Consider the following 54,343-nt stretch of genomic DNA (forward strand, 5'->3'; position numbering starts at 1 on the left):
AAGGGCGAGGTCATCAAGACCGTGCCGGAGTCGAAGATCGTGGAGACCCTCATCGAGGAGGCCATGAAGCTCGCCGAGCAGATGGAGGCCGACGGGGTCCCGTCAGGGGAGCCGCAGATCAGTGTGAGTTGAGCGAACCATCCCCGGAGGGGAGCGAGGTGGGAAAGTGTCGCTGCTCGAAAACATCCGTGGTCCGCGCGATCTGAAGGTCCTCCCGCAGGAGCGGCTGGACGAACTCGCCGTGGAGATCCGTGACTTCCTGGTGCAGGCGGTCGCCAGAACCGGTGGCCACCTGGGGCCCAATCTCGGCGTGGTCGAGCTGACGATCGCGCTGCACCGGGTCTTCGACTCGCCGGCCGACCGCATCCTGTGGGACACGGGTCATCAGTCGTATGTGCACAAAATCCTGACGGGACGTCAGGATTTCTCCAAGCTGCGCGGCAAGGGGGGACTGTCCGGTTATCCGTCGCGCGCCGAGTCCGAGCACGACGTCATCGAGAACAGCCACGCCTCCACCGTGCTGGGCTGGGCGGACGGGCTCGCCAAGGCCAACCAGGTGCTCGGCCGGCAGGACCACGTGGTGGCCGTCATCGGTGACGGCGCGCTGACCGGCGGCATGGCCTGGGAGGCGCTGAACAACATCGCCGCCGCCAAGGACCGTCCGCTCATCGTCGTCGTCAACGACAACGAGCGCTCCTACGCGCCGACCATCGGCGGCCTCGCCAACCACCTGGCCACGCTGCGCACCACCGACGGCTACGAGCGCTTCCTCGCCTGGGGCAAGCAGGTGCTCAACCAGACCCCGGTCGTCGGCAAGCCGCTGTACGAGTCCCTGCACGGCGCGAAGAAGGGCTTCAAGGACGCCTTCGCGCCCCAGGGCATGTTCGAGGACCTGGGGCTGAAGTACGTCGGCCCCATCGACGGACACGACGTCGCGGCGGTGGAGTCCGCGCTGCGCCGGGCACGCCGCTTCAGCGGGCCGGTCCTCGTGCACTGCCTCACCGAGAAGGGCCGCGGGTACGCCTTCGCCGAGCGCGACGAGGCCGACCGCTTCCATGCGGTGGGCGCCATGGACCCGTTGACCTGCGAGCCGCTGGCCCCGTCGAGCGGGCCGAAGTGGACCTCGGTCTTCGGTGACGAGATGCTGAAGATCGGTGCCGAGCGGCAGGACGTCGTGGCGATCACCGCGGCGATGCTGCAGCCGGTGGGCCTGGACAAGTTCGCCAAGGCCTTCCCGCGCCGCGTGTACGACGTGGGGATCGCCGAGCAGCACGCCGCCGTGTCGGCGGCGGGTCTGGCCACCGGTGGGCTGCACCCGGTCGTCGCGGTCTACGCGACGTTCCTCAACCGGGCCTTCGACCAGGTGCTGATGGACGTGGCGCTGCACAAGTGCGGGGTCACCTTCGTCCTGGACCGGGCCGGGGTGACGGGCGACGACGGGGCCTCGCACAACGGCATGTGGGACATGTCGATCCTCCAGGTCGTGCCCGGCCTGCGGATCGCCGCCCCGCGCGACGCCGACCAGTTGCGCGCCCAGTTGCGCGAGGCGGTCGACGTGGACGACGCGCCGACCGTCGTCCGCTTCCCGAAGGAGACGGTCGGCGAGGCACTTCCGGCCATCGACCGGGTCGGCGGCATGGACGTGCTGCACCGCGGCGAGCGGCCCGACGTCCTCATGGTCTCCGTCGGCGCGCTGGGGCACGTCTGCCTTGCCGCCGCCGCTCTGCTGCGCGAGCGCGGCGTCGGCGTCACCGTCGTCGACCCCCGCTGGGTCAAGCCGTTGGACGCGGCCCTGCCGGGGCTGGCGGCCGAGCACCGCATGGTGGCCGTCGTCGAGGACAACGGCCGTGCGGGCGGCGTCGGTTCGGCCGTGGCCCAGGCCCTGCGGGACGCCGACACGGATGTCCCGGTACGTGACTTCGGCATCCCGCAGCAGTTCCTCGCCCACGCCAAGCGCGGCGAGCTGCTGGCCGACATCGGGCTCACCCCGGCCGAGATCGCGGGCCGGATCGGCGCGACCCTCGCCCGTATCGGGGCGCACACGGAGCAACGGACCGAGGAGTACACGAGCGATGACACCGCCCGATCCTGAGCCGAAGGGCTTCGACCTGGCGACGCTGCTGGCCGAGCGGGGTGCGGAGCGCTACGACCTGCACGCCCGGTACCTCAACCACCAACTGCCGCGGATGCTGCACACCATCGGCTTCGACAAGGTCTACGAGCGGGCGGAGGGCGCGTACTTCTGGGACGACGAGGGCCAGGACTACCTGGACATGCTCGCCGGGTTCGGGGTGATGGGCGTCGGCCGCCACCACCCCGTGGTCCGCAAGGCGCTGCACGACGTCCTGGACGCCGGTCTCGCCGACCTCACGCGCTTCGACTGCCAGCCGCTGCCCGGACTGCTCGCCGAGAAGCTGCTGTCGTACACCCCGCACCTGGACCGGGTGTTCTTCGGCAACAGCGGCACCGAAGCGGTGGAGACCGCCCTGAAGTTCGCCCGCTTCGCCACCGGCCGGCCGCGGGTGCTCTACTGCGATCACGCCTTCCACGGGCTGACGACGGGTTCGCTGTCCGTCAACGGCGAGGGCGGCTTCCGCGACGGTTTCGCGCCACTGCTGCCGGACACGGCGGTCCCGCTGGGCGACCTCGCGGCCCTGGAGCGGGAACTGGCCCGCGGTGACGTCGCGGGGCTGATCGTCGAGCCCATCCAGGGCAAGGGCGTCCACGCGGCGCCCCCGGGCTACCTGCGGGCCGCCCAGGACCTGCTGCACCGCCACAAGGCCCTGCTGATCGCGGACGAGGTGCAGACCGGCCTCGGCCGCACCGGCGACTTCTTCGCCTACCAGCACGACGAGGGCGTGGAGCCGGACCTGGTGTGCGTGAGCAAGGCGCTCTCCGGCGGCTACGTGCCGGTCGGCGCCACGCTCGGCAAGGACTGGATCTTCAAGAAGGTCTACTCCTCCATGGACCGGGTGCTGGTGCACTCCGCGAGCTTCGGCGCCAACGCGCAGGCGATGGCGGCGGGCCTGGCGACGCTGTCCGTGATGGAGGACGAGCGGATCGTGGCCAACGCGCGGGCCAGCGGCGACCTGCTGCGCACGCGGCTGGCCGCCCTGGTGGACCGCTACGAGCTGCTGCACGAGGTCCGCGGTCGCGGACTGATGATCGGCATCGAGTTCGGGCGCCCGAAGTCGCTCGGCCTGCGCAGCCGCTGGACGATGCTCCAGGCGGCCCGCAAGGGGTTGTTCGCGCAGATGGTCGTGGTGCCGCTGCTGCAGCGGCACCGCATCCTCACCCAGGTCTCGGGGGACCACCTGGAGGTGATCAAGCTGATCCCGCCGCTGGTCATCGGGGAGCCGGAAGTGGACCGCTTCGTGACCGCCTTCACCGCCGTGATGGACGACGCACACGGCGGCGGTGGCCTGATGTGGGAGTTCGGCAGGACACTGGTGAAGCAGGCGGTCGCCAACCGCTGACCGCCCGCCCGGCTTCTTTTGCCCCGGAGGCAAGTTTTTTGCCTCCGGGGCGAAGTGTGTCTATACCTGGAGCATGACCTCGACACCGGGGCAGGACGAGCCCCTGCCGGATGTCGCCCCCCAGCTGCGGGATCTGCGCCGCCGCGGCGGCCTGACACTGGAGGCGGCCGCCGCCCGTGCGGGGCTGTCGCCCGCCCACCTGTCACGGCTGGAGACCGGGCAGCGGCAGCCGTCGCTCCCCATGCTCCTCGCCCTCGCCCGGACCTACGGCACCACGGTGTCCGAGCTGCTCGGCGAGACCGCCCCGGAGCGCGACCCCGTCGTGCGCGCCGGGACCGTGGAGCCCGCGGACGCCGGCGGCTGGACGTACTGGCAGGCCGGCAACCCGGGACGGGCCATGCAGGCCCTGCGCCTGCACGTCCCGCCGGGACCCCAGGACGGGCTGGTGCGGGTGCACCCCGGCGAGGAGTGGCTGTACGTGCTGAAGGGAGAGCTGCGGCTCACCCTCGGCGAGGCCGTGGAGAGGCTCGCACCCGGTGACAGCGCCCACTTCGACTCGACGACCCCGCACCGCATCGCGGCCGCCTCACCCGGCGGCGTCGACCTGCTGTTCGTCCACACGCTGCTGCGCAGCCCCGTCGCGGAGCTGTGCCTGGGCAATGGCCGGGCACCGCGACCCCATGGCGCCTGACGACCCTATGAGAGGACTCCCTGTGTCCGCCAAGATCTCCGGCTCCGACAAGGCCCCGATGGGCTTCAAGGTGCGTGCCTTCATCTACCTGGTGGGAGTGCACTTCATCGCCGCGTTCTTCTTCCTGATCTTCCACCTGGCCGGGGCCAAGTAGGCCCCGGCCGGCCGGCTCACGCGGGGCCGGCGTCCTCCAGCAGCAGCGCGCGCAGCCGCTCGCGGCGCTCCGGAGTGAGGCCGAGGCCGTCCTCCAGGTACCGGTCGACCGATCCCCAGTGCTCCTCGATGGTGTCGAAGGCGGCCTCCAGGTACTCCTGGCGGGCGTCGAAGAGCGGGCTCAGCAGTTCCATGACCTCGGGGGTGCCTGCGGGCTCGGCGTGCTCGCCGCGCTGGACGCGGTAGCGGCGGTGCGCCTCGTTGCTCTTGAGGTAGTCCGCCACGATGGCGTCCCGCTCGACGCCCAGGGCCAGCAGGATCACGGCGATCGAGGTGCCCGCGCGGTCCTTGCCCGCCGCGCAGTGCAGCAGCGCCGGCACGGACTCGTCCCCGGCCAGCAGCTCCAGCATGCGGCCGTGCTCGGCGGTGCGGTCCAGCACGATCCGGTGGTACGCCTCCACCATGCGCTCGGCGGCCCGGCCGTCGCCGAGAGTGCCGCGCAGCGCTTCGAGATCGCCCTCGCGGACGGTGGTCCAGAACTCGGCGCCGTGGGCGGGGTCGCTCAGCGGCATGTTCACGTTGCGCACGCCCGGCAGGTCGACGTCCGGGCCCTCCAGCTTGATGTCGGAGGAATTGCGGAAGTCGAAGATCGTGTGCAGTCCGAGGGAGGCGAGGAAGGCGGCGTCCTGCTCGGTGGTGTGCGCCAGGTGCCCGCTGCGGAAGAGGCGTCCGTGCCGCACCCGGCGGCCGTCGGTCGTCGGGAGCCCGCCGACGTCACGGAAGTTGCGCACCCCGGTCAGCTCGGGCTCCGACGAGGCGGTCTGCGGCGTCTGCTGGGTCACCGGCGCTCCTTTGCTCACAGGCCGGGCGGTGCTCGTCACCGGCGACCGGACCACTGCTGACCCTACGACACAGGCGATCCCCTGCCGTACCGCGCGGTATGTGATGTCCGGGGCATCGCCACGGGCCGCGTGGGCGGGGCCTGCGCGGGCTGACGGACGGCGTGCGAGCCGTCCGGCACGACGCCCTGGGGCCCCGCCGTATTCCGCCTGCGGCGGAATTGACCGGGTGGGATGAATCACCCCGCGTCAGGCCCTGGTTACGGTGGCGTAGGCCATTTGAAGAGGTGAATCATGTGCCGACGTGGCAGACGATTCGACAAGAAACAACAGTGGCGCGATCGGGTCGTACACAGCCGTCGGGGACAGCTTCACGGAAGGTGTGGGCGACCCCGGACCGGACGGAAACTTCATCGGCTGGGCCGACCGGCTCGCCGTCCTCCTCTCCGATCGCCGCCCCGAGCACGACTTCCGGTACGCGAACCTGGCGGTGCGCGGCCGGCTCCTCGACCAGATCGTCGACGAGCAGGTGCCCCGGGCCATCGAACTCCATCCGGACCTGGTGACCTTCTGCGCAGGCGGCAACGACATCCTCCGCCCGGGCACCGACCCCGATGACGTCGCCGAGCGCTACGAGGCAGCGGTCTCCCGCCTCACGGCCTCCGTCGGCACCGTCGTGCTCTGCACCGGCTTCGACACCCGCGGCATCCCCGTCCTGCGCCATCTGCGGGGCAAGATCGCCACGTACACGGCGCATGTGCGGGCCATCGCCGACCGCCACGACTGCCCCGTGCTGGACCTGTGGTCGCTGCGCTCGGTGCAGGACCGCCGGGCCTGGGACGCCGACCGGCTGCACCTGTCGCCGGAGGGCCACACCCGTGTCGCGCTGCGCGCCGGGCAGGTGCTGGGACTCGACGTGCCGGCCGACCCGGACCAGCCCTGGCCGCCGGAGCCCTTCCGCGCACCCGCGGACATCCGCCGGGACAACATCCAGTGGGCGCGCGAGTACCTCGTGCCGTGGATCGGGCGGCGGCTGCGCGGCGAGTCCTCGGGCGACCACGTGGAGCCCAAGCGCCCCGACCTGCTGCCGCTGTAGCCTCCGCCGCCGCGGCCTGGCGGACCCGCCAGGCGGGTGGGCTCACACGGCGTTCGCCCCGGCGACGAGTTCGGCCCATACGACACGGCCCCGGCCGTCGTCCGAGGGCCGGACTCCCCACACCTGCGACAGCGCGCCCACCAGCAGCAGTCCGCGGCCGCCCTCCTCGTCCACGCCCGCCGCACGCGGCCGGGGCGCGGTCGGCGCGCGCCCCTGGTCGGTGACTTCGAGACGCAACCGCTCGCCGTCGAACCACAGCGCACAGGTGATGTGCTCGCTGCCGGTGTGCCGGACGGCGTTGGTGAAGAGCTCGGAGACGATCATCTCGGCGTCGTCGCGCAGACCTTCGTCCGCCTCCCACTCCCGCAGCCGCGCCCGCACGCGATGGCGTGCCGCGGCGACCGAGGACCCGTGGGCGGGCAAACGGAACAGGTCGTGACAGCGACGGGCGTCGAGGTCGCCACGGCGCTCTAACCGCAGAGCGTCTGGTGAGGAGGCCACGTCGCTACTATGCGGTTTCGTTCGAACTGTTGGCAAGGTGCGATCTGTAATTTGCAGAACGGCCCTCGCGCACTGTTCGTTTCCGATGACGGCATGACACACTGCTCGCGTCTGAGGGGAGTTGGGGAAGTGGTCGTGATGGACGCACGGGCGGCCGGTGCTCCCACCGTCCTGCGGGTGGTGCTCGGGAAGCGGTTGCAGGACCTCCGCGAGAAGGCCGGGCTCACCTTCGAGGACGCCGGCCGGGCGCTGGACGTCACCCATGCCACCATCCGGCGCATGGAGAAGGCCGAGGTCGGCCTGAAGATCCCCTACGTCGAGAAACTGCTGCACACCTACGGGGTCACCGACCCGGCGGAGATCGAGGCCTTCGTCTCCCTCGCCCGCGAGGCCAACCGCCCCGGCTGGTGGCACCGCTACCGCGACGTGCTGCCCGACTGGTTCAGCGCCTTCGTCAGCATCGAGGGCGAGGCCAGCGTCATCCGCGCCTACGAGCCGCACTACATACCCGGGCTGCTGCAGACCGAGGACTACGCGCGCGAGGTGCTGCGGGCGGGCCGCCCGCGCGCCTCGGCGGAGGAGGTCGAGCGAGTGGTCGCGGTGCGCCTGCAGCGGCAGACGCTGCTCGCCCGCGTCGACGCGCCGCTGGTGTGGATCGTCATCGACGAGACGGTGCTGCGAAGACCCATCGGCGGCCCGGAACTGATGCGGGCCCAGATCACGCGGCTCATCGAGAGCTGCTCACTGCCCAACGTGCGGCTGCAGATCATGCGGTTCTCCGACGGCCCCCACCCCGCCATGTACGGGCCGTTCCACATCTTCCGGTTCCAGACCGACGAACTGCCTGACGTCGTCTACTCCGAGAACCTGGTCGGCTCCGTCTACTTCGACGACCGCGACGACGTCTCGGCCTTCCTGGAGGCCCTCGACCGGATGTGCGCGCAGGCGGTGCCCGCCCAGAGGACCGAGGAGGTCCTGCGTGCCATCCTCGAGGAGACCTGACGTGCGGCGGAACCACGACCGCCGGCCCGGGAGCCGGCGTCCGGAAACCACCTGCCCCACGGGCACCGGCCGGGGGATGATGTCATGCACACGGAGCGCCGGGGTGAGCCGGGCGGTCCCGCACCCGCACCATCCGGCTCGGCCGCACGAGTCGCGACGCACCCCACTGCACCCCACCGCACCGATCTGGACCCACCAGGACCAGAGGATTCCGAACGGAGTACGGCGTTGACCGACAAGGGCTTCTCCGCGGACGAGATCGACACCAGCAGGCCGCACCCTGCCCGGATGTACGACTACTACCTCGGCGGCAAGGACAACTACGAGGCCGACCGCGAAGCCGCCGAGATGGTCATCCGCATGACCCCGGACGCGCGCCCCAGCGCCCGCGCCAACCGGGACTTCATGCGGCGCGCCGTGCGCCACGCCGCCGGGCAGGGCATCCGGCAGTTCATCGACATCGGCACCGGCATCCCCACCTCACCCAACACCCACGAGGTCGCCCGCGAGGTCGTCCCCGACGCGCGCGTCGCGTACGTCGACAACGACCCGATCGTGGCCGCCCACGCCGGCGCCCGGCTCACCAACACCGGGAACGCGGGCTTCTTCCTCGGCGACGTGCGCGACCCCGACTCGATCCTCGAGCACACGACGCTGCGCGAACTCATCGACTTCGACGAGCCGGTGGCGCTGATGCTCGTCGCCCTCCTGCACTTCGTGCGGGACGAGGAGGACCCCGCGGGCATCGTGCGCACCCTGGGCAAGAACCTCCCGAGCGGCAGCCGGCTGATCCTGTCCCACGGGACCACCGACTTCCACCAGGACGTGGACGCCGACGCCCGCGAGGCGTACAAGAACGCCACCTCCACGCTCACGTTGCGCGGCAAGGCGCAGATCGAGCCCTTCTTCGAGGGGTTCCCGCTGGTCGAGCCGGGCCTCGTGCAGGTACCGAGCTGGCGGCCGGACGCCCCGCTCCCCGAGGCCGGGGAGCACACCCGGATCGCCTTCTGGGGCGGCGTCGGCCACAAGCCCTGACCGCCCGCGCCCCGCGGGCCCGCGTTCAGGCGCCGGACAGGCGCAGAGCCGGCGCCGGGCCCGCGTACGGGGGCGTGGCGGGTATCCGCTCCAGGACTCCGCCGGCGAACACGTCGTACAGCGGCAGCGTCTCCAGGTGGACGTAGCCGATGTGGCAGTCGCACACCGCCAGCGGGCAGGCGCGCGGCCGCAGTGCGGCCCGGTAGGAGCCGTCGTAGAGGTTGCCGAGCTCGGCCTTGACGAAATGGCAGCGGCGGACGGTGCCCTCGCCGTCCACGGAGATCACCGACTCGCCCGTGCGGCAGGGCAGGCCCGCGCTGCGGTGCGGGTGGCGGCTGTAGGGGAAGAGCGGGTCGAGGGCGGCCCACTCGTCCGCCTCGGCGTCGGTGTAGGTGTGGCCCTCGGCGGCGTTGACCCAGAGGTAGACATGGCCCGGGAGGTCCGCGCGCAGTCGGCGGGCGGCCTCCAGGTGCTCCGGCAGGCCGACCACGCCCACACTGAAACGGGCGCCCCGGTCCGCCAGTTCGCGGGTTTTGCCGAGGAAGCGGTCATAGGGCGTCTGCCCGGGGTGGAAGGTGCACCACAGGGCGAGCGTGGACAGGTCGGCGGTGTCCAGCCAGTCGGTGCGGCAGCTCAGGTTGGTCTGGATCGCCACCCGGGCGATGTGCGGCAGCCGGCTCAGCTCCGCCAGGGTGCGCCGGTACCAGGAGCGCACCAGGCCTTCGCCCCATGGCGTGAACAGCAACGACAGCCGGTCGTCTCGCTGCGCGGCCGCCCAGCCCGCGAAGCGTTCCAGCGCGGCCCGGTCGGCGGCCAGCTCGGCGCGGCTGTCCCGGCGCTTGGCGAAGGGGCAGTACGGGCAGTCGTAGTCGCACGAGGCGAGCGGGCCCCGGTACAGAACCGTCAGATCCATGGCGGGCGGCCTCACTTCAGCTCGTAGGCGGCCATGCGGGCACGCACGGCCGCGGAGAACAGCGCCGGGCCGACCGCGTCGGAGTGCGCCAGGCCTTCCGGGGACAGGCGCAGCAGCCCGGGTCCGGCGGCGGGGGCCAGCCAGCCGCGGCCGGCGAAGCCCTCCAGTTCGGCGGCGAAGTCCTCGCCCGGCACGGTGCCGAAGCGGGCGCGGTAGTCCGCCACGCGCAGGCCCTCGGCCTGCAGCAGCGACTGCAGGAGGTGGCGGCGCCGGCTCTCCTCGGCGTCCATCGCCCAGCCGAAGTCGGCGTCCTCGAAGGACTTCTCGGGGCGGGCGGTGTAGTCGTCGACGATCCTGCGTATCTCCTGCATGCCGACGGCGTAGTCGAAGGAGTAGTGCAGCGCCGAGGTGTACGAACGGGCGCCGCAGCCCAGGCCCACCATGCCGTCGGTCTGGCAGGCGTAGTCGCCGCCGCCGTCCGCGGGCGCGCCGGAGCGGCGGAACATGCGCATCGACACCTGCTCGTAGCCGTGCGCGAGGAGGTGGTCGCGGCCGTGGCGGTACAGGCGCAGGCGCGTCTCGTCCCACGCGGGGTCGCCGGGCGCCGTGTCCGCCTGCCGCCCGAGACCGGTCAGTGGGCGCACGTAGAGCGGGTAGAGGTACAGCTCCTCGGGCCGCCAGGCGAGCGCCGCGTCGAGCGATCGCTGCCAGGAGGCCTCGGTCTGGCCGTCGATGCCGTAGATCAGGTCGATGTTGAGGACCGGGATGCCGGCGTCCCGGACGCGGCCCAGGGCCGCCTCGACGTCGGCGCGGCGCTGCGGGCGTACGGCGGCGCGCGCCTCGGCGTCGTCGAAGCTCTGCACGCCCAGGCTCAGCCGCGTCGTGCCGCGGGCGGCCAGCACGGAGAGGCGGTCGGCGGTCGCCGTGGCGGGCGAGGCCTCGACGGACAGCGGCACCGCCGTCAGGTCGGCGCCGAGGCCGTGCTCCGCCAGGTCGCACAGCCGCTCCAGTTCGGCGGCCTCCAGGAACGTCGGAGTGCCGCCGCCGAAGGCCGCGTTGGCGAACCGCGCCTGCCCGCCGAGCGCCTCGCGGACGGCCCGTGCCTGGCGCTCCATGGCGTCCAGGTAGGCCGTGGTCAGTCCGTCGGGGGCGCCGATCCGGGTGAAGAGGTTGCAGAAGCCGCAGCGCACTTCGCAGAAGGGGACGTGGAAGTAGAGCGAGAGCGCGTCCTTGGGCTCGTCCGCCCACAGGTCGCGCAGCCGGGCGGCCCCGCGGGGCAGCGGGCGATAGGCCGTCTTGTGCGGGTACGCGTAGACGTAGTGCTGGTACGGGCTCTCCGGCGTCCGCGCCGCGGGTGCCTGGGAGATGGTCACGTCGGTGCGGGTCATCGGGCCTCGTCGAGGAAGAAGTGGGCATAGGGCACGGTCCAGACGACCTCGTGGCCGATGCGGTGGCCGGTGTGCCCGTCCTCCCCGTACGCGGTGCCGTGGTCGGAGCAGACGACCGCGAAACAGCGGCGGCGGCTCGCGGCGGCGGTGAACAGCCGGCCGATGTGCCGGTCCACGTACTCCAGTGCCGCCGCGTGCGAGGCGCGGGTGTCGCCTGACGCCCGGGTGGCGCCTGGCAGATGGAACCAGTTGGGCTGGTGCAGCGCGGAGACGTTCACGAAGAGGAAGAGCCGCTGCTCGCGCGGGAGTCCGGCCACCACCTTCTCGGCGCAGGCCACCTGCGCTTCGAAGGAGGTGTGGGAGGGCACCCCGAACTCGGGCTCCCAGTGGCTCTCCTGGAACATTCCGGGCAGCACGGAGCCGAGCGGAGCCTGCTTGTTGAAGAAGCCGACGCCGCCGACGCACACCGTGCGGTATCCGGCCGCGGCCAGCCCCGACACCAGGTCGGGCGTGTCGTACACGAAGGTGCCGTCCGCGGTGCTCTCGCTGCCGGCGAACCGGGCGGCGAAGAGCCGGGGGTGCGGGCCGGGCACGGTGGGCGTGGGCAGGAAGCCCGCGAACATCGCCTGGTGGGAGGCGTAGGTGAAGCTGCCGGGCGCGTGCCGGCGCTCCCACTCGCCATCAGGCAGATGGCGGGCCAGGTTCGGGATGCGTCCGGCCGCCGCCGACTCCTGCGCCACGTCGTAGCGGAGGGTGTCGAGGGTGACCATGAGGATGTCGTGGCTGCCCACGACCTCGCTCATGTCAGGTGCTGGTGGTGTTCTTGATGTTGGCTGTGTCGGCGGCGTTGGTGGTGTTGTCACTTTCCTGCTCCTTGCGTCGCGCGCGCCGGCGCGGCCGGTACGGCGGCGACCTGCGCGGCGTAGGTGTCCAGGCCCTCGGCCCCGCTGCCGGGCAGGCCGGTCAGCCGCGGCAGCAGGTCCCCGAAGGCGTTGACCTCGCCGACGGCGAAGCGGCGCCAGCCCGTGGCGGGCAGGACGTCGACGCCGACGCAGAGCGTGCCGGGGAAACAGGCCGCCGCGCGCTCCGCGAGGCGCAGCGCGTCGTCCAGGGTGCCGCCGGCGGCCCTGATGGCCGCGCGGGCCGCGCAGAGGTCGCCTCGGGCGCCGCCGAGGTGGAGGTTGGTCATCGGGTACCGGCTCGTGCGGACCACGGCGTGCGTGGCGTGGCCCGCGACGACCACCACGCGCAGATCGGCCGCGCGGCCGCCGAGGGAGGCCTTGGGCAGCCACCGCTCGACGTGGAGGCCGTCCGGGGCCAGGGCGTCGACCAGGGCGGCGACCTGGGGCTCGGTCGTGTAGTGCCGCACCCGCAGGGAGTTGAACAACCGCCCGTCGTCCGTGGTCTCCACCGAGGTGGTGGCCCGGACCCGGCCGGGGCCCGCGACGGCGAGCGCCACGACTCCGGAGGCCGACGACCCGTGCGCGGCCTTGACGAAGGCCCGGGCGACACCGGCGTCCCGCAGTCCGTCCCGCAGGTCCTCCCAGCCGGCGACCGGGCGGGGCAGGGCGGGCGGCACCGGGACCCCGGCGGCGCCGAGCCGGGCGTGGCAGCGCCGCTTGTCGAACATCACGGCGACGTCCTCCGGGTCCGCGGACGGCACCGCGCCGGCCCGGCGCGCCGCGTCCGCGACCTCTCGTACTGCCGTGGTGAAGCGGCGGTACCACAGCGCCGAGCCCTCGACCCGGGCCGGATCGCCGTCGCCCCGCAGCAGACGGTCCACGTCGGCGTCCTCGCCGGGGGAGTCGATCCGCACGAACTCGCCGGACTCGAAGGCGTAACCACCGCGCAGCACCTCATACCAGGGCAGCACACGCGGCGCCGGATGCCCGGCGGCGCGCACCGCGTCGGCGAAGAGCGTCGTGCGGCGGTTCCCGGGATTGCCGACGACGGCGAAGCGGACCGCGTCCCCGGCCGGTCCGCCCGGCGGGGGGTCACTCGGAGACGGCGACATAGCGCCACTCCTCGTCCTGCCAGCGGTCCGGAGTCTGGGGCTCGGAGAGGTCGACCTCGGTCCCGGTGGCGCCGATGGCGCCGCGCACGCGCTCGGCGACGGCCTCGCTCAGGAAGTGGTGGTGCAGGTCGAGCCGCTTGAGGTGGGTGAGGGGCTGGCCGTTCAGCAGCGCCTCGGCGCCGGAGTCGGTGAGCGTGCCCATGGACAGGCTCAGCGACTCCAGTTGCGCCACCACCGGGGCGGAGGCGACGGCGGCGGCGATCTCGTCCTGCAACTCGCTGTCCTGCAGGCCGAGATGGCGCAGCGCGGGATACCGCCCGCCCGCGAGCAGCGGCGCCAGGTCGGCGACGGTCGCGTCGCCGCCGTACTGGGACACCCCGAGCCACATTTCCAGCCGCTCCAGGGCGGGCAGTTCGCAGGCGCCGACGGCCCGCACGACCTGCCCCGGCAGGCCGCCGGACTCGAAGCGCAGGACACGGAGCGCCTCGTGCCGCACCGGGCGCAGCGTCAGGGTCTCCTCGCCCAGGCCCTGGGAGTCGCCGCCGCGCACGCCGAACTCCTCCAGCAGCGGGAAGCGTTCCAGGACGGGCGTGACGTCGGTCATCTGCAGCCAGGAGATCTCGCACTCCTCGCCGGTCACGTCGGCGAGGAAGAGGGCGCGCAGGGCGGGGAAGCGTGCCGCGTCCGCCAGGAGCAGTTCCAGTGCCGGGCGCAACTCGGTGTACTCGTCGTCCCACCACGGGCCGATGACGAGGGCACGCACCCGCTCGGTGTCGACGGCCCCGGTGAAGTCTTGCCACAGCTCGGCGAAGGGCGTCTGGTCGGCCGCGTAGCAGTCCAGCCGCCAGGCCACGTCGCCGGCCGCGGGCAGACCGGCGGCGTCGGTCCCGGGCAGGGTGTGCACGGGCAGCCCGTGCAGGGTTTCCAGGTGTTCGGCGAAGGTCATCGGTGCCTCACTCCGCGACGGCGGTGTAGCGGAAGACGGTGCCGTCCTCGTCCTCGTCCTCGTCACCGGGCTCGGACAGGTCGACCTCGACGCCGGAGGGCTCCAGTGCCGCGCGCACCCGCTTGGCGACCGGGTCGCTCACGAAGTTGTGGTGCAGGTCCAGCCAGCTCAGGTGGGTGAGCGGCTGGCCGGCCAGCAGGGCGCCGACGCCCTCGTCGGTGAGCACGCCCAGCGACAGGTCCAGCGACTTCAGCTGTGCCACGACCGGGGCGGAGGCGACGGCGGCGGCGATCTCGTCCTGTATCTCGCTGTTGCGCAGCCCGAGGTGGCGCAGCGCCGGCAGGCGGCCGCCGGCGAGGAGCGGGGCGAGGTCGGCGACCGTGGTGTCGCCGCCGTACTCGTCGACGCCGAGCCAGAGCTCCAGGTACTCCAGTGCGGGCAGTTCGCTGGCCGCCACGCCGCGGACGACCTCGCCGGGCAGGCCGCCGGCCTCGAAGCAGAGCGTGCGCAGGTGCTTGTGCCGGACCGCCGGGAAGCGCAGCCCGGAGCCGCCGCGGACGCCGAACTCCTCCAGCAGCGGGTAGGCGTCGAGGACCGGGGTGACGTCGGACTGCTCGATCCAGGAGATCTCGGCCTCCTCCATCTCCAGGTCGCCGATGAACAGCGCCTGAAGCCCGGTCAGCCGGTCCCGGGCGTCGACGATCCGCTGCACGACGACGCCGGAGTCGTTGTCGTAGGGCTCGCCCCACGGCCCGATCACGACGGCCCGCACCGACGCGGTGTCCACCGTGTCCAGGAAGCGGTCCCACAACGCCTCGAACGGCTCCGAGGCGTTGTCGCCGTAGGGATCGACGGCCAGCCGCCAGGCCACGGCCCCGGCCTCCGGCAGCTCCCGCCGCGCGTCGGGCCCGGGGAATTCGAAGGCCGGCAGGCCGTGCAGTTCCTGCAGGTGTTCGACGTGGGACATGTCGCTGGTCTCCTGACGTGGACGGGCCGGGTGCTCTGCTCGCGAAGAGTTCTACCAAGCCCCGCCGACAGCGGTGCGCGCGGGCTGTGGACGGTGCCGCTCCGGCGGGGCGTTGTCGGACCCCCGGCGTAGCGTCCTGGACATCGGGTCGGCGAGGCGCGCCGACGGCGAAGGGAGACACGCATGTACCGGCAGGGGGACGTCCTGATCGTGCCCGTCGCGGAGGCCGCCGTGCCACCGGGCACGGACCGGCTGCCGCGGCAGCCGCGGGACGGGCGGGGCAGGCTCGTGCTGGCGCTCGGCGAGGTGACCGGCCATGCCCACGCGGTCGTCGGGCCGGGCACGCTGGTCCGCGAGCCGGGGCCGTTCGGCGTGGCCTACCTCCATCTCCCCGACGGGGGGCGGGTGGTGCACGAGGAACACGCCGCGATACCGCTGCCTAAGGGCTGGTACCGGGTGGTGCGGCAGCGTGAGTACGTGCCCGGCGCGGTGCGCGTCGTGGCGGACTGAGAAGGACCGGGGGAGCGGGAGCGATGACGGTGACGGTGATGGTGACGACGGATACGGCGACCCCGATGGAGACGACCGCGGTGTGGCGCGAGGTCGCCGCGGCGACGGGGCCGGCCGACCGCGTGGCGGCCGAGGACGGGGTGCGGCTGGCCTACCGGCTGGCGGGGCTGCCCGTGCCGGAGCGCATCGTGTGGGCGGGTTCGCCCCGCGAGGGCGCTGTCCTGGCCGCGCGCCTCATACGGGAGGGCGCGGCGGGCCCGAGTGTCCGCGAGCGGGTGCGCACCCTGCCGTGGGCGGCGGCCCGGGAGCGGGTCTCCGAACGGATGGGGCCGGCCGGGTGGGCGGCGCACTGGGCCCTGACGGGCGCCCAGTTGTGGGACGGCACGGTGCTCCTCGCCGAGCGGATACGGACCGGCGTGGCCGAGACGGCCGCCGACGTGCCCGGCGGCGAGCAGGCGGTCCGCCCGGCCCTGCTCGACGCGGTGCTCGGCCAGCACGACGCGGCCTGGCTGGCGGCGTTCGACGGCCAGGAGGGTACGGAGGACCTGGCGGGCATGGCCGCGGTGGCCCGTTCCGCCGGGTGGTGGTGGCCCTACGAGCGGGTCGCGATCGTCGCCGAACGCCCCCTGGAACTGCACCGGGACGAGGCCGGCCGCCTCGACCGGGGCGACGGACCCGCGCTCGCCTTCCCGGACGGCTTCGCCCTGCACGCGTGGCGCGGCATGCCGGTGCCCGCCGCGTTCCTCGACGGGCTGTCGGAGCTGACCCCCGGGCGGATACGCGAGGAGGAGAACGCGGAGCTGCGCCGGGTGATGCTGGAGTACTACGGCTACGACCGCTACTTGGAGGAGTCCGGGGCGCAGCCGGTGCAGCGCGACGCGGCCGGCGTGCTGTGGCGGATCGAGTTGGAGGGCGACGAGCCGCTCGTAATGGTGGAGGTCGTCAACTCCACGCCGGAGCCGGACGGCACCCATCGCACGTACTGGCTGCGGGTGCCGCCGCGGACCCGGACCGCGCGGGCGGGCGTCGCCTGGACCTTCGGCCTGGACGAAGCGGACTACGTGCCGGAACGGGAGACCTGAGCGTCCAGCGTCTCCGCGTCGACGAGGGCGAGATTGCCCTCCGCCACGCAGGTGTGCGCGCCGGCGACCGCGCCGAGCCGGGCGGACTCGGCGAAGTCCAGACCGCGCGCCCGTCCGTACAGGAAGCCGCAGACGAAGGCGTCGCCGGCGCCATTGGAGTCCTTCACGGGACCGGGCGGGGTCACCGCGGGGATGTGCCGCGGGGTCCGTCCGCCGTCGCGCACGAGAAGGTAGGCGCCCCCGGCGCCGGCGGTGGCGACGACCGCCGTCGCGCGGCCGTCGCGCAGAATGCCGCGCATGACGTCCGCGATGCGCTCGCCCGCGCCCGCGGCGCTGAGGAACACCAGGTCGGATCGGCGGGCGAACTCCCGCTGGTGCTTGGCGAGTCCGTCCCAGTCGTGCAGGTCGGTGGAGACGGGCAGGCCCAGCGCCTCGATGTCGTCGTACAGGAAGCGGGTGAAATGGGAGATCGACAGATGCACGTGCCGGGCGCGTCGCAGGTGAGGGAGGTAGAAGTCGCGGGGCATCCGCAGATCCGCCGGGTCGCGCCCGTCGTAGAAGGACATGCGGCGGCCGGTGGTGTCCACCAGGTTCACGGCCCGGCGGGTGCCCGCCGGTGAGATCAGCGGCTCGAAGTCCACGTCGCCCTTGGTGAGGCGCTCGCGGACCAGGCCGCCGAGCCAGTCGTCGCCGACGAAGTCGAGGAATTTCACCGACATGCCGAGCGCGCGGCAGCCGAGTGCCACATTGCCGCCGGTCTGCCCCGGCCACTCCAGGATCGGCGGCACGCCGAGGGAGTCCGCCTGCGGCACGGGCAGGCTGTCGACCCGCACCATCGTGTCGACTCCCGAACCGCCCACGACGAGCATGTCGTACGGCGACTCATCCGCGGTCATGTGCACCTCCAGTCGGCCACCCCGGCGCCATGGTACGGCCGCGGCGGCCGTTCGGTCGTGCGTTCGGGTGAAGCGGAGTCCCCGTTCCTGGGGCGAACCGGCGGCCGGGCCGGTCAGTGCGCCGCGGCGTCGGTGAGCAGGTCGGTCCAGGCGGCGCGCACCTTGTCCAGGCCGAAGGAGTCCTGCAGCCAGCCGCGCGCGTGCGCGGCCTCTGACTCCCAGCCGTCCTCGGCCAGGGTGTGGATCGCGTCCGCCATCGCCTCGGGGGAGTCGTGGATCCACCGGCGGTCGTAGATCTCGTCCGCCCCCGGCCAGGGCAGCAGCGCGGGGACGGCGCCGGACGCCATGCCCTCGGCGGGGGCCAGATGGAAGCTCTCGTCGTCACTCGTGGACAGCACGAAGCCGATGCGCCGCAGCCAACTGGCCACGTCGGGGCCGAAGCTGTCGAAGACGACCGCGTCCTCCAGCAGCGGGCCCGACTGCACCCGGCGCAGGACCGCGTCGTAGTGCGTGCGCTCCTCGGGCTTGTTCCAGATCCACCAGTAGTCCCACGGCATCTTGGACTTCACCGACAGCTGCCAGCGCGGGTCCCGGGCGCGCAGCGCCTCCAGCACGTCCAGCCCGAGGTCGAGCCGCTTGCGGGCGGGCGCGATGCCGATCATGCCCAGGCGGAAGCGGGCGTCGGCGGCCTTGGGGCGGTCCAGTTGGCGGTCGTCGACCCAGTTGGGGATCGTCACGATCTTGGCGTCCGGCCAGCCGGTGCGCTCGCGGGTCAGCGCGGTGTAGTGCGGGCTGACGCAGACGACCCGGTCGACGGCGTCGATGTCGACCTGGGCGGTGTAGCCCGCGTACAGCTCGAAGCGGTGCAGCCGTACCAGCAGCCGGGAGCCGCGCCGCTTGTGGCGGCTGTACCAGACGGCCGCCGGGCCGCACCACTCCACGACCACCACGTCGGCCCAGGCGGCGAGTTCACGGCTGGCCGCGACATCGTGCTTGGCCAGCGCGGACCAGGCGTCGATGCGCACCTCGACGCCCGGCAGCGCCTGGAAGTGGTCGAGCAGCCGGGTGAAGAACTTCAGGTCGTGGCTGGCGACGACCACGCGCAGCGGCCGCGTGCGCTTGCCGAGTCCGTCCGGCGCCGTGGGGAACGCGCGGCCGAGGTGACCGCGCAGCCGCTCGGCGGCCCGTTCCAGCGAGAAGTGTGCCGCGGCCTCCCGGCAGCGCCGTGCCGCCGTCCGGTAGGCCGCCTTGGAGCCGGCGGCGGTGGCCACGGCCTCGGCCGCGTCGTCCAGGGTCCCGCGGCCGGGGACGAAGAGCGGGTAGTCGGCGCCGAGCAGGGCCTCGTGCGCGGGCGTGCGGTTGAGCACGACCGGCAGCCCCAGGGTGCCGAACTCCAGGACCTTCGTGGACAACTCCAGGCTCGCGTCCAGGTCCGGATGGCGCCAGCCCAGTCCCACGTCGCAGCCCGCCGCGATGCGCATCGCCTCCTGGCGGGGCGTGCCGCCGTGGTGGACCACGCCCGTGGTGGTGGCGAGCGCGCGCTCCATGCGGTCGTGGAACTCCGGGTGCAGCGGGTCGTCGTGGATCTTGTCGCCCACCGTGTGGAGTTCGGCCCGCACACCTCGCCCGGCGAGCGCGCGCGGCAGTTCCGTCATCTCCAGGGTGTTCCACCGCGGGGCGAACTTGCCCGTGTAGACCATGCGCACGGGGTCACCCGCCGCCTCGTGCTCCGGCACGTCGAAGTCGGGCACCGGCACGCTCGGCGGGTAGAGCACGCACTTGCCGCACGCCTCCGGCACCCACGCCTCGATGAAGCAGCGCAGTTCCTCGGTCTGGCACAGCAACTGCCGCGAGGCCTCCGCGATCCGGGCCAGGTCATCGGCGGCCTCGCCGGTCATCTCCGCGGCCGACTGCGGGATGTCGGTGAGATACGCCCAGATCCTGTTGTCGAAGTCGCCGTCCGCGACGATCTGCGTGACCGCCCTCCGGCCGCGCAGCACCAGCAGGTCGCAGGGCTCCTCCTCGTCCAGGGCGCGCAGCTTTCGCGAAGCCTGCACGGGGGAGAGCACCCGGTCGGTCGACACGACCGTGACACCCGGCAGTTCGGCCAGCGGGTCGACCAGTCGGCCGGTGCGCACCGGCGCCTTCAGCACCAGCCGGGTCTCGCACCCGGCGAGCGACAGCGCCTGCACCATCGACTGCGCCCAGACCGCGGAGCCGTCGATGAGATTGAGGTCCACGTCCCCGTAGACCATGGCGCGGATCGTGCGCGTCGCCGTCATCGTGCGTCCTCCCGGCGGATCGTGAACAGCCGTCCCGCGCCCTCCGGGGCGCGCCACAGCGACTTGCGGACGAGAGCGGGCCTGAACCCGTTGACGTGCGGCACAAAGCCCGCGCCTTCGGCGCTGTAGCCCACCGCGTCGGCGCCTGAGCACTCCTGAGCGCACATCAGGTCCAGGAGGTGGGCGGCCTCGCGCTCTTCGGCGAGGTCGGTCCAGTCGGCGACCCAGGGCGTGCTCGGCCCGTCGCCGGAGGCCCGTACGGTGACGCCGCCGGCGGTGAGCTCCGCCAGCGCGCCGCCGGGGCTGGGGACCAGCACTTCGGCGGGCCGGTGGAGCTGCGTCAGCACCTGCCCGATGAGCCGGGAGACCTCCGCGCCGTCGCGCGGGTCGGCGAGCACGGCGACACGCCGGGCGTCCAGCGGGTCGGCCGCGCCGGCGATCCGGGCGAGCTGCGACAGCCGCACCCGGGTGGCCCGCGAGGTGAAGATCTCCCGCAGGTCGGCCCGCGCCGTCGTCGCCGGGTCCAGCCGGGCCGGCTGCACCCCGGTGTCGCCGTCGAGGACGGCGTCCCAGGGGAAGCGGGACAGACCGGGGGCGGCCGACGCGGGGCCGTCCCGCCACAGGACCGTCGGGCGGCCCGCGGCGCGCGCGGTCGCCAGCAGATCGGCCAGCCGCCGGTCGAGGTCGGGGGCGAGCCCGGTGCCGGTGTGGGTCCACGGGCCGGGGCCGGTGCAGGCGCTGAGCTGTACGAGGAGGACGTCCGGGTCGGTGCGCTCGGCGACGAGTGTGGCGTCGTGCGGCAGCGCGCGGTTGACGACCGCGTCGTGGGCGAAGTCGGCGGCCGTGGCCGCGTTCAGCACACCGGCCACGACCAGGCGGTCCCGGGGTCCCGCGGAGAAGGCGCGGTGCGCGAGGTGCAGCCGGTCCCCGTCGGCCGAGGCCGCCTCGGGGAGCGCGGGAAAGCCCGAAGCGGCCGAGCCGGCCGGACGGGCCGCCACCGGCCGGCCGCCCTTGCTGCGCCCGCGCCACATCCCGTACAGCTCGCGCGGCAGCCGAGCCGAGCCGCGCAGCGGGGAGCGGGCCGCCGAGACGAGCACCTGGCCGACCCGCAGGGAGGTGGAGCCCTGGAGCATGGCGACCCGGGCCTCCAGCACGCCGACCCGCTCCCGGGCCTGGCGCAGCGCGGCGGCGATCTGGTCGCGTTCACGGATCGCGGCGGCCGCCCGCTCCGCGCCGGTCTCGTCGCGCAGTGTCTCCAGGGTCCGGGTGTCCTGTTCGTGGCGCCGTTCCAGGTCCAGCAGCCGGTCCCGCTGGGCACGGGAGACGAAGTCGGTGAGGACGTACTCGTCGGCGATCCGCAGCGCGGTGCGACCGCCGTCACCGCCGTCACCGCCGCCGTCGGGCACCGGGCGGCCCGCGCCGTCGTGGAGCGGCAGCAGGTGCTCGGTGCAGGTGAAGACGGCGCCGCCGTGCAGATGGACGTAGCCCAGCCCGGCCGCGCGCAGCACCTGGCAGCGGTGGGTGACCAGCCCGTCCAGCAGCCGGTGGTAGGGGAGTTCGGTCGTGGCGTGGCCGAAGACGACCAGGCCCCGCCCGCCGGGGCGCATCCGCCCCAGCGCGGCCGTGAACGCCGCCTCGTCCCCGTGCCGCGCCGGATCGGGGCCGTACGACAGCAGGGCGAGCCGCCCCTCGCCGACCGGTCCTGGGTCCTCCGGATCGGAGCGGGTGAGCCGGATGCCCTCGGGCAGGTGCAGATACGGTTCGAGGGGGATGCCGCCGCCGGTCGTGTCGACGACCTCGGTCACGCCGTCCAGGTGCGGGTGGAGCAGATCGAGCAGGCGCATCAGGAGGTCCTCGTGAAGACGTGGAAACCGACCCTGTTCTCCCGGAAACCGTACGGCGTGAAACCGAGGTGGCGCAGGCCGAGCGGTTCCACGACGGCGCGGTATTCGGCCGCGGGCCGGTGCAGGATGTAGTCGCCCCGGGGCGTCCGGCGCGGCGCGTCCTCGTCGGAGACGATCAGACGGCCGGTCAGCCGCACCAGGGAAGCGAGATTGACCAGGGAGGCCTCCCAGAGCGCGTCGTCCAGGACATGGAAGAGCACGTCGACGCCGAGCACCACGTCGTACAGCCACGGGCTGCGCCACGCGTCGAGCTCCGCGACCGCGTAGCGCGGTCCGCCGCCGAGTTCACGGGCTTGCCCGACGGCCTCGGGGCTGGCGTCGAAGGCGTCGACGCGGTGGCCGCAGCGGGCCAGGGCCCGGGCGAACCAGCCCTTGCCGCAGCCGGCGTCGAGCACGAACAGGGGGTCGGTGCCGCTGCCCGCGTCGCCGGTGTGGCGCAGCAGTTCGGCGAGACGGACGGCGTAGAAGGCCTCGTTGCCGGAGCGTTCCAGGCCGATGTGCCCGCTGGAGGCCAGCTCGTCATGGCGCCGGTGGCGGTTCTCCCAGTAGTCCCGGGTCTGCTGCCCCGACGGATCAGACATGGTGCTCCAGCCATTCGGTCATGATCCTGGCGATGCGCTCGCCCGAACGGCCGTCCCACAGGGGCGGGCCCTCGGCGGCGGCCGACCCGCCGTCCAGGGCCTTGAGGAGGGCGGGCACCAGGCTGTCGGGCTCCACCAGCCGGTTGGTGCCGTGGGTGACCGTCACCGGGCGCTCGGTGTTGGGGCGCAGTGTCAGGCACGGCACGCCGAGCACGGTGGACTCCTCCTGGACGCCGCCCGAATCGGTGATCACGGCGGCGGCGCCGCGCAGCAGTCCCATGAACTCCAGGTACCCGAGCGGTTCCACGATCCGCACGCCGGGTGCTCCGGCCAGGCCCGCCGCCTCCAGCGCGGCGCGCCCGCGCGGGTGCAGCGGGATCACCAGTTCCAGCTGCTCGGCGGCGGCGCGCAGTGCCCGGACGGCCGCGGTGGCGGCGGCCGGGTCGTCGACGTTGGCCGGGCGGTGCAGGGTCACCACGCCGTAGCGCGCGGGCAGTCCGTGCGTGGCGCGGGCCGCCGCGGGGTCGAAGCGCGGCAGGTGGGCCATGAGGGTGTCGATCATCGGGTTGCCCACGAAGTGCACCCGGGCCGGGTCCACGCCCTCGTTGGCGAGGTGGCCGACCGCCTCGGGACTGGTGACGAAGAGCAGGTCGGCGAGTTGGTCGGTCAGCCGGCGGTTGACTTCCTCGGGCATGGTCATGTCGAAGCTGCGCAGCCCCGACTCGACGTGGGCGACCGGCAGTCCCAGCTTGGCGGCGACCAGCGCCGCCGCGAGCGTGGAGTTGACGTCGCCGTAGACGGTGACGAGTGCGGGGGAGCGGGCGGACAGTTCGTCCTCCAGGGCGACCAGCAGCGCGGCGGTCTGCCGCGCGTGGGTGCCGGAGCCGACGCCGAGGTCCACGTCGGGCTCGGGCAGACCGAGTTCCCTGAAGAAGATGTCCGACATCCTCTCGTCGTAGTGCTGCCCGGTGTGCACCACGGACTGCGGCTGCCCCGCCGCCCGCAGTGCGGCGACCACCGGGGCGGCCTTGACGAAGTTGGGCCTGGCGCCGACAACATGGACTACCGAGCCGAGCACGGTGCCTCCCGCTGGCTGGAGGTGTTTAGGGTGGGAATGTGCGTCGTCGTACTCTTCGTGCCTTGATTCTCGCCGCCTCCGTGGCGGTCCGTCATCTGCGGGCCGATCCCGTGCGGGCGGCCGGTCTTGCCCTGCGGCTCGCGCCGGGGCCGGCCCGGCGGCCCGCCGGGTGGGCCCTCGCCCGGCTGCCCGCCCGCGACCCGCACCGGGTCCGCGGTGCCGCGGGCCGTGCCTACGGGCCGAGCGAGGTGCCCGCGCCGCGCGGCGCGCCGGGAAGACCCGTACCGGGGCGTGTACTGCACCTGGTCACCAACTCGCTGCCGTACCGGAATGCCGGTTACACCGTACGCACACATGCCATCGCACGGGCCCAGCGACAGGCCGGGCTCGATCCCCAGGTGGTCACCCGGCTGGGCTTCCCGGTGGCGCAGGGCGTGTGGGACGGCCGGCCCACGCAGGTGGTGGACGGGGTGCCCTACCACCGGCTGCTCCCCGTGCGGATGCCCGCGACGCCCGGCGCGGTCCTGGCCCGCAACGCGGAGCTGGCCGCCCGGCTGGTCGAACGGCTGCGCCCCGCGGTGCTGCACGCTGCCACCGATCACCCGAACGGCCGAGTTGCCCTCGCCCTGCGCGAGTCGTTCGGCCTGCCCGTGGTGTACGAGGTGCGCGGCTTCCTGGAGGAGACCTGGCTGACCCAAGGGCCCGGCCGCAGCCCGGACTCCGCTTCCTTCCGCGAGCGGCGGGCGCTGGAGACGCACTGCATGCGCTCGGCGGACCTGGTGTTCACCCTCGGCGAGGCCATGAAGGGCGAGATCGTCGCGCGCGGCGTGCCGGAGGAGCGCGTGCGTGTCGTGCCGAACGCCGTGGACGACGTCTTCCTGGAGCCGCTGCCCGACGCGGGCCCATTGCGCGCCCGGCTGGGCATCGCCCCGGACGAACTCGTCGTGGGCACGGTCTCGACACTCACCCCGCACGAGGGCATCGGCACCCTGTTGCGGGCAGGTGCGGAGTTGCGCCGCCGGGGGGTGCCGTTGCGGCTGCTGATCGTCGGTGACGGCCCGCTGCGCCCGGCCCTGGAGCGGCAGGCGGCCGAACTCGGCCTCGGGGACGGCGCGCTGTTCACCGGTCGGGTGCCGTACTCCGAGGTCCGGTCGTACCACGCCGTGCTGGACGTGTTCGCGGTGCCGCGGACTCCCGATCGCGTGTGCCAATTGGTGACTCCTCTCAAGCCGGTGGAGGCGATGGCGAGTGGTCTGCCCGTTGCTGCCAGTGATCTCAAGGCCCTAGGAGAGCTGATCGAGGATGAGGTGAGTGGCCGACTGATTCCGTCAGAAGATCCTCACGCATGGGCAGAAGCGCTCGAAGTATTGCTCTATAGTGCAAAACGACGAAGGATGATGGGCGAAGCCGCCCGCACGCGAGTGGCCCGCGACCGTACGTGGGTACATATCGCCGTGCGGACGCGCGACGCCTACCGGAGTCTGGGGGCCGTATAGCACTCGGGATGGTGCGGCATGACGGTGGATCTCGCAGTCGTAGGCCTCGGATACGTGGGGCTGCCCCTTGCCCGCGAAGCCGCGGCGGTGGGACTGAGTGTGGTGGGGCATGACCTCGACCCGCGTGTGGTGGCCGGTCTGAACGCCGGTCACTCCCATGTGGACGACGTCTCGGACGAGGACCTGCGGCGCATGCTGGCCGCCGGCTTCACCGCCAGCACCGGGCAGGAGTGCCTGGCGGACGCCCAGACGGTCATCATCTGCGTCCCGACCCCGCTGTCGGCCGACGGCGGGCCCGACCTCACCGCCGTCACCGGCGCGGGCGAGGCCATCGCGGCACGCCTGCGGCCCGGGGTGCTGGTGGTCCTGGAGTCGACGACGTACCCGGGGACCACAGACGAGGTTTTGCGGCCGATCCTCGAGAGCTCGGGACTGCGCGCGGGACGGGACTTCGCGCTCGCCTTCTCACCCGAACGGATCGATCCGGGCAACAAGAACTTCGGCCTGCGCGACACGCCCAAGATCGTGGGCGGTCACACCCCGGAGTGCGCGGCGCGCGCGGTGGCGTTCTACAGCAAGGTGGTCGACACCGTCGTCCAGGCCAAGGGCACCCGCGAGGCCGAGATGGCCAAGCTGCTGGAGAACACCTACCGGCACGTCAACATCGCGCTCGTCAACGAGCTGGCCATACTCTGCCGCGAACTCGACGTCGACATCTGGAACGCCATCGACTGCGCGGCGACCAAGCCCTTCGGCTTCCAGGCCTTCCGGCCCGGCGCCGGGGTCGGCGGCCACTGCATCCCCATCGACCCCAACTACCTGTCGTACAAGATCCGCACCCTCGGCTACGAGTTCCGGTTCGTGGAGCTCGCCCGGGAGATCAACCACCGGATGCCCGAGTACGTGGTGCGCCGCGCGCAGGATCTGCTCAACGACGCGGGCAAGCCCGTGCACGGCTCGCGGGTGCTGCTGCTCGGCGTCACCTACAAGCCCGACATCGCCGACCAGCGGGAGACCCCGGCGGTCCCCGTCGCGCGGCTGCTGCGCAAGCTCGGCGCCGACGTCACCTACCACGACCCGTTCGTGGACGCCTGGCAGGTCGACGGCGTGCCGGTGCCGCGCTCCGGGGAGCTGAACTCCGCCCTGCGCGAGCACGACCTGACCATCCTTCTCCAGGACCACAGCGGGTACGACCTGCAGGACGTCGCGCACCACGCGCGCCTGCTGTTCGACACGCGTGGACGCCTGAACCGGCCAGATGTCGAGGTGCTGTGATGCACGTGCTCGTCGTGACCGTCGTGCACCACCCCGAGGACGCCCGGATACTGCACCGGCAGATCGCGGCGCTCCTCGACCGCGGACACACCGTCACCTACGCCGCGCCGTTCACCGCGCGGGGCGCGACACCGCGCCCCGACGTGGAGGCGGTCGACCTGCCGCGCGCCACCGGGCGCGACCGGCGTGCGGCGGTCCGCGCGGCGCGGCGGATGCTCGACGCGCGCGGCCCCGCGGCGGACGTCGTCCTGCTGCACGACCCGGAGCTGCTGCTCGCCCTGCCCGGCGCGCTGCGCCACTGGCGGCGCATCGGCGCCCGGCGCCCGGCCGTGGTGTGGGACGTGCACGAGGACACGGCGGCGGCCGTCGCGATGAAGGGCTGGGTGCCGCGCGCACTGCGCCCGCCGATGCGGCTCGCGGTGCGCGCCGCGGAGCGGATCGCCGAACGCCATCTGCACCTGCTGCTCGCGGAGGACGCCTACCAGGGGAGGTTCCGGCGCATCCACCCCGTCGTGCCCAACCTGGTGACCGTGCCGCCGGGCACCCCGGTGCCCCCGGGGGACGACCGGGTGGTCTACCTCGGGCAGCTGTCCCGGGCCCGGGGCACGGAGGAACTCATCGCCATGGCGCGGCTGCTGGCCCCGGAGGTCCGGGTGGAGGTGATCGGCGCCGCCGACGGCGACGTACGCGCGTTACTCTCCGCCGCCGACCGCGACGGCGTGCTGCGCTGGCACGGCTTCCTGCCCAACGACGAGGCGCTCGGCCGGCTGCGCGGTGCGCTCGCCGGGATGTCCCTGCTGCGCGACGAGGCCAACTACCGCCATTCCCGGCCGACGAAGGTCGTGGAGTACATGGCCTACGGCATCCCCGTCGTCAGCACCCCCAACCCGCTCGCCGCCGAACTGGTGGAGGCGCACGACTGCGGGCTGCTCGTGCCGTACGAGGACCCCTCCGCCGCCGCGGCCGCGGTGCGCAAGCTGCGCGCGGAGCCGGAACTGCGCGATCTGATGGGTGCGCGAGGACACGCGGCGGCGCTGTCGGGGCTCAACTGGCCGGATCGGGCCGGTGAGTTCGTCGCGGGACTGGAGGACTGGGCGGCGGCGGCCGCTGCCGCCGCCACCCGGCCCGGTGCCGCGGCGGTCAGCTCACGCTGAGCGCCGTGTCGTCGATGACGAAGGACGTCTGGATCTGAGAGCCCTCGGTGCCGGTGAACTTGAGCGTCACCGTCTGGCCCGCGAAGCCGGCCAGGCTGAAGCTCTTCAGGGCGTAGCCGGTGCCGGCGTTGAGGTTGGAGTAGGTGGCCAGGGTGGTGGAGCCGGCGGCCACGGTGAGCTTGTCGTAGGCCGTGGTCGTGGTGGTCTCGTCGGTGTCCACGTGCAGGTAAAAGCTGAATGTGGCGGTGGTGCAGGCCGCGGGGATCGTCACGGTCTGCGCGAGCGTGTCGGTGTGCGCGGAGCCGTAGCCGTCGAGCCAGGCCTTGTACGAGCCGGTGCGGGCGGCCTGGTCGGCGGAGTTGGTGATGACGCCGCTGGAGGCCGTCCAGGTGGTGCTGCCGGACTCGAAGCCGGGGTTGCCGAGCAACTGGGCCGCGGTACAGGTGCCGCCACCGCCACCGCCACCGCCACCGCCGCCCCCGCTGCCGGTCGCGCCGGAGAGCCACTCGGTGGCGTTCAGGGCGAGCGCGGCGTTGGTGGCGCCGGAGTCGTTCCAGCCGTCGTAGAGGGTGTTGCCGGACGAGCCGGTGCCGTCGTCGATGGGGGAGCTGTCGCCCCAGAACGCGACGCGACCGCTGCCGAAGGTGCTGGTGGCGAAGAAGGCACCGGTGTTGCCGGAGTAACCGGTGCGGTAGAGCAGCCCCTTGACGGAGGAGTTGTCGGCGGGCTTCAGCGTCGCGGTGGTGCCGCTGGCGATCAGGCTCTTGGAGACGGTGCCGAAGGAGCCGTGCAGCACGGCGTTGGCGCTGTCGCTGACGGCCTTCGGGTAGTCCGAGCCGATGCTCAGCGTGTCGACGGAGAAGCCGAACGGGTCGGTGCTGTCGACGGAGTTGTTGGTCATGAGGTCGTTGATGACCTCGACCGCGTCCTCGCCGTCGTTGTTGCGGTCGGCGCCGGTGTGGTCGGAGACGAGGAAGAGACCGCCGCCGGCCTGCACGAACTTCATCACGGCGGTCTTCTCGGCCGTCGTCAGCAGCACATTCGGCTCGGGCAGCACGAAGGTGTCGAAGTTCTTCAGGTCGGTGGCGGCGGACGTGCCGTAGGTGATGGACCCGCCCGACGGCAGCGTCTTCAGCGAGTAGTTCCCGGTCCGTTGCAGGGCGACGCCCCACGAGGACAGCGCGCCGGTCCAGTCGGTCTCGGCGGAGGGGGTGGCGTCCTGGCCGAGCGGGTCGGGCTGGCTGGTGCTGATGACCCAGTCGGCGTTGCCCGCCGTCTCGGCGTGGGCGTTGTCGAAGAGCACGCGGTGGGGGGTGGCCGCGTGGGCGGTGGTCGTGGCGGCCGCCTGTGCGGCGGTGCCCGCGAGCAGCGTGGCGAGGAGCGCGGTGTACGCGCTGAGTCTGCGGCGGGTCGGGGCGGATCCGGGCATCCTGCAGAACCTCCTGTGTGGGGGGTGTTCAGAGAGGCGGTGCGGGTGCTGATTCTGCGCGCGTAGATCAAGGGGGGACGTGCGTCGCGCATGACGAACGGTTGAACGGTACATGGCAAATCTTGCGCCGGGCAACGGTCGATGGGGCGGCCCCCGCAGAAGGATTGACGGAGTGTCAGCCGAAGTGCGGTCCGTTGCGTCGTACGCCCTCCAGCTCCAGGACGAAATCGGCGCCCAAGGCGGAGGAAGGCGTGTGCGTGCCGCGCGGCAGGTCCGGCAGCCGTGGCACGATCCGCAGCACCGAATCCACCGTCAGGGCGTAGCCGTTGGGCGTGGACAGCGCCGCCTGGGCCTCGCCGCCGCGCGGATCGCGGGCGCGCGCCCACACCTGTGAGCGGGTACGGGCCAGCGTCCGTTCGCCCGGGCCGCGCAGGAAGCGGTCGACCCCGGCGCGGGCGGCCCGCCGCACCGGCGCCACCGCCAGCAGCCGCTCCACCAGCGGGGCGGCGGGCAGCCACGTATAGGCCGAGACGTTCGGGATGCCCGTCGAGTGGTACGCGGTGCTCACGTCGCCCCACGCGACGCTCGCCACCGAGCGGTCGCCGGTACGGAAGGACGCCGTGACCCGGTGCCACCCCAGGGGCACTTCGCGGATCACGCCGTCGATCCGGGCCCGGCCGCCCGCCCCGTGGTCCAGCGCCTCCAGCGCGGACCGGGCGGTGCCGGGACTCGCCCCGCCCCCGGCGACGAAGGCCAGGTCCAGGTGGGTCGCGCCGGGCAGCGCGGCCGCCACGGTCGCCGCCAGGCAGTCGGTGGGCACCACGTCGAAGCCCGCGCCGGGCAGCAGCGTCACGCCGGCCGCGCGGGCGCGGTCGTCCAGCGCGTGCAGCCGCTCCAGGACGTCGATCTCGCCGGTGATGTCGAGGTAATGCGTCCCGGTGTCCAGGCACGCCTCGACCATCGGCAGCGCCGTCGCCGAGAAGGGGCCCGCGCAGTGCGCGACCGACGCCACTTCGGCAAGCGCCTCGCGCAGGCCCGCCGCGTCGTCGAGGGTCAGTACCCGGTACGGCAGCCCGAGTTCCCCCGCGAGCGGCTCCAGCGCGGCGGCGGTGCGGCCGGCCAGCACGGGGCGTTCCCCACGGGCCACGGCCTCCCGTGCGATCAGGCGTCCGGTGTACCCGGTGGCCCCGTACAGCATCCACGTCACGCGAGTGGCTCCCCTCAGAGCGGCGGTCCTGGAGCCGATGTTACCCGTCGGTCACCGCGGGCCGCGGGCACAGAGCCGGCGGTCCGACCAGCCGCTGGTACGACAATGACACGCCCTCGAAAGAGAGGGGCGTACTCACCCGATCCGGTGGCGCGGCGGGGCCAGGACGTACCACCGGCGTACTCGCTGCGTTGCATGGGGACATGGACAGCACATCCATCGCCCAAGGGTGCCTTCTCCTCGGCCACACCGACCATCACCGCACCTATGCCGAACTCACCGGTGCGTACTGGTTGGACCCGCCGATCTACTCCGAACTCGTCGCCGACTGGCGGGCCGGCGGACGGACGGTCCCGCGCCGCACGGAGCAGGACGAGCCGAAGCCGCAGCCGGAATGGGAGTCGGAGCCGGAGTCGTTCAGCGGTGGCAGTCGGCCGCGACCGCGGCCTGGAACAGGGCCAGTTCCACCACGGTAGGGGCGTGCAGCGTCCCGCTGCCGTCCGGCGGCACGAGCCATCGCAGCGTCCCCGCCCCCGCCGCCCGGTACGGCGGCGGGACCGCGATCCACGCGCCCGCGCCGGCGTACCGGATGCCCGAGCCCACCCATCTGCTCGCCGGATCCGGCGGGAGGAAGAAGCCCACCCGATGGGACGCCGCGTCCGCGAGCGTCGGGCCGGGATCCGCTCCCGGCATGCGCAAGAGCGCGTCGAGCGCGAGCAGTCCGAGATCCTCGGGCACGCTGAGCACGTCCCAGAAGCGTCCCGCGGGAAGCAGCGCGGTGCCGCTCTCCCCGTGCTCCCATTCCCGTTTGCACGCCCGCGGGTCCGCCGCGGCGGCGGCCAGCCACTCCGTTGCCTGCTTTGATGCCGTATTCCTCATGCGCCTTACCTTGGTAGATATTTCTACCTGGCGGAAGGGGTGGCGGGGCATGGCGTTTCAGGGTCGAAAACAACTGTTTCCCGTACGGGTGTGCGCCCCTGTGAGCTGCGACGCGTCGGCAATTCCCCCTTCTTATGGGTGAGTTCCCGCCAGCAATTCCGAATTCCCTCCGGAGTGAAGGGGCGGACCTTGTCCGGCACCTCGCAACGCCGCGGTGACTGGCGCCCGTTGGGCACGCGCTCCCGCCGTGTGCCCAACGGGTGCCGGGGGCGACGGCATGAGGGCCCGCGCGACCGGACCCCCGCCGCCGCAGGCCTGTCAGGCCCGCGTGTGGACCGTGGGTGCTCCTGTCGGTCGGGCTGTCGCAGTCGTCGCGCTGCGGGCCTGGCGGGCGGGTTGGGCCGCAGCCCGGAGGCGTGACAGATCAGCGGGCGGGACGGGTTGCCGTGGGCCGTGGCGCGCGGTTGCCAGCCGCGGTGCGGCCGTGCCCGCGGCCGCGGCACACGGGTCTGGCCCGTACGGCCCCGCTTCGCGCGCCGTCGTGCCGGTTCACGGCTTGCCGGGTTCCCGGCGTCGGCCGCGGGGGACGGGGGGCTCCCGTCGGCGCTTCTGCCGGTCGGCCTGTCGGGGCGTCGCGCCGGAAGCGCGCGTCCGACAGGCCGGCCGACGCGGCGGGGTCAGAGGGCCGAGGGCGGGGCTCCCTCGTAGGCGGCTGTCAGCAGGGTGCGGACGTCTTCCGCGAGGACGGGGCGGGGGTTGGCGTACGGCGCGGCTGTGGCGATCTCCACGGCGCGTTCGATGTCCGTGCGGCCGAGGCCGAGCGCGGCCAGGGAGCGGGGGGCGCCGAGCCGGCCGCCGAGGGTGTACAGGGCGGCGGCGGGGTCGTCGGTGGACAGGGCGCGCCGGAGGGCGGCCGAAGCGCCCGGAGCGGCCGCGGAGTTGAAGGCCAGGACGTACGGCAGCAGCACGGTGTGGGTCTCGGAGTGCGGGAGATTGAAGGTGCCGCCGAGCACATGGGCCAGCTTGTGGTGCAGGCCCATGGTGGTGGCGCCGAGGCACGCCCCGCACAGCCATGCCCCGTACAGGGCGTCGGCGCGTGCTTCGGGGTCGGCCGGGCCGGCGACGACGCGGGGGAGCGCGTCGGCCAGAGCCCGTACGCCCTCCTCGGCCATGAGGGAGACGATGGGCGTGGCGTCGGGCGCGTACAGCGCCTCGACGGCGTGGGCCATCGCGTTGACGCCGCTGGTGGCGGACAGCGCGGGCGGCATCGACACCGTCAGTTCCGGGTCGTAGACGACGCTGCGCGGCAGGACGCGGGCGTCGCGCCCGGTGCGCTTGACGCCGTCCTCGGTCAGTCCCCACACGGAGGTCATCTCCGAGCCGGAGTACGTCGTCGGCACGGCGATCAGCGGCAGGCCGGTACGCAGCGCGACCGCCTTGCCGAGGCCGACCGCCGAGCCGCCGCCGACCGCGACCAGGCCGTCCGCGTCCAGTTCCCGTGCGACCTCGACGGCCTCGTCGGCGACCTTCACCGGTACGTGCATCACCGCGCCCGGGTGGACGCCCGCGCACGTTGCGCCGAGCGAGTCGGCGACGGCCCGCGCGGTGTCCAGGCCGTGCCGCCCGGACACCACCATCACGCGGCGCAGCCCGAGCCGGTCCGCCTCGCCGGCGACGGCGGTGGTGGCGGACCCGGCGCGGAAGACCACCCGCATGGGCAGGGAATCGTGGACGAAGTCCCGGCCGCCGGGGTTCATGACGCCCTCAGCACGATGTCGAAGTCGGCCAGCCGGAACGGGGCCCGCACCCCGTACTCCGCCGCGAGCCCGGCGTCGTCGACCTCGGTGAACGTCTGCACCAGGCTCTTCTTGACCGCGAACACCGCGTCCGAGTCCAGATAGGGGCTGTCCTCGACGAAGATGTGCGTGGTCACGGGCTGGAAGCCGGCGTGCCCGGCGATGAAGTGGATGTGCGCCGGGCGGTAAGGATGCCGCCGCGTGGCGCCCAGCAGTTCGCCGACCGGGCCGTCCGTGGGGATCGGGTAGTGCGCGGGCACGACCGTGCGGAAGCGGAAGCGCCCCTCCTCGTCCGTGGTGAACAGCCCGCGCCCGTTGCCCTGGGGCTGGGCGCCCGGCTGCTGGACGTCGTAGAAGCCCTGGTCGTCGGCCTGCCACACATCCACCGCCGCTCCCGCCAGCGGGGTGCCGTCCACGGACAGCACGCGTCCGGTGACCACGCACGGCTGCCCGGTGCCCACCATGTCGATCGAGTCGCCGAAGGCGCGCTCGGGGGAGTCGACCATGTGGAAGGGGCCGAGGACCGTGGAGTCGGTCACCGGCTCGCCGGCCGCCCGCGCGGCCTTGCGCTGGTTGATCGTCTCCACGAGCATCGACACGCCGAGGACGTCGGAGAGCAGGATGAACTCCTGCCGTGTGTCGTCGCACTTCTGCCCCGTGCGGGTCAGGAAGTCGACGCCCCGCTCCCACTCCTCCATCGTGGGCTCGACCTCGCGGATGAAGTCGTGCAGATGGCGTGTCAGGCTGCCCAGGATCTCGCGCAGCCGCGGATCGGGCGTGCCGGCGAAGCTCTCCACGACCGCCGGGGTGGCGCTCTCTTCGGTGAAGTCCATCGTTGCTCCTTGTCAGTCCCGTCCCAGGATGCGCCGCAGCGCTCCGCCGAGCACGGTGCGTGCCTCGGCCTCGCCGGCCGCCCCGCCCGCCTGCCGGAAGGCGACGTACAGGTCGGGGCGGACCAGCAGCACGCCGGTGTCGCCGGTCTCGCGCAGTCGCGCCCAATCGCCGTACGGGTCCTCGTAGTCCTGCCCGGGGCCGATCACGGCGGTCGCGATGTCCAGCCCCAGGTCCGCCCCGACGGCGCGGGCGGCCGCCACCCACGCGTCGCCGCCGATACCCGTGAGCAGCGTGAAGCGTCCGCCGCCGCCCAGGTCCAGGGTGGACAGGGTGCGGGTGCCCGCCGTCAGCCAGGCGTGCGGCAGCTTGGCGCCGGGGCGGCTGCTCGGCTGGTGGTGGAGCTCGGGGTCCCGGTCGAAACCGGGGTCCGCGGTGCCGTCGGGGACGACCGCAGCCGAGGAGTACCGCTGGTTGAGCTCGACGCCGTGGGCGTTGAACTCGTACCGCTTGAAGTCGATCGCCTCGCGCAGCCGCTGCCGGCGCTTCTCGCCGGCGGGCGTGGCGTCCTTGCGGGAGGCGATGTTGGCGACCAGCTGCTCCGGGCTCTGCGGGGCCAGCAGGTCCAGCGCCTCGAAGACCGGGGCGGTCTCGCCGATGGACTTGTTGGCGCGGGTGACGATCTGCTTGCCGACCGGGGCGCGCTCGGCGGTGTAGCTGTCGAGCAGCGAGGGCGACGCGCTGCCGTCGAGCACCAGCTTCAGCTTCCACGCCAGGTTGTAGGAGTCCTGGATGGAGGTGTTGGAGCCCAGTCCGTTGGACGGCGGGTGCCGGTGCGTGGCGTCGCCCGCGCAGAAGACCCGGCCGCTGGAGTACGTCTCGGCGTACATCTCGTTGACGGTCCAGGACGAGCTGGAGCGGATGGTCACCGGCAGGTCGTCGTCGCCGATCAGCTGGCGGACCACCGACAGGGCGTACTCCTCGGTGAGGTTCGGCGGGGCGGCCTCGACGTCGTAGCCCCAGACGATCAGCCACTCGTTCCACGGCTTGACGTTGCGCACCAGGCCGGCGCCGATGCCGCCGACCGTGGCGCCGGGGGTCAGCACCCAGTAGAGGGTGCCGGGCCGGTGGGCGGTCCAGCGGGACAGGTCGGCGTCGAAGAGGATGTTGATGCTGCCCGCCACCCCCATCTTGCCGCCCATCGGCAGGCCCGCGTCCTCGGCCACCTGGCTGCGGCCGCCGTCGGCGCCGATCAGGTACTTGGCGCGGATGGTGTACTCGTCGCCCCGCAGGGTGTCCTCGACGGTCACGGTCACGCCGTCGGCGTCCTGTACGAAGGACTTGTATACGGTCCCGAAGCGCAGCTTCGTCCCGCGTGCGACGGCGGCGTCGACGAGCACCGGTTCCATGAGGTGCTGCGGCATGTCGCACATGCGGGTCGGGCTGGCGAGCTCGTGCGCGGCCTGGACCAGCGGGTCGTTGCCCCAGGAGCGCAGGCGGCCCAGTTCCTCGCCCGCGAGACTGGTGCAGAAGACCGTGTTGTCCATCAGGGGCTGCGGTGTGGCCTTGGCGATCACCTCCTGCTCGACACCCAGGTCGCGCAGGACCTCCATGGTGCGCTGGTTGGTGATGTGCGCCCGGGGGGTCGCCGACAGGCGGTTGTACCGGGTCACGACGACGTTCGGTATCCCGTACGTGCTCAGTGCGAGCGCGGCGGTCGCCCCGGCCGGCCCGCTCCCCACGATCAGCACATCGGTCTCGACGCTCTCCATCGAAGCGGCTCCCTGACGGATAATTGAAATGGCAACGAATCGAATGGTTAACCAGCAGGAGGTTTCCGGCGTGTCTCAATCCGATACACCGCATGAGGCGCTGCTCCTGGAGGCCTACCTGCGCGAGCGGCCGCAGTCGCGTGCCGTCGTGGCCGCGGACGGCAGGTCGCGGATCGTGAGCGCCGAGGCCGCCCGGCGGCTCTCGGAGGAGGCCCTCGACCTGCTGGAACGCCGTGCCGGGGGCATGGTGCGGGACGGCCGTGCCGAGGGCTGTGAGCTGCCCCTGCCGGGCGGCGGCTGGTCAGCGCGGCTGCGTGCCGTGCAGGACGCGGGCGAGGTCATCGGAGCCGTGGCGATCCTCACGCCCACCGGCGACGCGGACGCGCCGCACACCGTTCTGCCGGATCCGCGGCTGCCGGGGCTCGTCGGCGCATCGCGGTCCTGGCGCTCCGCGGCTGCCCGCGCCGTGGCGCTGGGGCGTTCCCAGGGCACCCTGCTGATAGCGGGCGAGCCGGGCACCGGCAAGACCGCCGTGGCCCGTGCCGTGCGGCCGAACACCGTCGAGCTGGACGCGGCGCAGGCCACCGGGGCGGTCGCGCACGAGTGGGTGGAGCGGCTGGCCGCTCTGGAGGCCCCGGTGCCGGTGTTCGTCCGGCACCTGGAGGCGCTGGACGCGGGCGCCGCCGCGCTGCTGGTGTCGATGCTGGACCGGTTCCCCCGGATGCCCCTGACCGCCACCTCCACCCCGGGGGACCCGGTGGGCGGTCCCTGCGTGGACCGGCTGCTGGGACGGCTGGCGGCCCGCTCCGTGACGCTGCCGCCGCTGCGCGAGCGCCCCGAGGACGTGCCGGGCCTGCTGGCGGCGCTCAGCCCGCGCCCCGCCCCCGGGTACCCGCCGCTGACCTGGACCGTCGAGGCCAAGCGGGTCCTGGAGCGGCACACCTGGCCGGGAAACGTCGAGGAGCTGGGACTCGTCGTGCGCGAGCTGGCCGACCGGCGCCGGCTGACCTCCCCGGTCCGCCCCGACGAGCTGCCGGACGCCGTGCGCGGCGCGGCCGGCGGGCGCCGGCTGGGCAGTCTGGAGCGGGCCGAGCGGGACGCGATCCTGGAGGCGCTGCGCACCCACGGCGGGAACAAGGCGCGGGCGGCGCAGGCCCTGGGTATCGCGCGGGCGACCGTCTACCGAAAGCTGCGGAGCTATGGCATCCAGGGAATATAGTTTAGAATTCAACATGTTAGCTTGGCCGTAGGCACGCCACCCCCGCAGGAGGAGACCCGATCATGACCACCCAGCTGGATGTCCGCCGCGCAGGACAGCGGTTCCACACCCGTGCGGGCTGGCTCGACTCGCACCACTGCTTCTCCTTCAGCCACCACTACGACCCGAAGAACACCCACTTCGGCCTGCTGCTGGTCTCCAACGACGACGTCGTCGCGCCCGGCACCGGCTTCGACACCCACCCGCACCGCGACATGGAGATCGTCACCTGGGTGCTCGACGGCGGCCTGGTCCACCAGGACTCCGAAGGCCACAACGGCGTGATCTACCCGGGCCTCGCCCAGCGGATGAGCGCCGGCACCGGCATCCTGCACAGCGAGAAGAACGATTCGTGGAAGCTGACCGGCGGCCCCGAGCACAAGGACCCCGTCCACTTCGTGCAGATGTGGGTCTTCCCCGACGAGCAGGGCATCAAGCCCGGCTACGAGCAGCTGGACATCAACGACGAACTCGCCCGCGGCGGCTGGGTCACCGTGGCCTCCGGCATGGACCGCGACCGCGACCAGCGCGCCATCTCCATCGCCCAGAAGCACGCCGCCCTCCGGGCCTCCCGCATGACCGCGGACCAGACCCTCGCGCTGCCGACCGCGCCCTTCACCCACGTGTACGTCGCCAAGGGCGAGGTCGCGCTGGAAGGCGCAGGACTGCTGTCGAAGGGCGACGCCGTGCGCGTCACCGGGTCCGAGGGCCAGCGGCTGACCGCCGGGGCGCAGGGTGCGGAAGTCCTGGTGTGGGAGATGGACGGCGCCGTCACCTTCGGGTGATCACGTGGTAGACCTGAGGGCCATGACCCGCACTCTCGCCAACGCGCCGATCATGGTCCTCAACGGTCCCAACCTCAACCTGCTCGGACAGCGGCAGCCGGAGATCTACGGCTCGGAGACCCTCGCCGACGTCGAGGCGCTCTGCGCGGCGACGGCGGAGCGTCACGGCGGGACCGTCGACTGCCGCCAGAGCAACCACGAGGGACAACTCGTGGACTGGATCCACGAGGCGCGCGAGGCGCACTGCGGGATCGTCATCAACCCGGGCGCCTACTCGCACACCTCGGTGGCGCTCCTGGACGCGCTGAACGCCTGCGACGGACTGCCGGTCCTGGAGATCCACATCTCCAACATCCACCGGCGGGAGTCCTTCCGGCACCACAGCTACGTCTCCCTGCGCGCCGACGGGGTCATCGCCGGCTGCGGCGTCCAGGGCTACGCCTTCGCGGTGGAACGGGTCGCGGCGCTGCTCGCCGCGGCCTGAGCCGCCTGAGCCGCAGACCGTGCCGCCGTCCCCTCAGGCCTCGCCCGGCCGCCAGTCCGGCCACTCGCCGGGGTGGTCGGCCCAGTGCACCTGCCGGGGATCGGACACGTCGATGTCGGGGAACTCCTCGCGCACCCGCAGCTCGAACTCCTCGCGCTCGAGCTGCTGCCAGCCGGCGCCGCGCAGGTGCACCCGCCGGTAGCGGTGGTCCTCCGCGAGCGGGGCAACGTCCACCTTGTGGGTCGTCTCCATGACTCCAGGGTGCACCCGCGCCTGCCGAGGCGCAGGTCTGGCCACCACGACCTCGGCCGGGCGCAGCAGATGCCCGCCGACCCGGTAGCCGGGCCGCACGACCTCGGCGCACACCGGGCCCTCGGACTCCGCCCCGCCGGCGGTGCCCACGGCCTCGTGCCGGACCGGGTCGAAGGGGTCGCCCGGCGTGCCGAAGGACCGCAGGCCCAGCTCGCCGAGCCGCGTCTCCAGCACCTCCACGACCGCGCCGAAGCCCTGCGTGACCTCGCCCAGCTCCCTGGCCCGGTCCACCGCGTCCAGCACCGGCAGCAGGCCGCGCAGCACATTGGCGACGGCGATCTCCCGCACCGCAAGCCGGTCCCGGTGCACGCGCTTGCGGTAGTTGTCGTACTCCGCCTTCAGCCGCTTCAGGTCCGCCGTGCGCTCGGCCAGGCGCGCCCGCAGTTCACCGGCCCCCTCGGGCGGGGCGGCGCCGTTCATCCCGTGCCGCCTCCCTCCCGCTTGTCGTCGTCGACGATCTCGGCGTCCACCACGTCGTCGTTGCCGTCGTCCGCGTCGGACGGCGGCGGCCCGGCCCCCTGGCCGGCCCCCGCGGCGGACGACTCCGCCTGGGCCCTGGCGTACATCGCCGTGCCGATCTTCTGCGCCGTCGTGCTCAGCCGTTCCGTGGAGGTGCGGATGGCCGCCGTGTCGTCGCCCTCGGCCGCCAGCTTCTCCTTCAGGTCCGCGACCGCGGCCTCCGTCTCGGTCCGCAGATCGGCAGGGACCTTGTCGGGGTTGTCGCGCAGCAGCTTCTCGGTCGAGTAGACCAGGCCCTCCGCGGTATTGCGGGTCTCGGCGGCCTCACGGCGCCGGTGGTCCTCCTCGGCGTACTGCTCGGCCTCGCGCATCATGCGGTCGATGTCGGTCTTCGGCAGCCCGGAGCCGCCGGTGACGGTCATCTTCTGCGTCGTGCCGGTGCCCAGGTCCTTCGCCGCCACATGCATGATGCCGTTGGCGTCGATGTCGAAGGAGACCTCGACCTGCGGCACGCCGCGCGGCGCCGGGGGCAGCCCGGTCAGCTCGAACACGCCGAGCTTCTTGTTGTACGCGGCGATCTCGCGCTCGCCCTGGAACACCTGGATCTGCACCGACGGCTGGTTGTCCTCGGCCGTGGTGAAGATCTCCGAGCGCTTGGTCGGGATGCTCGTGTTGCGCTCGATCAGCTTGGTCATGATGCCGCCCTTGGTCTCGATACCCAGGGACAGCGGGGTGACGTCGAGCAGCAGGACATCCTTTACCTCGCCCTTGAGCACACCGGCCTGGAGGCTGGCGCCGATGGCCACGACCTCGTCCGGGTTCACGCCCTTGTGCGGGTCCTTGCCCGTCAGGGACTTGACCAGGTCCGTCACCGCCGGCATGCGGGTCGAGCCGCCGACGAGGATCACGTGGTCCACGTCGGAGACGTCGATCCGGGCGTCCTCGACCGCCTGGTGGAAGGGCGACTTGCAGCGCTCCAGCAGATCGGCGGTCAGCTGCTGGAACTGAGCGCGGGTGAGTTTCTCGTCCAGGTGCAGCGGGCCCTCGGCGGACGCGGTGATGTAGGGCAGATTGACGGTCGTCTCGGTCGACGACGACAGCTCGATCTTGGCCCGCTCGGCGGCCTCGCGCAGCCGCTGCAGCGCCATCTTGTCCTGCGACAGGTCCAGCCCGTAGCCGTTCTTGAAGCGCTCCACGAGATGGTCCACGATGCGCTGGTCCCAGTCGTCGCCGCCCAGTTGCGTGTCGCCGTTGGTGGCCTTGACCTCCACCACGCCCTCGCCGATGTCGAGCAGGGACACGTCGAAGGTGCCACCGCCCAGATCGAAGACCAGGATCGTCTGGTCGTTCTCCTTGTCCAGGCCGTAGGCCAGGGCCGCCGCGGTGGGCTCGTTGATGATGCGCAGGACGTTGAGCCCGGCGATCTCGCCGGCCTCCTTGGTCGCGGTGCGCTGCACGTCGTCGAAGTACGCGGGGACGGTGATCACCGCGTCCGTCACGTCCTCGCCGAGGTACGACTCCGCGTCCCGCTTCAGCTTCTGCAGCACCCGGGCCGAGATCTCCTGGGCGGTGAACCGCTTGCCGTCGATCGAACCGGAGTCGGGGAACCGCCAGCCGGAGTCCCCCATGTGCCGCTTGGCCGAGCGTGCGGTGCGATCCACGTTGGTCACGGCCTGGCGCTTGGCGATCTCGCCCACGAGAACCTCGCCGCCCTTGCCGAAGGCCACCACCGAGGGCGTCGTCCGCGCTCCCTCGGTGTTGGTGATGACGGTGGGCTCACCGCCCTCCAGCGCGCAGACCACCGAATTGGTGGTGCCGAGGTCAATACCGACCGGACGTGTCATGTCAGTCGCCTCCTTCCCTCCAGGGTGCGACGCCGGGGGGCCGACCACCAGACGGCCGGGACGGGCGGACGGGCCCGCCGCCCCAACCGGAATATTCGCGCGGCCCGCGACGGCGGGCGCTGCTAGCGTCGGCCAGATGTCCTCACTGCACGCAGGAGTGATCCTTTTCCGCGACCAACACCTCGCCGTACACGACGACTTGACCCTGCCCCGGGCTCCCGTCCCACCGCGCGGCGACCCCGCGGCGACGGCCCGCGAGGCGGCCCGCGCCGCCCTCGGCGTCGACGCCGGGATCGACCCCTCGCCCTGCCTGGAAGTCCGCGCGGCCTCGGGCACCGAGCTGTACTACCGGGCCGAGGCCCCGCTCCCGCCGGCCTCCGCCCCGCCCCGGCTGCTCACCAGGGACGAGGCCCTGCACCTGCCGCTCGCCCCGTGGACCGCGTGGGAGGCCATTTTGCGCTCCTGGGACGGGCCGCCCTGGTGGCGGGGCCGGCTCGTCCTGGAGGACCCCCTCGGCCGGCCGCCCAAGCGGACCCGCGCCGGGGCGGTGATCATCCGCGAGGGGCACATGCTGCTGATCCGCTACCGGCACCGGCGCGGCGACTACTACGAGATCCCCGGCGGCGGCGTCGAGCCGGGAGAGACCCCCGAGGCCGCGGTGGTCCGCGAGCTCGCCGAGGAGACCGGGCTCACCGGCACCGTCGGCCGCGAGATCGCCCGGGTCAACCGGGTCCACCGCGGATCGAACCCCGGCCACTACTTCCTCGTCGAGGCCGCCGGCACGATCGGCCCGCGCTCCACCCTCGACCTGGAGAAGGGTGCCGCCCCGGTCTGGGTGCCCGTGCCGGACCTGAGACATCTGCCCCTGTGGCCCAAGCGCCTGGGCTGGCGCATCGCCCACTGGCACAGCACGGGCTGGCCACAGCGTCCCGCGGAGTTCTGCGACTCACTGCTGGACCTGAAGGTGCCGTGCGACTGGTGATCCGCGCGTGGTGGGAGGATCACCCGCATGGCACGCATCATCCTGGTCCGGGGAGACATCACCGAGCAGACCGTTGACGCCGTCGTCAACGCCGCCAACTCCTCGCTCCTGGGAGGCGGCGGTGTGGACGGCGCCATCCACCGCCGCGGCGGGCCGGAGATCCTGGAGGGGTGCCGCGCGCTGCGCGCCTCCCACTACGGGCGCGGCCTGCCGACCGGGCAGGCGGTCGCCACGACCGCGGGGCGGCTGCCCGCCCGCTGGGTGGTCCACACCGTCGGCCCGGTGTGGTCCGCCACGGAGGACCGCTCGGCGCAGCTGGCTTCGTGCTACCGGGAGTCCCTGCGGGTCGCCGACGAGCTCGGCGCCCGCACGGTCGCGTTCCCGGCCGTCTCCACGGGGGTGTACGGGTGGCCGCTGGACGATGGGGCGCGGATCGCGGTGCGCACCGTGCGGGACGCGGTGGCGGGGGGCGTGGAGGAGGTGCGGTTCGTGCTTTTCGATGACCGTGCGTATGGGGCGTTCGAGGCGGCGCTTGCGGGGGGTTGATCCGGGGTGGGTTTCTCCCCCGCCCGCCCTCCCTCCCCCAACCTTCGGCCGGGGGTGCCCCCAACCCTGTGAAGTCAGTGACCCCGGCGCGCGTTGCGTTGGGTGCCGGGTTCGGGGCCTCCGGGGCTGGCCATTCTGGACAGCACATTTTGGTGCCTCGGGCACTCTGCGTTGGTCACTCCGGGTTGTGCACCCAAATATGCTCCACAGTCCAGAACGCCCACCCCTACGACCCCGCCCCCTCCGTAGTGTTCGCGCGTGATCCCCAGTGGGGGTGTTAGGGCGGCCATGGCACAGGCCGAGGGTCGGTGCGGCGGCACATCAGCCGCCCAGGCGTCACCGCCAACACCGATGGGGCTGTATCCAGGCAACCGCGGTCACCTCGGACGGCCTCCATACCCCCACTGGGGATCAGGCGCATGACGAGACGGAGGGGGCGGGGGTGCAGGGGTGGGTGTTCTGGACGGTGCGGGATATTTGTGTGCAGTACCCGGGGTGATCAAAACAAGGTGCTGGAAACGCACGTAAATATCCCAGTCCAGAATGGCCAGCCCCGGAGGCCCCGAACCCGGCCCACAACCACGCGCGCCGGGGTGCCAGACCGCGCCGGGCACACGGGCGGGCGGGCGGGGAAAAAACCTACCCGGACAGCAAGCGCAGCGTTACGTACGGAGGGCGAGCACCGCGTCCACCGTGTCCGCTTCCGTCGCGGACTTGTCCGCCCGGTAGCGGAGGACGCGGGCGAAGCGGAGGGTGACGCCGGCGGGGTAGCGGGAGGAGCGCTGGAGGCCGTCGAAGGCGATCTCGACGACGAGTTCGGGGCGGACGCGGACGACCCAGCCGTCATCGCTCACGGCGAGTTCCTGGAGCCGTTCGGTCTGCCAGGCGAGCATCGCGTCGGTGAGGCCCTTGAAGGTCTTGCCGAGCATCGCGAACGTGCCGTCCGGGCGGCGGGCGCCGAGATGGAGGTTGGAGAGCTTGCCGGTGCGGCGGCCGTGGCCCCATTCGGCGGCGAGGACCACGAGGTCCAGGGTGTGCACCGGTTTCACCTTGAGCCAGGCGGCGCCGCGCCGGCCGGCGCTGTAGGGGGCGTCCAGGGCCTTGACGACGACGCCCTCGTGGCCGCGTTCCAGGACCTGGGCGGCGAAGTCCCGTGCCGCCTCCCGCGTGGCGGGGTCGGCCGGGTCGGCGGCGACCAGGCGCCGGACGCGGCGCGGTGCGGGGGCGATCCGGGCCAGCTCGGCGTGGCGTTCGGCGGTGGTCAGGTCCAGCAGGTCGCGGCCGTCGACGGACAGGAGGTCGAAGAAGACCGGCGCCACGGGCAGGGCCACCCGGGCGGTCGCGACGTCGAGGCGTGAGCCGACGCGCGAGGAGGTCTCCTGGAAGGGGCGCGGGCGGCCGTCGTCGCCGAAGGAGATGACCTCGCCGTCGAGCACGGCCTCCTCCACCGCCAACTCCATGGCCGCGGCCACGACTTCGGGCAGCCGGTCGGTGATCTCGTCCAGGGTGCGGGTGTAGACGCGGGCGTCGGCGCCGGCGCGGTGCACCTGGACGCGGATGCCGTCGAGTTTCTCCTCCAGGGCGCAGGGGCCGAGGCGGTCCAGTGCCTCGTCCACGTCCTTGGCGGTCTGCGCGAGCATCGGCTGCACCGGACGTCCGACCTCCAGCCGGAACGTGGCCAGGGCTCCCGGTCCCTGTGCCAGCAGCGCACGCGCGACCGCGCCGAGCGAGCCGCCGAGCATCACCGCCCGCCGTACGTCCTCCGGCGGCGCTCCCGCCGCGACCGCGAGCCCTTCCACGGCGAGCGCGTCCAGCGCCCCCTGCCGCAGCTCGCCGCCGATCAGCCCGAGCAGGAACGTCTGCTCCTCCTGCGTCGCCGCGCCCATGAGTTCCGCGACCAGCCGTTTGCGCTCCGCGGCGGCGCCCTTGCCGGTCACCGCGGCGATCCGGTCCAGCGTGCCGTGGACCCCGGCCACGGTCAGCCGGGGTTCGGCGGCCGGTTCGTGGCGCTCGCGCAGGGTGCTCCAGCCCACGCCCGTACGGCGTTGCGGAAGCCGTCCGGCGATGTACGTGATCACCACGGGCGCCTCGTCGGGCTCCGCGGTCTTCAGCAGCCGGGCGAGCGCCGCGACCTTCTCCGACCGGGCGGACGTGGCCGCGATCTCCTGGGACGTACGCGCGATCTCCGCGAGCAGCATGGCTCCATCGTCGCCCAGAGGCGGCCCGGGCGCAGTCACACGGCGCGGCCGCCGCCCGCCATCTGCCGGCGCTGGACCAGCCGCGTGATGTCGCTGCCGGTGACGATGCCGACCGGGCGGCCGCCTTCCACGACCACGACGCGCACGCCTCCTCCGGCACCGGACCGCAGGTGGTCCAGGGCGTCGTTGACGAGTTCGTCAGGGGAGCCGGTCGTGACCTGGGACAGCGGGACCGCGACGTCGCGTACCCGGACCTCGGCGCGGCGCTCGGCCGGCACGGAGGTCAGGTGGCGCAGGGACACCAGGCCCGACAGCCGCCCGTCGAAGTCGAGCAGTGGCAGCACGGAATGCCGGGCGCCCAGCGCGACCTCGTCGATGAAGCGGTCCACGGCGAGCCAGTCGGAGCCCGTCGCGACCGGCGAGGACATCGCGTCCCCGAGCCGTACCCCGCGCAGGGCCGAGCCGATGACGGCGCGCTGCCGCTCGGCGCCCGCGGTGAGGGCCATGAACAGCCCGACGAGCGCCAGCCACAGGCCGCCGGGGACGCCGCGGGCGAACGCCACCCAGCCGCCGAGGACCAGGAGCACGCCCACGACCTGACCGCCCCGCCCGGCCGCGCGGTCGGCGCGGTCGCGGTCCCCGGTCCGCCACCACAGCAGGGCCTGCAGTACCCGCCCGCCGTCCAGCGGCGCCGCGGGCAGCAGGTTGAAGACGCCGAGGAGCAGGTTGGCCCAGCCCAGCCAGACCAGCAGCGCCGCGGGAACGGAGCGGTGGGCCGCCGCGCCCACGCCGATGCCGGCACCGAGTGCGATGCCCCCGATGACGAGGCTGGCCAGCGGCCCGCTGACCGCCACCAGGAAGGCCGCGCCCGCCGAAGGGGCACGGTCCATGCGCGTCATGCCGCCCATCGCCCACAAGGTGACGTCCTGCACGGACATGTTCTGGCGCAGCGCCGTCGCCGCGTGGGCGATCTCGTGGACGAGCAGGCTCGCCATCAGCGCGACCGCGCCCACGGCGGCCGCCAGGGTGTAGACGGTGGAGGAGAGCCCCGGGATCCAGGCGGGCAGGGTGTCGCGGCCGAGCCCGTAGGCGAGCAGCACGACGAGTACGGGGACGCTCCAGTGCATCCGCAGCGGTACCCCGTACACCCGTCCCATCTGAATGGAGCCGTTCATGTCTCCCGTCCAGTGTCACTCCGTTCCGGCCGCGGCGGCGCGGTGTTCCTGCGGGCTGATCCCGCGCACCCGCTTGAAGGCCGCGCTGAGCGCGAAGGGGCTGCCGTAGCCGACCCGGCGGGCGACCGCGCCGAGGGTGGCGTCCGGCTCGCGCAGCAGGTCCGCGGCGAGGGTGAGCCGCCAGCCGGTCAGATAGGCCATCGGGGGTTCGCCGACGAGTTCGCCGAAGCGGCGGGCCAGTGCGGCGCGGGACACACCGGCCTCGGCGGCGAGCCCGGCCACCGTCCAGGGGTGCGCCGGGTTGTTCTGCAGCAGACGCAGTGCCCGGCCCACCACGGGGTCGGCGAAGGCCCGGTACCAGGCGGGGGCCGACTCCCCCCGCCGGGTGAACCACGTGCGCAGCACCGAGATCAGCAGCAGGTCCAGCAGCCGGTCCAGCACCGCTTCCTGCCCGGGCTCGTCCTTGACGATCTCCTCCGACAGCAGCGCCGGCAGCGGGCTCTCCCAGTCCTCGGCGGGAAGCACCAGCAGCGGGGGCAGCGCGTCCAGCAGGCGCCGGCCGACCTCGCCGCGGAGCTGGTAGGTGCCGACGAGCATGACGTCCGCCCCCTCGGCCCGATTGCCCCAGGTCCTGACCCCCAGCGCCATCGCGTCGGCCAGGTCGTGCCCGTCCGCGGTACGGCACACCTCGCCGGGCAGGATCCACGCGTGCGGCGCGGTCGAGGGCAGGTCGGCGACGGCGTACGGGGCCGGACCGCGCGCGACGGCGACGTCGCCGGGGCCCAGCCGCACCGCCTCCCCGTCCTCGGGCACGATCCACGCCCCGCCGCGCGCGACCGTCATGACGCACAGCGGTGCCCGGTCCTCGATCCGTACCGACCACGGCGGTTCCATCACCATCCGCAGCAGGAATGCCCCCCGCGCGCGGGGTCCGTCGAGCAGGCCCGTCAGTGAGTCCATACGGTTCAGCGTAGACGCTCGCGTATGGAGAGGAGTCGATCAGCCATGGTCCGTCTCATCCGGTGACCGTTTCACTGAGGGGCATGACGCAGACACCCGCAGGCACCGCACTCGTCCTCGGCGGCACCGGAAAGACCGGCCGCCATGTCGTCCGGGCGCTGGCCGCCCACGGCCTCGCGGTACGCACCGCCTCCCGCTCCGGTGAACCGCCCTTCGACTGGGCGGACCGCGCCACCTGGGAGCCCGTGCTCGACGGCGCGACCGTCGCCTACCTGGCGTACCACCCCGACATCGGCGCCCCGGAAGCCGCCGTTACGCTCGGCGACTTCGCCGCGCTCGCCGCCGCGAGCGGTGTGCGCCGCATCGCCCTGCTCTCCGCCCGCGGCGAGGACCTCGCCCTGCCCGCCGAGGAAGCGGTACGCGGTGGCGGCGCCGACTGCACGGTGATCAGGGCGAGTTGGTTCTGCCAGAACTTCAGCGAAGGACTGTTCCTCGAGGGTGTCCTCGACGGTGAGATCGTCTTCCCGGCCGGGACGGTCGGCGAACCCTTCGTCGACGCACGGGACATCGCCGATATGGCCGCCGCCGCGCTCACCGGCGACGGGCACGCCGGCCGCACCTACGAGCCGACCGGCCCGCGCCTGCTCACCTTCGCCGGCGCCGCCGCCGAGATCGGTGCCGCCACCGGCCGTCCCGTCCGCTACACCGCGGTCCCGCCGCACGAGTACGGCCCGCAACTCGCCGCCCTCGGGCTGCCGGACGAGGTCGTCGGCTTCCTCACCCGGCTCTTCGGCGACCTGCTCGACGGGCGCAACGCCCATCTCACCGGTGACGTCGAACGCGTCCTCGGCCGTGCGCCCCGCGACTTCCGCGACTTCGCCGGCGAGGCCGCCGCCGCGGGGGTCTGGCAGCGGCGCTGACCGTTCGTGACGTGTCGTCGTTGTGGCGTCCGCCGGTCAGGATGACGCCGGCGCCAGTGGCGTGAAGCGCATCGCCAGGCACCGGTGTTGGCGACGGCGCGCCTGGGCCGGTGCGGTCGTGGCGCCGGTGGCCGGTGGGGCGGCCTTCGAACGGGGCGGGTTCCGGCCTCCGGGGCCTGGCCGGATACGGACGCGTTCCTTCCGGCCAGGGGTGCGGGGGCTCGGCCATTCCTGTGGGAATTCCATGGGGATTCTGTACGCGTCCCGTGACGCATGGTGTCGTGTACGCGACACCGGACGGGGAGCAGGACCCGGTGCCGACCATCCTTCGACGACCGGAAGGAAACCTCATGACGTTACGCGCGATCGCCCTCAGCGGCGTGGCCGCCGCATCGCTGCTCGGTCCCCATACGTGGGAGCCGGACGGTGCGACACCGCCCCCGCCGGACCGGATCGTGATCGACGTCGCCACCGTGAACGGCTCGGGATGTCCCGCCGGCACGGCCGCCGTGGCCGTCTCGCCGGACAACGAGGCGTTCACGGTCACGTACAGCGCGTACGTGGCCCAGGTGGGCGTCGGCTCCAAGCCGACCGATTTCCGCAAGAACTGCCAGCTCAATCTGAACGTGCACGTGCCGCAGGGCTTCACCTACGCGATCGCCTCGGCCGACTACCGGGGCTTCGCACACCTGGAGCGGGGTGCCACCGGCGTGGAGAAGGCCAACTACTACTTCCAGGGCTCGCCCGACACCAGCGCCATCACCCACACGTTCCGCGGCTCTCTCGACGACAACTGGCAGGCCACCGACAGCGTCGACGTCGCGGCCCTGGTCTGGGCGCCGTGCGGTGAGCTCCGCAACTTCAACATCAACACCGAACTGCGGGTCGCCGCCGGCACGTCCGACCCGTCGCGCACGACGAGCTTCATGACCATGGACTCGACGGACGGCAGCATCAAGACCACCTACCACCTCGCGTGGAAGGAGTGCCCCGCCGCCTGACGGACCGGGCCCCGGCGCACTCCCGGCCGGGGCCCGACCCGCCGGGCGCCAGGTCACGCTGCGGTGATGGCGCCCGCCACCAGGGCGGGTTCGTCGATCTGGACGTAGTGGCCGGCCCGCAGGAGGAGTCGCAGTTCGCTGTGCGGGAAGAGGACGGCGAACTGGCGGGCGACGCGTGCGTTGAGCCAGCGGTCCCGGGTGCCGAAGACGACGCGGACGCGCGGCTGGAAGTCCTGGAGTTCCGGGATGCGCCGGCGGCGGCTCAGCACCGCCCGCGGCAGTTCTTCGTTCAGGCGCCAGAAGGCCGGACGCGCGGCCGGGAAGTCCTCGTACAGCAGCGCCACGTACACCTCGCGCACCAGCGGGTCGCGGATGAACGAGCCGATCTGCCAGGCGAACAGCCGCCGGTCGAGGTCGGGGCGGCGCCGGGCGACGGCACGGGCCGCGGCGCGCAGCAGCGGGGTGGAGTAGAGCGTGATCGCCGGCGGCCGGCGCAGGGCGGGCGTCCAGTGGTAGTACGTGTTGAGCAGTACGAGCCGGGCGACGCGGCCGGGGTGGGCGAGTGCCCAGTCGATCGCGGGCGGCCCCGAGGCGTCGTGCGCCACGAGGACCAGCCGGCGGCCGCGGAGCCCGGTGGCCGGGGAGTCGGCGACGGCGGCGAGGTCGGCCTCCTGCTCGGCGACGCAGTAGGGGTGGCCGGGCGGTTTGTCGGAGCGTCCCCAGCCGAGGAAGTCGAAGCGCACGACCGGCGCGCGGCCCTGGAGGTACGGCAGCAGCCGGTCGTAGAGGCGGCAGTTGTCGGGGAAGCCGTGCATCAGGACGACGGGGTCGCCCGTGCCGGGGGAGACCTCGGCATACAGCCGGTGGGGGCCGCGGCTGACGGCCGGTGTCTCGGTGTCCGGGGCCATGGCGATCTCCCCTCGGCCGCGTTGTGTGCGCCCTTCGTTCAGCCTAGCGCTCCGCCTCGAGGGGGTTGTGGGAGCGCTCCCATAGCGCCATGATGCCCGTATGACCTCACGCGCGGCGATCCGCCCGTACCGCCCGGAGGACCGGGCCGGCCTCTACGACGTCTGCGTGCGCACCGGCCACGAGGGCGGCGACGCCCGCGGCCTGTACGCCGACCAGGACCTGCTGCCCGACATCTTCGCCGGCCCGTACGCCCACCTTGAGCCGGACCTGGCCTTCGTCGTGGACGACGGGACGCGCGTGGTGGGCTACATCGTCGGCGCCGCCGACACCGCGGCCTTCGTGCGGCGCTTCCGTGAGGAGTGGCTGCCGACGGTCGCGGACCGCCACCCGGAGCCGAAGGGCGCGCCGCGGACCGCGGACGAGGAGATGGCGGGCCTGCTGCACCGGCCCGAGCGGATGGTCGTGCCCGAACTCGCCGGGTATCCGGCGCATCTGCACATCGACCTGCTGCCGGACTACCAGCGGGCGGGCTACGGAAGGGAACTGATGGGACGTCTGCTGGCCGCGCTCGCGGTGCGCGGGGCCGGCGCCGTCCACCTGGGCATGGTCACGGCGAACACCCCGGCCCGTGCCTTCTACGACCGCCTCGGTTTCCACGTGATCCCGGTCGTGGACCCCGGGCCGCTCACGTACCTGGGGCGGAAGACGGACACACCGGTGCACTGAGGTGCCGGGGCGTCCCGTATGCGGTCTAGAAAGCGCTTGCACCCGCCGGTAGGGTCCACGACGGCCCACCAGCGGCCGGAGAGGAGCCACCCCGTGACCCGTTCCGCGCCCCCGCACCCCTTCATCCTGCCGCCCGAGGACCGGGCGCTCAGCCCGTACACCGGATGGACCCGGGCCCACTGGGAGGCCGTGGCCGACGGGCTGCTCGCGGCCGTCGCCCCGCACGCCACCCCGGGCCGCGCGCTCTACCACCTGCCCGGTGGCCGCCCCAGCAGCTCCGGCGTGCGCTCGGACGGACTGGAGGGCTACGCGCGGACCTTCCTGCTCGCCGCGATCCGCGTGGCGGGCGCCGGCGGCGACGACCCGGACGGGCTCCTGGACCGCTACGCCGACGGCCTGGCCGCCGGGACCGCCCGTCCCGGCGGGGACGGTCCCGAAGACTGGCCGGTCGTCGCCGACCGCAGCCAGCCCCTGGTCGAGGCCGCCTCGATCGCCCTCGCCCTGCGCCTGACCCGCACCTGGCTGTGGGACCGGCTCGACGACACGGTGCGCGAGCGCGCAGGCGCCTGGCTGTCCCGCGCGATCACCGCCGAACCCTGGGCCTGCAACTGGGAGCTGTTCCCCGTCACCGTCGCCGGCTTCCTCGGCGACGAGGAGGCCGTCACGCGCGGCCTGGACGGGATCGAGCGCTGGTACACCGGCGACGGCTGGTACACCGACGGCGACCGGCGGGCTTTTGACTACTACAACGGCTGGGCCCTGCACCTGTACCCCGTGCTGGAGGCGTGGCTCTCCGGCGACGCGGACCGCCTCGACCGCTACGGCGGGCGGCTGCGCGTCCATCTCGCCGACTACGCCCGGCTCTTCGGCGCCGACGGCGCGCCCGTGCACCAGGGGCGCTCCCTCACCTACCGCATGGCCACCGCCAGCCCCTTGTGGCTCGGCGCGCTCACCGGCCACACCCCGCTCGCCCCCGGCACCACCCGGCGGCTGGCCTCCGGCGCCCTGCGCCACTTCCTCGACCGCGGCGCGGCCGGACCCGACGGGCTGCTGTCGCTGGGCTGGCACGGCCCGTACGAGCCTGTCCTCCAGCAGTACTCCGGCCCGGCGTCCCCTTACTGGGCGAGCAAGGGCTTCCTCGGGCTGCTGCTCCCGGCGGACCACGAGGTGTGGACGGCCCCCGAGGAGTCCGCGCCCGTCGAGCGCGCCGACGCCCTGACCGCGTTGCCCGCGCCCAACTGGCTCCTGCAGTCCACCGTGGCGGACGGCGTCGTACGCCTGCACAACCACGGCAGCGAGGACGCCCGCTACGACCCCCACTACACCCGCCTCGCGTACTCCACCGTCACCGCGCCGGTGTCCGCCGCGGACCCGCCCGACAACCACTTCGGGCTCGTCCGCGCCGACGGGTCGGTCACCACGCGGACCGGGATCGTCCCGCTCGGCGCGGGCGAGGGCTGGGCCGCCTCGCGCTCCACGGCCGGTGAGGGCGTGCGCGTCGTCGCCGTCGTCCTGGCGCGCGGCGCCGCCGAGGTCCGCGTCCATCTGGTCACCGGCGCCGAGCCCGGCACGGCCGTACGGCAGACCGGCTGGCCGGCGGGGGAGGGGCTGTGCTCGGAGCTGCTGCCGCTGCACGGTCTCACCGACGCCCCCGCGCTGCCGCCCGCTCCCACCGCGTGCGCCCCGCACGCCGTCGTCCCGGCCGCCGCCGGCGCCGTCACCAAGGCCGGACGGGACCACGACGACCGCGGTGACCGCGGTGATCTCTTCGTATGCGCCGCACGACTCACCGGCGCACCGGACCCGGAACCGCTGTCCGCGGTGGCGAAGGCCGAGGTGCGCACGACCTCCGCGGGCCACGAGGTGACCATTCACTGGGCGGACGGGGCGGCTCACCACGCGCGCCTCACCCCGGATGGCGCGGTCGTGGAATCCTCTTTCCCGGACGGTCGTTGAGGCGGACATGAGCGATACGGAACTGCTGCGACTGCTCGCCGACACCAACGGGGGCGTTCTGGTGACGATCAAGCGGGACGGCCGCCCCCAGCTGTCCAACGTCACCCACCACTACGACCCGGAGACCCGCGTGCTGCGGGTCTCCCTCACCGACGACCGCGCCAAGACCCGCAATCTGCGGCGCGACCCCCGGGCGAGCTACCACGTGACCACCCCCGATCGCTGGGCGTGGACGGTCGCCGAGGGCACGGCCGAACTCACCCCGGTCGCCGCGGACCGGAACGACGCGACCGTCGGGGAACTCATCGACCTCTTCCGGGCCGTGCAGGGCGAGCACCCCGACTGGGACGACTACCGGCGCGCCATGGTCGAGGACAAACGCCTGGTCCTGAAGCTGCATGTGGAGCGCGCCTACGGGCAGCCCCGCGCGGCGGGATAGCGACGCCGGGTCCGCGCCCTGTGACAGGACGTGCACAGGATGCACAACGGGGCGCGGAACTGGAATGACCGATGTAGGAGTTGTCGCTGTACATACTGGTCCTGCCGGGACCCGAACGGTCACGGCGCGATCGTGACCGCCGACTACCGGGAGGTGCCGTGACCGGCTCCAGTCCGAAGCGTTCTCCGCTCGCCCATCTCATCCCCGCTTTCGGAGACAATCCCTACGGGGAAAGGATGGAGCGCATCCAGCGGTCGCCCAACTTCGCCGACGGCGTCTTCACGAACCCGGTGAGCGCCCGGACGGCGCCCTCGGGTTCCATGCTGCGGTTCGCCCGCTCCTACTTCCGCAAGGAGGACCGGGTGCGCCGCGCCCCGGGCGGCGACATCCCGCTGTACGGGTCCACCCTCGCGGACCTCGCGGCACCGCCCGCGTCCGGATTGCGGCTCACCTGGATGGGCCACTCCACGGTCTGGACCGAGATCGACGGGCATCGTGTGCTCTTCGACCCTGTCTGGGGCGAACGCTGCTCCCCCTTCTCCTTCATCGGGCCGAAGCGACTGCACCGGCCCCCGGTGGCGCTGCGGGAACTGGGCGAGGCCGATGTGATCGTCATCTCGCACGACCACTACGACCACCTCGACATGCCCACGATCAAGGCGCTGGCCGGCACGGGCACGCGCTTCGTGGTCCCGCTCGGTGTCGGGGCGCACCTGGAGCGCTGGGGCGTTCCCGCGGACCGCATGACCGAGCTGGACTGGCATGAGTCCACGCAGGTCGGCGGGCTCACCCTGACCGCGACGCCCGCCCGGCACTTCTGCGGCAGAGCCATCCGCAACACCCAGCACACCCTGTGGGCCTCGTGGGTCGTGGCGGGTCCCGAGCACCGGGTCTACCACAGCGGCGACACCGGATACTTCCCCGGATTCGCCGAGATCGGTGCCTCCTACGGCCCCTTCGACGCCACGATGATCCAGATCGGCGCTTACTCCGAGTTCTGGCCTGACATCCACATGACGCCGGAGGAGGGCGTCCGCGCCCACGGCGACCTGCGCGGCGAGCTGATGATGCCGATCCACTGGGGCACCTTCAACCTCGCGCCGCACCCGTGGGAGGAGCCCGCGGAGGGCACCGTCGCCGCCGCCCGCGCCACCGGCGCCCGCGTCGCCGTCCCCCGCCCCGGCGAGCCCTTCGAACCTGCCACCGGCCTGCCCCTGGACCCCTGGTGGCGGGCGGTCGCCAAGGGCGGCGAGGGCCGTGCCTGGCCCGCCCTCACCGAGGGCTCCGGGACGGCCGCTCCGCAGGCGGACACCGCCACGGCGTAGGCGCCCCCCCCGCGGATCGACCGCCGTCCGGGGCCGTTCCGGCGGCCCCGGCGGTGGGCCTGCGGGGTCAGTCGTCCAGTCCCCAGAACGGCCCGCGCAGCCCCACGCCCGCGAAGTACGACGCGGCCGAGGCGGGGTCGCGCCGGGTGTACCCCGACTCCATGCGGCCGGCGTACCAGCCGCGGGCGAGCCTCCACAGGGTGGGCAGGTCCATGACGTAGCCGGGCGTCAGCCCGTTGCCGTCGAGCCAGTCGCGGACGCACTCGGCGGAGCAGAACAGGCGCTGGTTGGCGCAGGCGTGCACGACGTCGTCCCAGATGTGCCGCACCGGCGTCAGGAAGTGGGCGACCTGGTCGCCCGGCGGTGGCGCCTGCCGGCCGACCACCCAGGCGTGGGGAGTGCCGCACGCCGGACAGCGGGTGGCGACCAGGACATCCGGCTCGCCGGTGAGCAGGTGCGGGACGGCGAACGAGTCCCAGGCGCAGCCGCCCCACCACAGCGTGCCGCGGCCCATGACCGAGAAACCGAGCGGAATGGACGCGAAGGGGTGCGCCATGGCGATCCGCTCGGGCTCCCGCGGGTCGAGGACCACGTCCCGGTGTTCGTGCAGGGCGATCAGCGCGCTCCGCACGCCGGCGGACGGCAGCCCGGTCCGGGCCACGAGGTCCGCCACGGAGGGGGCGCCGCCCGTTGCGGCGAAGTGGGAGTAGACCGCCGTACGGACGCGCTCGGTCCGCGCCGCCGGAGGCTGAGGGGCGGAGTCGTTCATCGCTGCTCCTGACGTCGACGCGGTCGGCGTTCCCGGCCCGCACCCCGGCGGGCATCCGAGGGCGCGCCGCCGGACGGCGGGAAGCCGTCCGGCGGCGACGCC

49 protein-coding genes and 1 pseudogene are annotated in these 54,343 nt (G+C 73.1%); 24 read left to right on the forward strand and 26 right to left on the reverse strand.

Annotation, left to right across the window (positions count from 1 at the left end; genetic code table 11):
• From ACFWVC_RS30250 to ACFWVC_RS30270, 5 genes and pseudogenes are all read left to right on the forward strand, one after another.
• Nucleotides 1-132 (forward strand): annotated as a pseudogene (locus tag ACFWVC_RS30250) (4-hydroxy-3-methylbut-2-en-1-yl diphosphate synthase); the annotation flags it as partial.
• A gap of 34 nt (nucleotides 133-166) precedes the next feature.
• Entirely contained in the window at nucleotides 167-2,092 is a 1,926-nt protein-coding gene (dxs, locus tag ACFWVC_RS30255; RefSeq protein WP_384294285.1) for a 1-deoxy-D-xylulose-5-phosphate synthase, read from the forward strand.
• The gene (locus tag ACFWVC_RS30260; RefSeq protein ID WP_384294289.1) at nucleotides 2,073-3,476 is read left to right on the forward strand and encodes an aspartate aminotransferase family protein; all 1,404 of its coding nucleotides are present in this window, start codon (nucleotides 2,073-2,075) and stop codon (nucleotides 3,474-3,476) included. Before dxs ends, ACFWVC_RS30260 begins: the two co-directional genes overlap by 20 nt.
• A 73-nt stretch (nucleotides 3,477-3,549) precedes the next feature.
• Complete coding sequence (locus ACFWVC_RS30265) at nucleotides 3,550-4,167, forward strand: helix-turn-helix domain-containing protein (RefSeq protein WP_384294293.1); 618 nt, start codon at nucleotides 3,550-3,552, stop codon at nucleotides 4,165-4,167.
• A 22-nt stretch (nucleotides 4,168-4,189) separates the two neighbouring features.
• On the forward strand, nucleotides 4,190-4,321 hold the full coding sequence (locus ACFWVC_RS30270; RefSeq protein ID WP_384294298.1) for a DUF6126 family protein: 132 nt from the start codon (nucleotides 4,190-4,192) through the stop codon (nucleotides 4,319-4,321).
• Between the two features lie 16 nt (nucleotides 4,322-4,337).
• Here ACFWVC_RS30270 and ACFWVC_RS30275 read toward each other — a convergent pair whose 3' ends face one another.
• Nucleotides 4,338-5,162 (reverse strand): tyrosine-protein phosphatase, encoded by an 825-nt coding sequence (locus ACFWVC_RS30275; protein WP_384294301.1) that lies wholly within the window; start codon nucleotides 5,160-5,162, stop codon nucleotides 4,338-4,340.
• A gap of 301 nt (nucleotides 5,163-5,463) precedes the next feature.
• Between ACFWVC_RS30275 and ACFWVC_RS30280 the strand changes: the two genes are divergently transcribed.
• Nucleotides 5,464-6,255 (forward strand): SGNH/GDSL hydrolase family protein, encoded by a 792-nt coding sequence (locus ACFWVC_RS30280; protein ID WP_384294304.1) that lies wholly within the window; start codon nucleotides 5,464-5,466, stop codon nucleotides 6,253-6,255.
• 42 nt (nucleotides 6,256-6,297) lie between these two features.
• On the opposite strand, the gene ACFWVC_RS30285 is transcribed toward ACFWVC_RS30280, so the two are convergent.
• Nucleotides 6,298-6,678: an ATP-binding protein gene (locus tag ACFWVC_RS30285; protein WP_384294307.1), complete on the reverse strand. Its 381-nt coding sequence runs from the start codon at nucleotides 6,676-6,678 to the stop codon at nucleotides 6,298-6,300.
• A 213-nt stretch (nucleotides 6,679-6,891) separates the two neighbouring features.
• Between ACFWVC_RS30285 and ACFWVC_RS30290 the strand changes: the two genes are divergently transcribed.
• Nucleotides 6,892-7,758: a helix-turn-helix domain-containing protein gene (locus ACFWVC_RS30290; protein ID WP_384294313.1), complete on the forward strand. Its 867-nt coding sequence runs from the start codon at nucleotides 6,892-6,894 to the stop codon at nucleotides 7,756-7,758.
• Nucleotides 7,759-7,986: 228 nt separating this feature from the next.
• Complete coding sequence (locus ACFWVC_RS30295; protein ID WP_384294318.1) at nucleotides 7,987-8,793, forward strand: SAM-dependent methyltransferase; 807 nt, start codon at nucleotides 7,987-7,989, stop codon at nucleotides 8,791-8,793.
• A 25-nt stretch (nucleotides 8,794-8,818) separates the two neighbouring features.
• On the opposite strand, the gene ACFWVC_RS30300 is transcribed toward ACFWVC_RS30295, so the two are convergent.
• From ACFWVC_RS30300 to ACFWVC_RS30325, 6 genes are read right to left on the reverse strand one after another with little or no spacing between them, the layout of a single operon-like run.
• Nucleotides 8,819-9,706 carry an STM4011 family radical SAM protein gene (locus ACFWVC_RS30300; RefSeq protein ID WP_384294321.1) on the reverse strand — a complete coding sequence of 296 codons (888 nt, stop codon included), beginning with the start codon at nucleotides 9,704-9,706 and terminating at the stop codon, nucleotides 8,819-8,821.
• A gap of 11 nt (nucleotides 9,707-9,717) precedes the next feature.
• Entirely contained in the window at nucleotides 9,718-11,094 is a 1,377-nt protein-coding gene (locus ACFWVC_RS30305) for an STM4012 family radical SAM protein (RefSeq protein ID WP_384294326.1), read from the reverse strand.
• Complete coding sequence (locus tag ACFWVC_RS30310; RefSeq protein ID WP_384294330.1) at nucleotides 11,091-11,897, reverse strand: STM4013/SEN3800 family hydrolase; 807 nt, start codon at nucleotides 11,895-11,897, stop codon at nucleotides 11,091-11,093. Before ACFWVC_RS30310 ends, ACFWVC_RS30305 begins: the two co-directional genes overlap by 4 nt.
• Nucleotides 11,898-11,953: 56 nt before the next feature.
• Complete coding sequence (locus tag ACFWVC_RS30315; RefSeq protein WP_384294335.1) at nucleotides 11,954-13,108, reverse strand: STM4014 family protein; 1,155 nt, start codon at nucleotides 13,106-13,108, stop codon at nucleotides 11,954-11,956.
• Nucleotides 13,089-14,054 carry an STM4015 family protein gene (locus ACFWVC_RS30320; protein ID WP_384294341.1) on the reverse strand — a complete coding sequence of 322 codons (966 nt, stop codon included), beginning with the start codon at nucleotides 14,052-14,054 and terminating at the stop codon, nucleotides 13,089-13,091. Before ACFWVC_RS30320 ends, ACFWVC_RS30315 begins: the two co-directional genes overlap by 20 nt.
• Nucleotides 14,055-14,061: 7 nt before the next feature.
• Nucleotides 14,062-15,021: an STM4015 family protein gene (locus tag ACFWVC_RS30325; protein ID WP_384294344.1), complete on the reverse strand. Its 960-nt coding sequence runs from the start codon at nucleotides 15,019-15,021 to the stop codon at nucleotides 14,062-14,064.
• Between the two features lie 183 nt (nucleotides 15,022-15,204).
• Here ACFWVC_RS30325 and ACFWVC_RS30330 point away from each other — a divergent pair, with 183 nt between their 5' ends.
• Nucleotides 15,205-15,531 carry a hypothetical protein gene (locus tag ACFWVC_RS30330; protein WP_384294349.1) on the forward strand — a complete coding sequence of 109 codons (327 nt, stop codon included), beginning with the start codon at nucleotides 15,205-15,207 and terminating at the stop codon, nucleotides 15,529-15,531.
• A gap of 65 nt (nucleotides 15,532-15,596) precedes the next feature.
• On the forward strand, nucleotides 15,597-16,613 hold the full coding sequence (locus ACFWVC_RS30335; RefSeq protein WP_384294484.1) for a DUF6745 domain-containing protein: 1,017 nt from the start codon (nucleotides 15,597-15,599) through the stop codon (nucleotides 16,611-16,613).
• Here ACFWVC_RS30335 and ACFWVC_RS30340 read toward each other — a convergent pair.
• The 5 genes from ACFWVC_RS30340 to wecB all read right to left on the reverse strand — a co-directional run bounded on the left by ACFWVC_RS30340 (nucleotide 16,589) and on the right by wecB (nucleotide 23,354).
• Entirely contained in the window at nucleotides 16,589-17,509 is a 921-nt protein-coding gene (locus tag ACFWVC_RS30340) for a carbohydrate kinase family protein (RefSeq protein WP_384294354.1), read from the reverse strand. The genes ACFWVC_RS30335 and ACFWVC_RS30340 overlap by 25 nt on opposite strands.
• 113 nt (nucleotides 17,510-17,622) lie before the next feature.
• Nucleotides 17,623-19,791, reverse strand: coding sequence for a glycosyltransferase (locus ACFWVC_RS30345; RefSeq protein ID WP_384294358.1), 2,169 nt, complete (start codon nucleotides 19,789-19,791; stop codon nucleotides 17,623-17,625).
• The gene (locus ACFWVC_RS30350) at nucleotides 19,788-21,635 is read right to left on the reverse strand and encodes a hypothetical protein (protein WP_384294362.1); all 1,848 of its coding nucleotides are present in this window, start codon (nucleotides 21,633-21,635) and stop codon (nucleotides 19,788-19,790) included. The genes ACFWVC_RS30345 and ACFWVC_RS30350 overlap by 4 nt, the downstream gene beginning before the upstream one ends.
• Nucleotides 21,635-22,276: a class I SAM-dependent methyltransferase gene (locus tag ACFWVC_RS30355; protein ID WP_384294366.1), complete on the reverse strand. Its 642-nt coding sequence runs from the start codon at nucleotides 22,274-22,276 to the stop codon at nucleotides 21,635-21,637. Before ACFWVC_RS30355 ends, ACFWVC_RS30350 begins: the two co-directional genes overlap by 1 nt.
• Nucleotides 22,269-23,354, reverse strand: coding sequence for a non-hydrolyzing UDP-N-acetylglucosamine 2-epimerase (gene wecB, locus ACFWVC_RS30360; protein WP_384294373.1), 1,086 nt, complete (start codon nucleotides 23,352-23,354; stop codon nucleotides 22,269-22,271). The genes ACFWVC_RS30355 and wecB overlap by 8 nt, the downstream gene beginning before the upstream one ends.
• A gap of 62 nt (nucleotides 23,355-23,416) precedes the next feature.
• On the opposite strand from wecB, the gene ACFWVC_RS30365 reads away from it, so the two are divergent.
• Genes ACFWVC_RS30365 through ACFWVC_RS30375 form a run of 3 tightly spaced genes read left to right on the forward strand, consistent with a single transcriptional unit; the run spans nucleotide 23,417 to nucleotide 27,279 of the window.
• Nucleotides 23,417-24,850, forward strand: coding sequence for a glycosyltransferase family 4 protein (locus ACFWVC_RS30365; RefSeq protein WP_384294379.1), 1,434 nt, complete (start codon nucleotides 23,417-23,419; stop codon nucleotides 24,848-24,850).
• A gap of 18 nt (nucleotides 24,851-24,868) precedes the next feature.
• Entirely contained in the window at nucleotides 24,869-26,125 is a 1,257-nt protein-coding gene (locus ACFWVC_RS30370; protein ID WP_384294383.1) for a nucleotide sugar dehydrogenase, read from the forward strand.
• Nucleotides 26,125-27,279 carry a glycosyltransferase gene (locus ACFWVC_RS30375; RefSeq protein ID WP_384294386.1) on the forward strand — a complete coding sequence of 385 codons (1,155 nt, stop codon included), beginning with the start codon at nucleotides 26,125-26,127 and terminating at the stop codon, nucleotides 27,277-27,279. Before ACFWVC_RS30370 ends, ACFWVC_RS30375 begins: the two co-directional genes overlap by 1 nt.
• On the opposite strand, the gene ACFWVC_RS30380 is transcribed toward ACFWVC_RS30375, so the two are convergent.
• The 6 genes from ACFWVC_RS30380 to ACFWVC_RS30405 form a co-directional block, all read right to left on the reverse strand.
• On the reverse strand, nucleotides 27,266-28,708 hold the full coding sequence (locus tag ACFWVC_RS30380; protein ID WP_384294390.1) for a hydrolase: 1,443 nt from the start codon (nucleotides 28,706-28,708) through the stop codon (nucleotides 27,266-27,268). The genes ACFWVC_RS30375 and ACFWVC_RS30380 overlap by 14 nt on opposite strands.
• Nucleotides 28,709-28,883: 175 nt before the next feature.
• Nucleotides 28,884-29,906 (reverse strand): saccharopine dehydrogenase family protein, encoded by a 1,023-nt coding sequence (locus ACFWVC_RS30385; RefSeq protein WP_384294490.1) that lies wholly within the window; start codon nucleotides 29,904-29,906, stop codon nucleotides 28,884-28,886.
• Nucleotides 29,907-30,332: 426 nt separating this feature from the next.
• A complete protein-coding gene (locus ACFWVC_RS30390; protein ID WP_384294393.1) occupies nucleotides 30,333-30,794 on the reverse strand; it encodes a hypothetical protein in 462 nt (153 codons plus the stop codon).
• A gap of 677 nt (nucleotides 30,795-31,471) precedes the next feature.
• A complete protein-coding gene (locus ACFWVC_RS30395) occupies nucleotides 31,472-32,551 on the reverse strand; it encodes a maleylacetate reductase (protein ID WP_384294396.1) in 1,080 nt (359 codons plus the stop codon).
• Nucleotides 32,548-33,423, reverse strand: a complete 876-nt coding sequence (locus ACFWVC_RS30400; protein WP_384294400.1) for an intradiol ring-cleavage dioxygenase — start codon at nucleotides 33,421-33,423, stop codon at nucleotides 32,548-32,550. The genes ACFWVC_RS30395 and ACFWVC_RS30400 overlap by 4 nt, the downstream gene beginning before the upstream one ends.
• 12 nt (nucleotides 33,424-33,435) lie before the next feature.
• A complete protein-coding gene (locus tag ACFWVC_RS30405) occupies nucleotides 33,436-35,193 on the reverse strand; it encodes an FAD-dependent oxidoreductase (protein ID WP_384294404.1) in 1,758 nt (585 codons plus the stop codon).
• Nucleotides 35,194-35,263: 70 nt separating this feature from the next.
• On the opposite strand from ACFWVC_RS30405, the gene ACFWVC_RS30410 reads away from it, so the two are divergent.
• The 3 genes from ACFWVC_RS30410 to aroQ all read left to right on the forward strand — a co-directional run bounded on the left by ACFWVC_RS30410 (nucleotide 35,264) and on the right by aroQ (nucleotide 37,720).
• Nucleotides 35,264-36,412 carry a helix-turn-helix domain-containing protein gene (locus tag ACFWVC_RS30410; protein WP_384294408.1) on the forward strand — a complete coding sequence of 383 codons (1,149 nt, stop codon included), beginning with the start codon at nucleotides 35,264-35,266 and terminating at the stop codon, nucleotides 36,410-36,412.
• A gap of 62 nt (nucleotides 36,413-36,474) precedes the next feature.
• A complete protein-coding gene (locus ACFWVC_RS30415) occupies nucleotides 36,475-37,236 on the forward strand; it encodes a pirin family protein (RefSeq protein WP_384294414.1) in 762 nt (253 codons plus the stop codon).
• Between the two features lie 22 nt (nucleotides 37,237-37,258).
• Nucleotides 37,259-37,720: a type II 3-dehydroquinate dehydratase gene (gene aroQ, locus ACFWVC_RS30420; protein WP_384294417.1), complete on the forward strand. Its 462-nt coding sequence runs from the start codon at nucleotides 37,259-37,261 to the stop codon at nucleotides 37,718-37,720.
• Nucleotides 37,721-37,753: 33 nt separating this feature from the next.
• Here aroQ and grpE read toward each other — a convergent pair whose 3' ends face one another.
• Together grpE and dnaK are read right to left on the reverse strand one after the other, a co-directional pair.
• Nucleotides 37,754-38,452 carry a nucleotide exchange factor GrpE gene (gene grpE, locus ACFWVC_RS30425; protein WP_384294421.1) on the reverse strand — a complete coding sequence of 233 codons (699 nt, stop codon included), beginning with the start codon at nucleotides 38,450-38,452 and terminating at the stop codon, nucleotides 37,754-37,756.
• A complete protein-coding gene (gene dnaK, locus ACFWVC_RS30430; RefSeq protein WP_384294425.1) occupies nucleotides 38,449-40,335 on the reverse strand; it encodes a molecular chaperone DnaK in 1,887 nt (628 codons plus the stop codon). Before dnaK ends, grpE begins: the two co-directional genes overlap by 4 nt.
• 136 nt (nucleotides 40,336-40,471) lie before the next feature.
• Between dnaK and ACFWVC_RS30435 the strand changes: the two genes are divergently transcribed.
• Both ACFWVC_RS30435 and ACFWVC_RS30440 read left to right on the forward strand, forming a co-directional pair.
• On the forward strand, nucleotides 40,472-41,317 hold the full coding sequence (locus ACFWVC_RS30435; protein WP_384294431.1) for an NUDIX domain-containing protein: 846 nt from the start codon (nucleotides 40,472-40,474) through the stop codon (nucleotides 41,315-41,317).
• 27 nt (nucleotides 41,318-41,344) lie between these two features.
• Nucleotides 41,345-41,863: an O-acetyl-ADP-ribose deacetylase gene (locus ACFWVC_RS30440; RefSeq protein WP_384294434.1), complete on the forward strand. Its 519-nt coding sequence runs from the start codon at nucleotides 41,345-41,347 to the stop codon at nucleotides 41,861-41,863.
• Nucleotides 41,864-42,525: 662 nt separating this feature from the next.
• On the opposite strand, the gene ACFWVC_RS30445 is transcribed toward ACFWVC_RS30440, so the two are convergent.
• From ACFWVC_RS30445 to ACFWVC_RS30455, 3 genes are read right to left on the reverse strand one after another with little or no spacing between them, the layout of a single operon-like run.
• Nucleotides 42,526-44,061, reverse strand: coding sequence for an ATP-dependent DNA ligase (locus ACFWVC_RS30445; protein ID WP_384294438.1), 1,536 nt, complete (start codon nucleotides 44,059-44,061; stop codon nucleotides 42,526-42,528).
• Between the two features lie 35 nt (nucleotides 44,062-44,096).
• Nucleotides 44,097-45,236 (reverse strand): site-2 protease family protein, encoded by a 1,140-nt coding sequence (locus tag ACFWVC_RS30450; protein ID WP_384294442.1) that lies wholly within the window; start codon nucleotides 45,234-45,236, stop codon nucleotides 44,097-44,099.
• Nucleotides 45,237-45,251: 15 nt separating this feature from the next.
• On the reverse strand, nucleotides 45,252-46,196 hold the full coding sequence (locus ACFWVC_RS30455; RefSeq protein WP_384294446.1) for an AraC family transcriptional regulator: 945 nt from the start codon (nucleotides 46,194-46,196) through the stop codon (nucleotides 45,252-45,254).
• Nucleotides 46,197-46,279: 83 nt separating this feature from the next.
• Here ACFWVC_RS30455 and ACFWVC_RS30460 point away from each other — a divergent pair, with 83 nt between their 5' ends.
• Nucleotides 46,280-47,116: an NmrA family transcriptional regulator gene (locus ACFWVC_RS30460; protein ID WP_384294450.1), complete on the forward strand. Its 837-nt coding sequence runs from the start codon at nucleotides 46,280-46,282 to the stop codon at nucleotides 47,114-47,116.
• 350 nt (nucleotides 47,117-47,466) lie between these two features.
• A complete protein-coding gene (locus ACFWVC_RS30465; protein WP_384294454.1) occupies nucleotides 47,467-48,117 on the forward strand; it encodes a DUF4360 domain-containing protein in 651 nt (216 codons plus the stop codon).
• A 53-nt stretch (nucleotides 48,118-48,170) separates the two neighbouring features.
• On the opposite strand, the gene ACFWVC_RS30470 is transcribed toward ACFWVC_RS30465, so the two are convergent.
• On the reverse strand, nucleotides 48,171-49,025 hold the full coding sequence (locus ACFWVC_RS30470) for an alpha/beta fold hydrolase (protein ID WP_384294459.1): 855 nt from the start codon (nucleotides 49,023-49,025) through the stop codon (nucleotides 48,171-48,173).
• Between the two features lie 100 nt (nucleotides 49,026-49,125).
• Between ACFWVC_RS30470 and ACFWVC_RS30475 the strand changes: the two genes are divergently transcribed.
• From ACFWVC_RS30475 to ACFWVC_RS30490, 4 genes are all read left to right on the forward strand, one after another.
• The gene (locus ACFWVC_RS30475; RefSeq protein ID WP_384294462.1) at nucleotides 49,126-49,752 is read left to right on the forward strand and encodes a GNAT family N-acetyltransferase; all 627 of its coding nucleotides are present in this window, start codon (nucleotides 49,126-49,128) and stop codon (nucleotides 49,750-49,752) included.
• Between the two features lie 93 nt (nucleotides 49,753-49,845).
• Nucleotides 49,846-51,708, forward strand: a complete 1,863-nt coding sequence (locus ACFWVC_RS30480) for a DUF2264 domain-containing protein (RefSeq protein WP_384294467.1) — start codon at nucleotides 49,846-49,848, stop codon at nucleotides 51,706-51,708.
• A gap of 7 nt (nucleotides 51,709-51,715) precedes the next feature.
• Nucleotides 51,716-52,147: a PPOX class F420-dependent oxidoreductase gene (locus tag ACFWVC_RS30485; RefSeq protein WP_384294472.1), complete on the forward strand. Its 432-nt coding sequence runs from the start codon at nucleotides 51,716-51,718 to the stop codon at nucleotides 52,145-52,147.
• A 236-nt stretch (nucleotides 52,148-52,383) separates the two neighbouring features.
• On the forward strand, nucleotides 52,384-53,472 hold the full coding sequence (locus ACFWVC_RS30490) for an MBL fold metallo-hydrolase (RefSeq protein ID WP_384294476.1): 1,089 nt from the start codon (nucleotides 52,384-52,386) through the stop codon (nucleotides 53,470-53,472).
• 67 nt (nucleotides 53,473-53,539) lie between these two features.
• Here the strand turns inward: ACFWVC_RS30490 and merB are convergent, their stop codons facing one another.
• The gene (merB, locus tag ACFWVC_RS30495) at nucleotides 53,540-54,241 is read right to left on the reverse strand and encodes an organomercurial lyase (protein ID WP_384294480.1); all 702 of its coding nucleotides are present in this window, start codon (nucleotides 54,239-54,241) and stop codon (nucleotides 53,540-53,542) included.
• Nucleotides 54,242-54,343 lie beyond the last annotated feature (102 nt).

It is taken from the genome of Streptomyces sp. NPDC058691 (genome assembly GCF_042714775.1).
Classification (GTDB): Bacteria; Actinomycetota; Actinomycetes; order Streptomycetales; family Streptomycetaceae; genus Actinacidiphila.

What these genes read in the sequence shown, in the direction of transcription:
- ACFWVC_RS30465 (WP_384294454.1), top strand. Translation starts at nt 47,467, where the DNA reads ATGACGTTACGCGCGATCGCCCTCAGCGGCGTGGCCGCCGCATCGCTG.
- ACFWVC_RS30375 (WP_384294386.1), top strand. Translation starts at nt 26,125, where the DNA reads ATGCACGTGCTCGTCGTGACCGTCGTGCACCACCCCGAGGACGCCCGG.
- grpE (WP_384294421.1), bottom strand. Translation starts at nt 38,452, where the DNA reads ATGAACGGCGCCGCCCCGCCCGAGGGGGCCGGTGAACTGCGGGCGCGC.
- ACFWVC_RS30475 (WP_384294462.1), top strand. Translation starts at nt 49,126, where the DNA reads ATGACCTCACGCGCGGCGATCCGCCCGTACCGCCCGGAGGACCGGGCC.
- ACFWVC_RS30380 (WP_384294390.1), bottom strand. Translation starts at nt 28,708, where the DNA reads ATGCCCGGATCCGCCCCGACCCGCCGCAGACTCAGCGCGTACACCGCG.
- ACFWVC_RS30325 (WP_384294344.1), bottom strand. Translation starts at nt 15,021, where the DNA reads ATGTCCCACGTCGAACACCTGCAGGAACTGCACGGCCTGCCGGCCTTC.
- ACFWVC_RS30300 (WP_384294321.1), bottom strand. Translation starts at nt 9,706, where the DNA reads ATGGATCTGACGGTTCTGTACCGGGGCCCGCTCGCCTCGTGCGACTAC.
- ACFWVC_RS30355 (WP_384294366.1), bottom strand. Translation starts at nt 22,276, where the DNA reads ATGTCTGATCCGTCGGGGCAGCAGACCCGGGACTACTGGGAGAACCGC.
- ACFWVC_RS30440 (WP_384294434.1), top strand. Translation starts at nt 41,345, where the DNA reads ATGGCACGCATCATCCTGGTCCGGGGAGACATCACCGAGCAGACCGTT.
- ACFWVC_RS30320 (WP_384294341.1), bottom strand. Translation starts at nt 14,054, where the DNA reads ATGACCTTCGCCGAACACCTGGAAACCCTGCACGGGCTGCCCGTGCAC.
- ACFWVC_RS30455 (WP_384294446.1), bottom strand. Translation starts at nt 46,196, where the DNA reads ATGGACTCACTGACGGGCCTGCTCGACGGACCCCGCGCGCGGGGGGCA.
- ACFWVC_RS30330 (WP_384294349.1), top strand. Translation starts at nt 15,205, where the DNA reads ATGTACCGGCAGGGGGACGTCCTGATCGTGCCCGTCGCGGAGGCCGCC.
- ACFWVC_RS30260 (WP_384294289.1), top strand. Translation starts at nt 2,073, where the DNA reads ATGACACCGCCCGATCCTGAGCCGAAGGGCTTCGACCTGGCGACGCTG.
- ACFWVC_RS30350 (WP_384294362.1), bottom strand. Translation starts at nt 21,635, where the DNA reads ATGCGCCTGCTCGATCTGCTCCACCCGCACCTGGACGGCGTGACCGAG.
- ACFWVC_RS30490 (WP_384294476.1), top strand. Translation starts at nt 52,384, where the DNA reads ATGGAGCGCATCCAGCGGTCGCCCAACTTCGCCGACGGCGTCTTCACG.
- ACFWVC_RS30335 (WP_384294484.1), top strand. Translation starts at nt 15,597, where the DNA reads ATGGAGACGACCGCGGTGTGGCGCGAGGTCGCCGCGGCGACGGGGCCG.
- ACFWVC_RS30340 (WP_384294354.1), bottom strand. Translation starts at nt 17,509, where the DNA reads ATGACCGCGGATGAGTCGCCGTACGACATGCTCGTCGTGGGCGGTTCG.
- ACFWVC_RS30315 (WP_384294335.1), bottom strand. Translation starts at nt 13,108, where the DNA reads ATGTCGCCGTCTCCGAGTGACCCCCCGCCGGGCGGACCGGCCGGGGAC.
- ACFWVC_RS30345 (WP_384294358.1), bottom strand. Translation starts at nt 19,791, where the DNA reads ATGACGGCGACGCGCACGATCCGCGCCATGGTCTACGGGGACGTGGAC.
- ACFWVC_RS30310 (WP_384294330.1), bottom strand. Translation starts at nt 11,897, where the DNA reads ATGAGCGAGGTCGTGGGCAGCCACGACATCCTCATGGTCACCCTCGAC.
- ACFWVC_RS30435 (WP_384294431.1), top strand. Translation starts at nt 40,472, where the DNA reads ATGTCCTCACTGCACGCAGGAGTGATCCTTTTCCGCGACCAACACCTC.
- ACFWVC_RS30405 (WP_384294404.1), bottom strand. Translation starts at nt 35,193, where the DNA reads ATGGAGAGCGTCGAGACCGATGTGCTGATCGTGGGGAGCGGGCCGGCC.
- ACFWVC_RS30445 (WP_384294438.1), bottom strand. Translation starts at nt 44,061, where the DNA reads ATGCTGCTCGCGGAGATCGCGCGTACGTCCCAGGAGATCGCGGCCACG.
- ACFWVC_RS30485 (WP_384294472.1), top strand. Translation starts at nt 51,716, where the DNA reads ATGAGCGATACGGAACTGCTGCGACTGCTCGCCGACACCAACGGGGGC.
- dnaK (WP_384294425.1), bottom strand. Translation starts at nt 40,335, where the DNA reads ATGACACGTCCGGTCGGTATTGACCTCGGCACCACCAATTCGGTGGTC.
- ACFWVC_RS30400 (WP_384294400.1), bottom strand. Translation starts at nt 33,423, where the DNA reads ATGGACTTCACCGAAGAGAGCGCCACCCCGGCGGTCGTGGAGAGCTTC.
- ACFWVC_RS30370 (WP_384294383.1), top strand. Translation starts at nt 24,869, where the DNA reads ATGACGGTGGATCTCGCAGTCGTAGGCCTCGGATACGTGGGGCTGCCC.
- ACFWVC_RS30460 (WP_384294450.1), top strand. Translation starts at nt 46,280, where the DNA reads ATGACGCAGACACCCGCAGGCACCGCACTCGTCCTCGGCGGCACCGGA.
- ACFWVC_RS30385 (WP_384294490.1), bottom strand. Translation starts at nt 29,906, where the DNA reads ATGCTGTACGGGGCCACCGGGTACACCGGACGCCTGATCGCACGGGAG.
- ACFWVC_RS30390 (WP_384294393.1), bottom strand. Translation starts at nt 30,794, where the DNA reads ATGAGGAATACGGCATCAAAGCAGGCAACGGAGTGGCTGGCCGCCGCC.
- merB (WP_384294480.1), bottom strand. Translation starts at nt 54,241, where the DNA reads ATGAACGACTCCGCCCCTCAGCCTCCGGCGGCGCGGACCGAGCGCGTC.
- ACFWVC_RS30265 (WP_384294293.1), top strand. Translation starts at nt 3,550, where the DNA reads ATGACCTCGACACCGGGGCAGGACGAGCCCCTGCCGGATGTCGCCCCC.
- ACFWVC_RS30450 (WP_384294442.1), bottom strand. Translation starts at nt 45,236, where the DNA reads ATGAACGGCTCCATTCAGATGGGACGGGTGTACGGGGTACCGCTGCGG.
- ACFWVC_RS30470 (WP_384294459.1), bottom strand. Translation starts at nt 49,025, where the DNA reads ATGGCCCCGGACACCGAGACACCGGCCGTCAGCCGCGGCCCCCACCGG.
- ACFWVC_RS30395 (WP_384294396.1), bottom strand. Translation starts at nt 32,551, where the DNA reads ATGAACCCCGGCGGCCGGGACTTCGTCCACGATTCCCTGCCCATGCGG.
- ACFWVC_RS30415 (WP_384294414.1), top strand. Translation starts at nt 36,475, where the DNA reads ATGACCACCCAGCTGGATGTCCGCCGCGCAGGACAGCGGTTCCACACC.
- ACFWVC_RS30305 (WP_384294326.1), bottom strand. Translation starts at nt 11,094, where the DNA reads ATGACCCGCACCGACGTGACCATCTCCCAGGCACCCGCGGCGCGGACG.
- aroQ (WP_384294417.1), top strand. Translation starts at nt 37,259, where the DNA reads ATGACCCGCACTCTCGCCAACGCGCCGATCATGGTCCTCAACGGTCCC.